Source organism: Pseudomonas syringae (assembly GCF_001698815.1).
Taxonomy (GTDB): Bacteria; Pseudomonadota; Gammaproteobacteria; order Pseudomonadales; family Pseudomonadaceae; genus Aquipseudomonas; species Aquipseudomonas syringae_A.
Window position 1 is genome coordinate 1 of sequence record NZ_LGSI01000057.1, and the last position, 56,077, is coordinate 56,077.

52 protein-coding genes are annotated in these 56,077 nt (G+C 60.1%); 40 read left to right on the plus strand and 12 right to left on the minus strand.

The window, feature by feature from the left end; all coding sequences use genetic code 11:
• Nucleotides 1-92 precede the first annotated feature (92 nt).
• Complete coding sequence (locus AFK24_RS20280) at nucleotides 93-3,506, minus strand: hypothetical protein (protein ID WP_065834925.1); 3,414 nt, start codon at nucleotides 3,504-3,506, stop codon at nucleotides 93-95.
• A gap of 710 nt (nucleotides 3,507-4,216) precedes the next feature.
• On the opposite strand from AFK24_RS20280, the gene AFK24_RS31235 reads away from it, so the two are divergent.
• The 7 genes from AFK24_RS31235 (at nucleotide 4,217) to AFK24_RS20310 (ending at nucleotide 10,074) form a co-directional block, all read left to right on the plus strand.
• Nucleotides 4,217-4,381, plus strand: coding sequence for a hypothetical protein (locus AFK24_RS31235; protein WP_020290577.1), 165 nt, complete (start codon nucleotides 4,217-4,219; stop codon nucleotides 4,379-4,381).
• Nucleotides 4,382-4,509: 128 nt separating this feature from the next.
• Nucleotides 4,510-5,460: a SctD/MshK family protein gene (locus AFK24_RS20285; RefSeq protein ID WP_065834926.1), complete on the plus strand. Its 951-nt coding sequence runs from the start codon at nucleotides 4,510-4,512 to the stop codon at nucleotides 5,458-5,460.
• Nucleotides 5,457-5,816, plus strand: a complete 360-nt coding sequence (locus AFK24_RS20290; protein WP_065834927.1) for a hypothetical protein — start codon at nucleotides 5,457-5,459, stop codon at nucleotides 5,814-5,816. Before AFK24_RS20285 ends, AFK24_RS20290 begins: the two co-directional genes overlap by 4 nt.
• Nucleotides 5,813-6,163: a tetratricopeptide repeat protein gene (locus AFK24_RS20295; protein WP_065834928.1), complete on the plus strand. Its 351-nt coding sequence runs from the start codon at nucleotides 5,813-5,815 to the stop codon at nucleotides 6,161-6,163. Before AFK24_RS20290 ends, AFK24_RS20295 begins: the two co-directional genes overlap by 4 nt.
• The gene (gene sctV / locus AFK24_RS20300; RefSeq protein WP_065834929.1) at nucleotides 6,160-8,301 is read left to right on the plus strand and encodes a type III secretion system export apparatus subunit SctV; all 2,142 of its coding nucleotides are present in this window, start codon (nucleotides 6,160-6,162) and stop codon (nucleotides 8,299-8,301) included. Before AFK24_RS20295 ends, sctV begins: the two co-directional genes overlap by 4 nt.
• 44 nt (nucleotides 8,302-8,345) lie before the next feature.
• Nucleotides 8,346-9,632 (plus strand): type II and III secretion system protein family protein, encoded by a 1,287-nt coding sequence (locus AFK24_RS20305; protein WP_065834966.1) that lies wholly within the window; start codon nucleotides 8,346-8,348, stop codon nucleotides 9,630-9,632.
• 13 nt (nucleotides 9,633-9,645) lie between these two features.
• On the plus strand, nucleotides 9,646-10,074 hold the full coding sequence (locus AFK24_RS20310; RefSeq protein ID WP_065834930.1) for a hypothetical protein: 429 nt from the start codon (nucleotides 9,646-9,648) through the stop codon (nucleotides 10,072-10,074).
• Nucleotides 10,075-10,085: 11 nt separating this feature from the next.
• Here AFK24_RS20310 and AFK24_RS20315 read toward each other — a convergent pair whose 3' ends face one another.
• On the minus strand, nucleotides 10,086-10,874 hold the full coding sequence (locus tag AFK24_RS20315; RefSeq protein ID WP_065834931.1) for a tetratricopeptide repeat protein: 789 nt from the start codon (nucleotides 10,872-10,874) through the stop codon (nucleotides 10,086-10,088).
• A 142-nt stretch (nucleotides 10,875-11,016) separates the two neighbouring features.
• On the opposite strand from AFK24_RS20315, the gene AFK24_RS20320 reads away from it, so the two are divergent.
• From AFK24_RS20320 to AFK24_RS20380, 13 genes are read left to right on the plus strand one after another with little or no spacing between them, the layout of a single operon-like run.
• Nucleotides 11,017-11,619, plus strand: coding sequence for a type III secretion protein (locus AFK24_RS20320; protein ID WP_080482227.1), 603 nt, complete (start codon nucleotides 11,017-11,019; stop codon nucleotides 11,617-11,619).
• Between the two features lie 42 nt (nucleotides 11,620-11,661).
• Complete coding sequence (locus AFK24_RS20325) at nucleotides 11,662-11,877, plus strand: hypothetical protein (protein ID WP_065834932.1); 216 nt, start codon at nucleotides 11,662-11,664, stop codon at nucleotides 11,875-11,877.
• Between the two features lie 12 nt (nucleotides 11,878-11,889).
• Complete coding sequence (locus tag AFK24_RS20330) at nucleotides 11,890-12,354, plus strand: hypothetical protein (RefSeq protein WP_065834933.1); 465 nt, start codon at nucleotides 11,890-11,892, stop codon at nucleotides 12,352-12,354.
• Nucleotides 12,355-12,358: 4 nt separating this feature from the next.
• Entirely contained in the window at nucleotides 12,359-13,141 is a 783-nt protein-coding gene (gene sctJ / locus AFK24_RS20335; RefSeq protein ID WP_065834934.1) for a type III secretion system inner membrane ring lipoprotein SctJ, read from the plus strand.
• Nucleotides 13,138-13,779, plus strand: a complete 642-nt coding sequence (locus AFK24_RS20340; RefSeq protein WP_065834935.1) for a type III secretion protein — start codon at nucleotides 13,138-13,140, stop codon at nucleotides 13,777-13,779. Before sctJ ends, AFK24_RS20340 begins: the two co-directional genes overlap by 4 nt.
• On the plus strand, nucleotides 13,779-14,372 hold the full coding sequence (locus AFK24_RS20345) for a FliH/SctL family protein (protein WP_065834936.1): 594 nt from the start codon (nucleotides 13,779-13,781) through the stop codon (nucleotides 14,370-14,372). The genes AFK24_RS20340 and AFK24_RS20345 overlap by 1 nt, the downstream gene beginning before the upstream one ends.
• Nucleotides 14,369-15,697 (plus strand): FliI/YscN family ATPase, encoded by a 1,329-nt coding sequence (locus tag AFK24_RS20350; protein ID WP_065834937.1) that lies wholly within the window; start codon nucleotides 14,369-14,371, stop codon nucleotides 15,695-15,697. Before AFK24_RS20345 ends, AFK24_RS20350 begins: the two co-directional genes overlap by 4 nt.
• A 16-nt stretch (nucleotides 15,698-15,713) precedes the next feature.
• Nucleotides 15,714-16,187 carry a hypothetical protein gene (locus AFK24_RS20355; protein ID WP_065834938.1) on the plus strand — a complete coding sequence of 158 codons (474 nt, stop codon included), beginning with the start codon at nucleotides 15,714-15,716 and terminating at the stop codon, nucleotides 16,185-16,187.
• On the plus strand, nucleotides 16,184-17,197 hold the full coding sequence (gene sctQ / locus AFK24_RS20360) for a type III secretion system cytoplasmic ring protein SctQ (protein WP_065834939.1): 1,014 nt from the start codon (nucleotides 16,184-16,186) through the stop codon (nucleotides 17,195-17,197). The genes AFK24_RS20355 and sctQ overlap by 4 nt, the downstream gene beginning before the upstream one ends.
• Entirely contained in the window at nucleotides 17,194-17,847 is a 654-nt protein-coding gene (gene sctR, locus AFK24_RS20365) for a type III secretion system export apparatus subunit SctR (protein WP_020290560.1), read from the plus strand. Before sctQ ends, sctR begins: the two co-directional genes overlap by 4 nt.
• 4 nt (nucleotides 17,848-17,851) lie before the next feature.
• Complete coding sequence (sctS, locus tag AFK24_RS20370; protein WP_020290559.1) at nucleotides 17,852-18,121, plus strand: type III secretion system export apparatus subunit SctS; 270 nt, start codon at nucleotides 17,852-17,854, stop codon at nucleotides 18,119-18,121.
• Between the two features lie 6 nt (nucleotides 18,122-18,127).
• Nucleotides 18,128-18,940 (plus strand): type III secretion system export apparatus subunit SctT, encoded by an 813-nt coding sequence (gene sctT / locus AFK24_RS20375; RefSeq protein WP_065834940.1) that lies wholly within the window; start codon nucleotides 18,128-18,130, stop codon nucleotides 18,938-18,940.
• 9 nt (nucleotides 18,941-18,949) lie between these two features.
• On the plus strand, nucleotides 18,950-19,996 hold the full coding sequence (locus AFK24_RS20380; protein WP_065834941.1) for an EscU/YscU/HrcU family type III secretion system export apparatus switch protein: 1,047 nt from the start codon (nucleotides 18,950-18,952) through the stop codon (nucleotides 19,994-19,996).
• 595 nt (nucleotides 19,997-20,591) lie between these two features.
• Here AFK24_RS20380 and AFK24_RS20385 read toward each other — a convergent pair.
• The 3 genes from AFK24_RS20385 to AFK24_RS20395 form a co-directional block, all read right to left on the minus strand.
• The gene (locus AFK24_RS20385) at nucleotides 20,592-23,396 is read right to left on the minus strand and encodes an ATP-binding protein (RefSeq protein ID WP_065834942.1); all 2,805 of its coding nucleotides are present in this window, start codon (nucleotides 23,394-23,396) and stop codon (nucleotides 20,592-20,594) included.
• A gap of 745 nt (nucleotides 23,397-24,141) precedes the next feature.
• Nucleotides 24,142-24,552 carry a PA2817 family protein gene (locus tag AFK24_RS20390; RefSeq protein WP_020290555.1) on the minus strand — a complete coding sequence of 137 codons (411 nt, stop codon included), beginning with the start codon at nucleotides 24,550-24,552 and terminating at the stop codon, nucleotides 24,142-24,144.
• A gap of 85 nt (nucleotides 24,553-24,637) precedes the next feature.
• Complete coding sequence (locus AFK24_RS20395; protein ID WP_065834943.1) at nucleotides 24,638-27,085, minus strand: acyl-CoA dehydrogenase; 2,448 nt, start codon at nucleotides 27,083-27,085, stop codon at nucleotides 24,638-24,640.
• 272 nt (nucleotides 27,086-27,357) lie between these two features.
• Between AFK24_RS20395 and AFK24_RS20400 the strand changes: the two genes are divergently transcribed.
• The 5 genes from AFK24_RS20400 (at nucleotide 27,358) to arfB (ending at nucleotide 32,096) form a co-directional block, all read left to right on the plus strand.
• Entirely contained in the window at nucleotides 27,358-27,981 is a 624-nt protein-coding gene (locus AFK24_RS20400; RefSeq protein WP_065834944.1) for a glutathione S-transferase family protein, read from the plus strand.
• Nucleotides 27,982-28,114: 133 nt separating this feature from the next.
• A complete protein-coding gene (locus AFK24_RS20405; protein ID WP_065834945.1) occupies nucleotides 28,115-29,047 on the plus strand; it encodes an ABC transporter ATP-binding protein in 933 nt (310 codons plus the stop codon).
• Nucleotides 29,044-29,835 (plus strand): ABC transporter permease, encoded by a 792-nt coding sequence (locus AFK24_RS20410; protein WP_065834946.1) that lies wholly within the window; start codon nucleotides 29,044-29,046, stop codon nucleotides 29,833-29,835. Before AFK24_RS20405 ends, AFK24_RS20410 begins: the two co-directional genes overlap by 4 nt.
• A 327-nt stretch (nucleotides 29,836-30,162) precedes the next feature.
• Entirely contained in the window at nucleotides 30,163-31,572 is a 1,410-nt protein-coding gene (locus AFK24_RS20415; RefSeq protein ID WP_065834947.1) for an amino acid permease, read from the plus strand.
• A 110-nt stretch (nucleotides 31,573-31,682) separates the two neighbouring features.
• Nucleotides 31,683-32,096: an alternative ribosome rescue aminoacyl-tRNA hydrolase ArfB gene (arfB, locus tag AFK24_RS20420; RefSeq protein ID WP_020290549.1), complete on the plus strand. Its 414-nt coding sequence runs from the start codon at nucleotides 31,683-31,685 to the stop codon at nucleotides 32,094-32,096.
• On the opposite strand, the gene AFK24_RS20425 is transcribed toward arfB, so the two are convergent.
• The 6 genes from AFK24_RS20425 to phhA form a co-directional block, all read right to left on the minus strand.
• A complete protein-coding gene (locus AFK24_RS20425) occupies nucleotides 32,097-33,299 on the minus strand; it encodes an MFS transporter (protein WP_065834948.1) in 1,203 nt (400 codons plus the stop codon).
• Between the two features lie 239 nt (nucleotides 33,300-33,538).
• The gene (locus AFK24_RS20430; protein ID WP_065834949.1) at nucleotides 33,539-33,718 is read right to left on the minus strand and encodes a hypothetical protein; all 180 of its coding nucleotides are present in this window, start codon (nucleotides 33,716-33,718) and stop codon (nucleotides 33,539-33,541) included.
• Between the two features lie 85 nt (nucleotides 33,719-33,803).
• On the minus strand, nucleotides 33,804-33,947 hold the full coding sequence (locus AFK24_RS31240) for a hypothetical protein (RefSeq protein ID WP_170826372.1): 144 nt from the start codon (nucleotides 33,945-33,947) through the stop codon (nucleotides 33,804-33,806).
• A 353-nt stretch (nucleotides 33,948-34,300) separates the two neighbouring features.
• The gene (locus AFK24_RS20435) at nucleotides 34,301-35,497 is read right to left on the minus strand and encodes an amino acid aminotransferase (RefSeq protein ID WP_065834950.1); all 1,197 of its coding nucleotides are present in this window, start codon (nucleotides 35,495-35,497) and stop codon (nucleotides 34,301-34,303) included.
• Nucleotides 35,497-35,853 carry a 4a-hydroxytetrahydrobiopterin dehydratase gene (locus AFK24_RS20440; protein ID WP_065834951.1) on the minus strand — a complete coding sequence of 119 codons (357 nt, stop codon included), beginning with the start codon at nucleotides 35,851-35,853 and terminating at the stop codon, nucleotides 35,497-35,499. Before AFK24_RS20440 ends, AFK24_RS20435 begins: the two co-directional genes overlap by 1 nt.
• A 13-nt stretch (nucleotides 35,854-35,866) precedes the next feature.
• On the minus strand, nucleotides 35,867-36,745 hold the full coding sequence (phhA, locus tag AFK24_RS20445) for a phenylalanine 4-monooxygenase (RefSeq protein WP_276204998.1): 879 nt from the start codon (nucleotides 36,743-36,745) through the stop codon (nucleotides 35,867-35,869).
• Nucleotides 36,746-37,073: 328 nt separating this feature from the next.
• Here phhA and AFK24_RS20450 point away from each other — a divergent pair, with 328 nt between their 5' ends.
• Nucleotides 37,074-38,633 (plus strand): sigma-54-dependent transcriptional regulator, encoded by a 1,560-nt coding sequence (locus AFK24_RS20450; protein ID WP_065834953.1) that lies wholly within the window; start codon nucleotides 37,074-37,076, stop codon nucleotides 38,631-38,633.
• Nucleotides 38,634-38,808: 175 nt separating this feature from the next.
• On the opposite strand, the gene AFK24_RS20455 is transcribed toward AFK24_RS20450, so the two are convergent.
• Nucleotides 38,809-39,075 (minus strand): DUF2790 domain-containing protein, encoded by a 267-nt coding sequence (locus tag AFK24_RS20455; RefSeq protein ID WP_065834954.1) that lies wholly within the window; start codon nucleotides 39,073-39,075, stop codon nucleotides 38,809-38,811.
• Nucleotides 39,076-39,484: 409 nt separating this feature from the next.
• Here AFK24_RS20455 and acs point away from each other — a divergent pair, with 409 nt between their 5' ends.
• The 14 genes from acs to astE all read left to right on the plus strand — a co-directional run bounded on the left by acs (nucleotide 39,485) and on the right by astE (nucleotide 55,806).
• On the plus strand, nucleotides 39,485-41,440 hold the full coding sequence (gene acs, locus AFK24_RS20460) for an acetate--CoA ligase (protein ID WP_065834955.1): 1,956 nt from the start codon (nucleotides 39,485-39,487) through the stop codon (nucleotides 41,438-41,440).
• A 1,044-nt stretch (nucleotides 41,441-42,484) separates the two neighbouring features.
• A complete protein-coding gene (locus AFK24_RS20465; RefSeq protein WP_065834956.1) occupies nucleotides 42,485-43,261 on the plus strand; it encodes an ABC transporter substrate-binding protein in 777 nt (258 codons plus the stop codon).
• Between the two features lie 84 nt (nucleotides 43,262-43,345).
• A complete protein-coding gene (locus tag AFK24_RS20470) occupies nucleotides 43,346-44,035 on the plus strand; it encodes an ABC transporter permease (RefSeq protein WP_020290538.1) in 690 nt (229 codons plus the stop codon).
• Nucleotides 44,032-44,730 carry an ABC transporter permease gene (locus AFK24_RS20475; RefSeq protein WP_065834957.1) on the plus strand — a complete coding sequence of 233 codons (699 nt, stop codon included), beginning with the start codon at nucleotides 44,032-44,034 and terminating at the stop codon, nucleotides 44,728-44,730. The genes AFK24_RS20470 and AFK24_RS20475 overlap by 4 nt, the downstream gene beginning before the upstream one ends.
• 1 nt (nucleotide 44,731) lies before the next feature.
• Nucleotides 44,732-45,844, plus strand: a complete 1,113-nt coding sequence (locus tag AFK24_RS20480) for a succinylglutamate desuccinylase/aspartoacylase family protein (RefSeq protein ID WP_065834958.1) — start codon at nucleotides 44,732-44,734, stop codon at nucleotides 45,842-45,844.
• 22 nt (nucleotides 45,845-45,866) lie between these two features.
• Nucleotides 45,867-46,631 carry an ABC transporter ATP-binding protein gene (locus AFK24_RS20485; protein WP_020290535.1) on the plus strand — a complete coding sequence of 255 codons (765 nt, stop codon included), beginning with the start codon at nucleotides 45,867-45,869 and terminating at the stop codon, nucleotides 46,629-46,631.
• 158 nt (nucleotides 46,632-46,789) lie between these two features.
• Nucleotides 46,790-47,770 carry a transcriptional regulator ArgR gene (argR, locus tag AFK24_RS20490; RefSeq protein ID WP_065834959.1) on the plus strand — a complete coding sequence of 327 codons (981 nt, stop codon included), beginning with the start codon at nucleotides 46,790-46,792 and terminating at the stop codon, nucleotides 47,768-47,770.
• Nucleotides 47,771-48,066: 296 nt separating this feature from the next.
• Nucleotides 48,067-49,287 carry an aspartate aminotransferase family protein gene (locus tag AFK24_RS20495; RefSeq protein ID WP_065834960.1) on the plus strand — a complete coding sequence of 407 codons (1,221 nt, stop codon included), beginning with the start codon at nucleotides 48,067-48,069 and terminating at the stop codon, nucleotides 49,285-49,287.
• 149 nt (nucleotides 49,288-49,436) lie between these two features.
• Nucleotides 49,437-50,468 (plus strand): arginine/ornithine succinyltransferase subunit alpha, encoded by a 1,032-nt coding sequence (aruF, locus tag AFK24_RS20500; RefSeq protein ID WP_065834961.1) that lies wholly within the window; start codon nucleotides 49,437-49,439, stop codon nucleotides 50,466-50,468.
• Nucleotides 50,469-50,545: 77 nt separating this feature from the next.
• Nucleotides 50,546-51,571 carry an arginine N-succinyltransferase gene (astA, locus tag AFK24_RS20505; protein WP_065834962.1) on the plus strand — a complete coding sequence of 342 codons (1,026 nt, stop codon included), beginning with the start codon at nucleotides 50,546-50,548 and terminating at the stop codon, nucleotides 51,569-51,571.
• The gene (astD, locus tag AFK24_RS20510; protein ID WP_170826373.1) at nucleotides 51,568-53,037 is read left to right on the plus strand and encodes a succinylglutamate-semialdehyde dehydrogenase; all 1,470 of its coding nucleotides are present in this window, start codon (nucleotides 51,568-51,570) and stop codon (nucleotides 53,035-53,037) included. Before astA ends, astD begins: the two co-directional genes overlap by 4 nt.
• A 46-nt stretch (nucleotides 53,038-53,083) precedes the next feature.
• Nucleotides 53,084-54,430, plus strand: a complete 1,347-nt coding sequence (astB, locus tag AFK24_RS20515) for an N-succinylarginine dihydrolase (protein WP_065834964.1) — start codon at nucleotides 53,084-53,086, stop codon at nucleotides 54,428-54,430.
• A gap of 65 nt (nucleotides 54,431-54,495) precedes the next feature.
• Nucleotides 54,496-54,786 (plus strand): hypothetical protein, encoded by a 291-nt coding sequence (locus AFK24_RS20520; protein ID WP_020290528.1) that lies wholly within the window; start codon nucleotides 54,496-54,498, stop codon nucleotides 54,784-54,786.
• 12 nt (nucleotides 54,787-54,798) lie between these two features.
• A complete protein-coding gene (gene astE / locus AFK24_RS20525; protein WP_065834965.1) occupies nucleotides 54,799-55,806 on the plus strand; it encodes a succinylglutamate desuccinylase in 1,008 nt (335 codons plus the stop codon).
• The last annotated feature ends 271 nt before the right edge of the window (nucleotides 55,807-56,077 follow it).

Sequence of the window (56,077 nt, forward strand, 5' to 3'; positions counted from 1 at the left end):
CCCGTAGGAGCGGCTTCAGCCGCGAGGGCTTGCTCCCGGCTAAAGCCGGTCCTACAGGAGCCATCGCGGGCAGCCTCACTCCTACAGCCGAGTCAGCGTTTGTCTTCGCCAAACTCCACGTGCAGATCTTCATCAAGGCGGTTGCTCGATGAGCCATTTTTCTGTGGCGTTTCGTCGAAGTGCTGCCATTCCGCGCTCTGGAAACGGAACAGGCTGTCATCGGCTGGCGCTTCGCGTTCGCCGTATTCGTGAATCGAATAGTGGGCGTATTCGACCTTGTCGGCCCAGTCCGATTGCAGTAGCCCGTCAGCGGCCAGATCGCGGTACCAGTCGTTTTCCTTCTCGCTGGCCTTCTGCTTTTTGTTGTGGTCGACGAAATAACCGATGATCCCGCCGATCACTGCCAGCACCACGCCGACCAGGAAGAACGGTCCGGTCAGTGCTGCCGCCGAACCCGCGCCGACCAGCGCCGCCGCACCCAGCACGCCCGCCGATGCGCCGAACGCCCCGGCAGCGATTTGCAGGCCGCCCGCCGCCTTGGCCAACGGATCACCGGTTTCGATACCGCTCTTGATGGTGAATGCGCCCAGCACAATGTCGGCGAAACCGCCCACCACGTCCGTGGCCGGACCGAGCACCTTGATCACTGAGCCGGCAATCTTGGCCGCTTTGCCAGGTGCCAGCTTGGCAGCGCCCGAGCCGGTTACAGCCTCGTCGATATGCTGGCTGATGCCGTCCTGCACCGAGTTGACCGAAGCCGTGTCCGACAAATCCGTGGGGTCGAAGCCCGGCGCATTTTTCAGTGTCTGCTCGATTTTGGTGGTCAGCTCACCGGGCATTTTTGTCAGGCGATATTCCATCTTGCCTTCCTGAACGCCACCCTTGCCCCAGATTTCCGGGACCGTTTTGTCCAGCCCGAGGAAGTCCACCAGGCCGCCTTTACCCATCAGATCAGCGACCGCATCGCCCATTTTGACGAACTGCCCGGAAGCACCGGCGAAACTCATGAAATCCTTGGCAATCGCCAAACGTTGCAGCGGTGTTTCCGCGAGTTTTCCGCCGTCGCCCGCCAGCTGGTAAATGCCGGAGAACAACGAAACACCGGCGCCCATGGAACCCAGCACACCTTTGGTGTTGAGGGCGCTGAACACTTCGCCCATCTTGCCGCGTTCGGCAATCGGCACGTAAGGTTTGGACAGGGCAGTGGTGATGTCGTCTGACGAAATGGTGCCGTTGGTTTTGTAGACATCCCCCAGTTCCTTGAGGGCCTTGGTGACCGCCGAGGATTTTTCCTTGCCTTGCATGCCTTCTTCGAGAAATTTCTCGATGGTTTCCTGAGTGCGGCGCGGCAAGTCTATCAGCTCGCCCTTGAGCACGCTTTTCAGCAGGCCGAACAGGTCTTTGGTGGCCAGCTCGCTGTTTTCTTCGGAGATCTTGCTCGGGTCGGCGATCAGGTCATTGAGGTCGCTGGTCAGGCCGTCGGCCTGGATCGACTGCGCGGCCTTGGTGGCGGCAGCCGGGTCGAACAACGACAGCGACGTCAGCGTATCGCTCAGATCCTGTTGCGCCTCATGGGCCTTGCCTTGTTTCTGCAAATCCTTGAGGTAGGTGATGTATTCCGGGTTGGCGACGAGGTCGAGCAATTTCTGCTTGATCTCGTCCTTGTTCGGCAGGCGGTTGATGGCGCCGTCCATTTTGCCTTTGTAGTCGGCCTGCACGGTGGGGTCGGAGAACAGTGCGCTGATCTGATCCTTCAAGGCGCCGCCGTCGATGATGTCGTGCATGTCGGCTGAAGACAGCTCGGTCTGCTTGTCATCGAACACTCGCCAGGTGCCGCCGAACGCGCCCTGATCTTCTTCATAACCGGTCAGGCCGCGACCGTTCTGATAGGCGGCCTGGGCTTCGAGGGCGCGGACCAGCTTGGCGCGCGGGTCATCTTTCGGGATGTCACCGCTCTTGACGCCTTCGCGGTAGGTGTCGAGCAATTCCTTGGTGGCCAATTCGCTGACGGTCAGTTCCGGCGATTCGTCGTCATCGGGATCGGCTTTGACGCCGGTGCCCAGATTCAGCACATCCAGTTCGTCCTGCGGGGGCAGGTTGGAGCCGCTGCGGGTGCTGTCGACTTCAGCAGCGGTGAAGGCTTCCCATTTGGCGACCACATCATCGTAAAGCTGCGGGTTGAGTTCCTTGGAAACGATGACCTTACCTTCGCTGGTCTCGTAACGAATCAGGCCATCGCCCAGTTCGTCCGGCGAGCCGAAGGTGATGTCGACGTTCTTGAGGAAGTCGCTGCCCCCGGCGAGTTTGTAGCCTTCGGCTTCGCTGGTGTGAATCTTCGACCAGGTTTCGTTGGCGGTGGTCGCGCTCTTGAACAGCTCGGGGGTAAGGTCTTTGGAGACCACGACTTTGGTGCCGTCGTGCAGCTCGTAAGTCAGGGTTTCGCCTTCCTGGCCCACCGTCCAGTTGAAGTTCTTGTAATCGTTGAGTTCCGGCACCGGCGTGCCTTGATCGGCCAGGGTTGCGCCGCCGGAAACCGCCGTATTGATATCGCCGGACTTGGCCGGATCGTTGATCACACCTTGCAGGGCCACCAGATAGTCGAACAGCTTGGGATTGTCATCACGGGCGACGATGACTTTTTCGTCGCCGTTGTTGTAGCGGATCAATCCTGGGCCGACTTCATCGACCGTGCCGACAGCGGTGCCGCTGTAGGGCGGCCAGACTTCGTTATCCGTAGCCCGGCGATAGCCGCCGGTTTCGCTCTCGCGTAACCCGCTCATGGTGGCGTAGGCATCATTGACCTGTTTGAACACGGTCGGATTTTCCCGATCGGAGACCACGTACTTCTTGCCGTCCTGAGTGACGTAACGCACCACGCCTGGTCCGACTTCCTCGGCAGGCCCGATGATCTGGAAGTCGCCGAATTTCTCGGGGCCGTCCTGATCGGGCGCCACGCGCTGATAGCCTTCGGTTTCGCTGGCATGGATACCGGTCAATGCCTTGAAGTCTGCCGAAACCTGCTTGAACAGTTCCGGATTGTCCTGTTCGGCGACGATCACGCTCTTGCCGTCCGCGGTGGTGTAGCGGATCAGGCCCGGGCCTTTTTCGTCAGGCGGGCCGATGAAACCGTACTCCCCCAGCGTGGCGGGTGCTGCGCTGTCCTTGTCGGCCAAGGCGTAACCTTCGGCCTTGCTTTCCTTGATCGATTGCAGGGTAGGGCGGTCTTCCACCACCTGCTTGTACAACTTGGGATTCGACGACTTGCTGACCAACACCTGCTCGCCGCCCTGAGTGACGAAACGCACCGTGTCCGCCGCGACCGTGCCCGGCTCTTCAATGGACTGATAGTCCTTGAGCGCTGGCGCTTTTTCATCGGGCGTCGCCGGACGATAAGAGTCGGCATTCTTGACGCTGCTCTTGAGCACCGAAGTGAACAACGTTTTCGGCGGCGTTCCCCGCGTCAGCGGTTTAGCATCGGGCGTGTTAGTCAGGGGGCGAGTCGACATATGTTTTAACTCCTGTTTTAACCGGTCAGCCTGACAGCACGGCTCGGGCTGATTAAAGGGAAGTATCGATCCAGAGGTTATTCATTGGCAGTTATCAAGTAGTGCTTGCTCACTGCGCGATATCGGCCGACCAAAGACTGAAAGCCAGCGATATAAAGCTATATAAAAAGTGTGATGCAGTGCGCACCAGATCAAGCCGCCTCAGATGAATTACAGGCTGCGGCAGTGGAGAGTCGTGTAGCGTCTGAATACGCTGGGACACTATCAGAGCCCAATGAATATAGGCGGTTCACGGTCTTTGTTTCACAACATTTCACAACCGCGCATGCTGCTTCACGCGGGTTTCGCAGCATTTGCCGTCTGGGCTGATCGACGCGAAACCCTTGCAGTGCAGGCTATTACACCGATGACAGTGAATATAAATAAAGTTCACTTTAGGCCGGTAAAAATTTCCGACACTAATGTTTTCTAGGTTAAAACTCGTGAAGGCTAAATGATATCGCGATATGTTTTTAGTGGGTTTTATTACATCAAACCTTTCACAAGTTTTCACAACGTCCAGTTATTTCATCTGCGTACTATCAATGGGTGCAACGCAGTCCGGGTAATGAAGAAGTTGCCTGGCAATTTCAGGATTGACTGTTGCGCATGCCCTATCAGTTTGCCGCATAGCGGCTGAAGACATCCCCATCCATGCAAGGAGATCCAAAATGAGTGAAGTCCCTCCAGCAAGCTCCGGCGGCGGCGCAGATGCAGCTATCGCAAAGATGGAAGCTACTTTCGATATGGCTATCGAGAAGTCGGCAAAGATTACCGAGCTGACCACAGCCAAGAAAGCTGAGCTCGATGCGACCAAGCAACGGCCTCAGAACTGACGTCGTCATGCGGGCAGCGTCAGCGCTGTCCGCATGTCTGCCTGCTGTAATCGTATCGCTTCGATCGACCGTTTTTGCTCGGCGTTCTTCGCGCCACAGGCTGCGCATCCCACACGGGTAACTCGATCATGACAGCCCTTGTTTCCTTGAGCTCCATGCCCGGTTCTGAACCCGGTTCAGCGGCCCAGGGTAAAAGCACTCCGGTGCTCAGTATCACTCACGGTCTGCATCAGGGGGTTTGCCTTGCCCTGGACAAGTCCGTCTATATTATTGGCAGTGCCGCCAGTGCTGACCTGTTGCTCAGCGACAGCGGCATTGCCGACCGACATATGGCCCTGCGCTTTGCCAATGGCCAGGTGGCTGTCGAAGCGCTTGGCGCCGACGTCAGCGTATTCAGTCAGGATGCTCGGGAAATCAGAATTCCCGCAGGCAGGGGGCATCGCGCGCGTCTGCCGCTGGACATCCGCCTGGGCAGCGCGCGTCTGACATTGACCAGCGACAGCGACCCGCTCGCCAGGCCGCCGGTGGATCCGGTTGCGCCCATCTGGCAACGCAAGCCGCAATGGATCGTCGCGCTGGTGCTGATGTTTCTCTGCGTCGGCGCGTTCGCCTTTCGCGGGGAGCCACTGCCCGCCCTGGCGTTACCCGCACCTGCCGCAACCCCCGTCGCCGATGAGCGCACACAGACTGTCAGCCAGGCGCGCCTCTGGCTTGAGCAGCAATTGCGTACAGCGAATCTGGACAGGATCAAGGTCAGCGAGATCGATGGTCAATTGAACGTGGCAGGCAGTTTCGATCCTGCGCAGAAGGCGCAGTGGACCCAGGTGCAGCAAGCTTTCGACGGGCGCTTCGGCCAGCAGGTCATCCTGCATCCCGGCGTGGTAGCGGGCGCTGAAGTTGCCAAGCCGCGTGTGCGCTTTCAGGCAGTGTGGTTCGGTCCCAATCCCTACGTGATCAACGACAGCGGCAAGCGCCTTTATCCCGGTGCCGCGCTGGCAGATAACTGGACATTGCAAAGCATCGCAAACAATCAGGTGATTCTCGCTCGTGGTGAAGAGAGGTTCACCTTCACCCTATGAGAATCGACCCGCGCCCACTGTTGCCCACCACTCCTGACAAAGCCCCGCCGGTTGAAGGCGTTCGGCCGATCAGCCCCCGGCAAGGCGCGCGTTTCGATGCGGTGCTCAGCAAGCGCGAGATCCTCGCACGACGTTCGTTACGCGGCGAAGTGGCGCAATCGGGCGTAACCGGCGCGGTCAACCCTGAGTTGTTTGGCAGCGCCCGCTCCCTGGAAATTCTCGATTACGTCTTGCACACCGTGCTGCCGGCCCTGGATGCCGAGCCAGAAATCAAAGCCCTGGCCCATGAGTTGATCCGCGAAGAAATCTACTTGCGTCGCACCCTCGAACAGCAACGAGCGGAGGTGCAGGAATGAGTGTTCATGATGGCTCTCGTGACGAGCAGGACTGCATCGAACTGCTCAAGGGCATGGGCGAATTGTATCGACGTGGCGGCCAGTCGCAGCGGGCGCTGGTCATGTTGCTGATTGCCGCGCAGCTGGCACCCACCGATCCGGCGCTGTTGCGCAATCTGGTGATGGCCTTCACCGACAGCGGCCAGGCGGATCGCGCTTTGGCGGCGCTGGACCGTCTGGTGGACTGCGAAGGCGAGTCACCGCCGCTGCTGTTGTTGCGCAGTCGCGCCTTGTGGAGCGGCGCGCGCAAGGACGAAGCGCGGCAGTGTTTCAAACGCTACCTCACCGCCCGGAGAACCGCGCAATGATGGTCATGAACAAGCTCAACGCCCTGGCGCGCATTGCCGCGCAACGCAGTGACGTGATCATCGTGGCGTTCATGCTGATGGCCATTGTGATGATGATCATTCCGCTGCCGACCTGGCTGGTGGACATGCTCATCGGCCTGAATATCGCCCTGAGCATCCTGATTCTGATTGTCGCTTTCTATATTTCCCATTCGGTGGAGTTCTCGGCGCTGCCGCCGTTGATCCTGCTCAGCACGCTGTTTCGCCTGTCGCTGTCGATCACCACCACACGTTTGATCCTGCTGGACGGCAACGCCGGGCACATCGTCAAGGCGTTCGGTGATTTTGTGATTGCCGGACAAGTGGTGGTCGGGCTGGTGGTGTTTCTGATCATCACCGTGGCGCAGTTCGTGGTGATCACCAAGGGTGCCGAACGGGTCGCGGAAGTTGCCGCGCGGTTTACCCTGGACGCCATGCCCGGCAAGCAGATGAGCATCGATAACGATTTGCGCAATGGCGACATCGACCAGCCTGAAGCGCGCCGTCGCCGCTCGCGTCTGGAGCGCGAAAGCCAGATGTTCGGCGCGATGGACGGCGCCATGAAGTTCGTCAAGGGTGATGCCATCGCCGGTCTGGTGATCCTCTCGGTCAACCTGCTCGGCGGGATCATGATCGGCATGGTCGAACGCGACATGTCCTTCGGCGATGCGGTGCACACGTATTCGCTGCTGACGGTTGGCGACGGCCTGATTGCGCAGATCCCGGCGCTGCTGATTTCCGTTGCGGCGGGCACCGTGGTTACCCGGGTCAACAGTGATGACGCTCAAAGCGATCTGGGTACGGAAATCCTCCGCCAACTGGGCGCCAGTCATCGGGCCTTGGCCTTGACTGCGCTGATCATGCTCGGCGTTGCGTTGTTGCCGGGTTTTCCCTGGCCGGTGTTCGTGGTGCTGGCCGGCGTGTTCGGTGGGGCGGCGTTCGTGATGTTCCGCCGTGAGCGCCTGGCAAAAATGCCGCCTGCCGAAGAGTTGGTCGAGCTGCCGACGCAGGAGCAGGAACCTGTTGAGCAGGCCGAGACCTTCGCCAAACCGCTGGACAGCCGCATTCTGCTGAGCATTGGCGCGGGTCTGGCACACGCCGCGCCGGAGTTGCCGTTGCGTCAGCGGATCGAGTCGTTATGCCACGAAATCCGTGGTGATCTGGGCATTGAAGTACCGGTGCCGGATATTTACGTCGACCGCGCCATGGCCGCCAATCGCTTCGTGATCGAGCTGGAAGGTGTGCCGGTCAGCGAAGGCGAATTGCCCGCCGACTGTCTGCTGCTCAAGGACGATCCGGTGCACGCGCACCTGCTGGAAATCCCGGCGCTGGAAGCCGATTCGCCGTTGAGTCGGCGTACCGCGCAATGGATCGAGCTGCATCATCAGGACAGCCTGCAAGAGGCGGGCGTCGGTTTCCTGTTTGCCGATGAAGTGCTGCGCGCCGTGGTCGACCGCACCTTGCGCCGCTACGCCGCCGACTTTCTCGGCATCCAGGAAACCCGGGCGATTCTTGAGCGCATGGAGGCCACGTACGGCGAGCTGGTCAAGGAAGTGCTGCGCATCGTGCCGTTGCAGCGGGTCGCCGAAGCCCTGCGTTATCTGATTGCTGAAGGCGTATCGATCCGCAATCAGCGGGCGCTGCTGGAGTCCATGGTCGAGTGGGGCAGCCGCGAGCCGGATGCCGCACGTCTGGCTGAGCATTTGCGCGCCTGCCTGGCGCGACAGATCAGCCATCAGTTCGCTGACCGCAACCGGGTTATCAGCGCCTTCGTGCTGGCGCCCGCGCTGGAAGAACAGCTGCGCTCCGGCTTGCGTCGCCAGGAAAACAATCGCGACGCCATCCCCGAACAGATCAGCCGCACGCTGGTGACTCAATTGCGCCAGGTCTGCGAACGCTTGCCCGACGATGATCGCACCGTATTGCTGGTACATCCGGAATTGCGCCGTGGCATGCGCCGTCTGGTGGTGCGCGGCGAGCTGGAACTGGCGGTGCTGTCGTTCCGTGAACTGGCGGGTGAATACAACTTGCAGGCCGTGGGCACCATCAGCCTGACGGACATCACCCATCGCCGCACTCCCAGTGGCGCTCCGATTACCTCCATGGCGAATGCCTCATGACGTGTTTCCCCCTGTTTCGCACGCCTGCCTTTGCAGGTTTCTGGATGGCTGCCGTCTGCGCTTTGCTGCTGCCTTTGCTGGCCGAGGCGCAGAACATCGCCAAAGGCAGCACCGGCACTATCGACCTGGCACCCGGCGAAGGGCGCATCCTGCACTTCAAGGCGCCGGTGGATTCGGTGCTGGTCGCCGAGCCGGGCATTGCCGATCTGCAAGTGGTGTCGCCGGGCGTGATCTACGTGTTTGGCAAGTCCGCCGGGCAGACCAGCCTGATTGCCTTGAGCCCTGAAGGCGAAGAACTCGCCACGTTGAATCTGTCGGTCAACAGCAGCGCTCAAGCCGTTACCCGGCCGCTGAAGGATTTGCATCCCGACAGCTCGGCACAGATAACCGGCGCGGGTAATCGGGTAGTGGCCAAAGGCGCGGTCAAGAGCGTCGGCGAAGCCACTGACTTGAACGCCTTGCTCAGCAGTGAAGGCCAGGAATTCAAGACCTCGCTCAACAGCGCGTCGTATGGCGGCTCGGCGCAGGTCAATATCCGGGTGCGCTTTGCCGAAGTGTCGCGCTCGGAGTTGCTGCGTTACGGGGTGAACTGGAATGCGCTGTTCAACAACGGCACGTTCTCGTTCGGGCTGTTGACCGGTGGCGCTCTGGCCGCCGACGCTGCGACCGGTGCGTCCAACGTGGTCAGCGCCGGCCTCGCCTCGGGCAACGTCAATATCGACGCGATGCTCGAAGCCCTGCAAAGCAACGGCATTCTGGAAATTCTCGCCGAACCCAACATCACGGCCATGACCGGCCAGACTGCAAGCTTCCTGGCCGGTGGCGAAGTCGCCGTGCCAGTTCCGGTCAATCGCGATCTGGTGGGCATCGAATACAAGCAGTACGGCGTGTCGCTGCTGTTCAGCCCGACCGTGCTGCCCAACGACCGCATCGCCCTGCAAGTGCGCCCGGAAGTCAGCAGCCTGATGGGATCCAGCACGGTCAACGTCAACGGTTATCAAGTGCCGTCGTTCCGGGTGCGCCGCGCCGATACACGGGTTGAAGTCGGCAGCGGCCAGACCTTCGCCATCGCCGGACTGTTCCAGCGTGAAAGCAGTCAGGACGTCGAGAAAGTGCCGATGCTGGGCGACATGCCGATCCTCGGCAATCTGTTCCGTTCAAAACGCTTCCAGCGCAACGAAACCGAACTGGTGATCCTGATCACGCCGTATCTGGTCCAGCCGGTGCGCGCCCGCACGCTGGCGACGCCGCTGGATGCCCGACCCGCGGGCGCGACGACGGCTTCGGCCGGTCCGCGCAGCGGTGGCGTCTTCGGCTTCTACATGAATTGAACGAGGAGCGACCATGAACAGTGAATCGTCATCGCTGCCCCTGAATCCGCTGCTGCTGGCCGGGCTGCTGCTCGCGCTGCTGGCTGGCTGCAAGACCCATCTGGAGCCCGCGAGTTACTCGCCGGATTATCAGGCGATTACCCGCGCCGATGGTCGTGTCGAATTGATTCCCGTGGAATGCCTCAAGCCGTCAGCCGAAGACCAGTTGGGTACAGATGAGGATTTCGTGCCGCTGCTGGCGCCGGGCTGCGCGAACAATCTCACGCTGTTGCAGATGGTCGAACAGCGTTCGGACCTGATGCAGGGGCGCCAGACCGGCCCGACCATGGCCGCGCCGGTGGGCCGTGCGGCGCAGGTTTACATCGATGGTTACGACCGGGAAGAACTGCGTCGGCGTCAGTCCGAGCAACAAGCCAAGACTGACAGCCAGGAGGTGCGATGAACCGCAGGTTCTCAGTGGGAATCCACCAGACCCAGTTCGCGCGCCTGAACCACCGGGTCCTTGATGGCCTTGATGCGGCGCGCCTCGGTGAGCAGCTTCTTGCGTTCAGCCGCAGAGATGTCTTCCAGGCTCAGGGCCTTGATGTCTTTTTCGCGACCGGCGAGCACCGTGATCAACAGCTCGTTGCGTTGATGGCGGGGCAGGGCGCGGGGCGATTCGCTCACGGCATGAATGCTGTCCAGCGCCAGGTCCGGCTTGTCGCCCAAGGCGTAGGCCAGCGCCAGATTGCAGCGCGTGTCGAGGTCGTTGGGCGCCAGCGCGAGGCTTTTGCTGAACGCGGCCTGTGCAGCGTCGGCGTCGCCGCGCAGGATCTGCGCGATACCCAGACGATTGAAGGCTTCGGGCTGACTGGCACCGGCGACGGCGCTGGCCTGAATCAGCGCGGTCACCGCACGGTCGAGCTTGCCCAGGCGCACTTGCGTGGTGCCCAGGCCCAGCAATGCGTCGGCGCTGTCGGGCTTGAGTTCCAGCGCCTGCTGATAGGCGCGTTCGGCACCACGAGCATCGCCGCTGGCCAGACGTGTTTCCCCCAGTTTCAGCCAGGCCGCGAGTTGCGCGTCGGGTTGTTGAGTGGCTATTTCGTAGAGCGCTGCGGCAGTGGTCGTGTCGCCGCGTTTTTCCAGGTCGCCGGCCAGCCGCATGAAGCGGTCGTAGCTGCCATCGGTTTTAGGCTGAGTAGCGCAGGACGCCAGCGTGACGCTGGCAAGCAACAACAACGTGGAGGCAAAACGCTTGGGCATAAACAAGGCTCTCTGGGCGAGGACGGCAGGGCTGCCCGACGGGAACGTCATTTTATCGACTTAACCGTCAATAGCGACCGTTATGTGCGTAAAGCTGCCCGGCCGGTCATCGTCCCGATGCAGTCCCGGGGGGCTCGCAACGATGCGTAAGCCAACCCTGATGGTGAGCTGGCTGCTGGTGCTGATCGCGGCGTTGCTGCCCACCGGCCTGCAAGCGCAGACCGAAGATGACGGCGAGAACCCGAGCTGGTTCGCCGCGCCCTACTCCTACGTGCTGGTCGAGCAGGACGTGCGTTCTGCGCTGGAAGAATTCGGCCATAACCTGGGCCTGATCGTGGTGCTCTCGGACAAAGTGCGCGGCCAGTCACGGAGCAATGTGCGTGGCGATTCCGCAGGGGATTTCCTCACCTTGCTGTGCGATTCCAACGGCCTGAGCTGGTACTTCGACGGCAACATTCTGTACCTCACCACCGATGCGGAAACCGGCACCCGGCTGTTCAAGGCCAAGGGCCAGAACCTCGAACAATTGCAGGATTACCTGGCCAGCCTCGACGTCTACGGCAAGCAGATGTTGGTGCGTCCCGGCCCGGATGGCGAGGAGCTGTTTGTCTCCGGCCCGCCGGCCTACCTGGCCATGGTCGCGCAACATGTGGATCACCAACAGCCACCGGTCGCCGCGCAAGTAGTACGTGAGCGCGGCGTACGGGTGTTTCGTGGCGGTGTCGTCACCGAAGTCAGTCAATAACGAACCTTACTCAACACTTACTCAAACCCTGGAGATGTACCCATGTCAGTCAGCCCAATTGATAGCACCACCAGCACCAGCGCCAATCCGGAAGCGCAGTTCAATGCCGCTGTGGATAACTCCAAGAGCGAGCTCAGCGATGAGGAACTCACCGAAGCGCTGGTGACCCAGGCCGTCACCATCGGCGGACAGTTCATCATCATGCCCCGAGCCCAGGAAATGCTGAACGAAGCCCAGTCGTCCGAGGACGACGAATAAAAGGTTCACGCCATGACCGCAAGTCTCGCAGCGACAGCCACGGCGGCATTGCCGGCGTCAGGAGGACCGGGAGGCGTACAGGCTTCCCAGAACCTCTTCGAACATATGGCCGGCAACGCCAAGGGCATGCCCGAAGGCGCCAGCCCCCATCAGATCGGCGACGGCCTGATGGAACGGCTCAACGGTTTCATCGACCGCTCGCGCAGTTTTTCCGAGCGCGCCGATGTGCTGACCAACGGACCGACACCGGGCGCTGCGCCGCCTGCGGCCAGCGCGCAACCTTCCGCCGCCCCGCAGGCAGCATCAGCGAACGGGGCCAGCTCCGGCCAGCCACCGAAGAAAGTCGGCGAACAACAGGTCGACCAGATCGTCCACTCGCTGGGCAAGATGTTCGATTACTCCATCGAAACCCAGATGGTGGTACGCGGCGCGACGCAGATATCCGGCTCCGCCAACACGTTATTGAAAGGTCAATAAACCTATGTCCAGCCGCTGTCGTGCCGTGCGCCTGATGATCGTCGTTGCCTTGGCCGGCCTGTTGCAGGCCTGTGATATCGATCTGTACACCAACCTCGGCGAGCGCGAGGCCAACGCCATGGTCGCGGTCCTGCTGCGCGACGGGATTCCGGCATCGCGCAAGGTGCAGGACAACGGCCAGCTCACCGTGGTGGTGGATGAAAAGCGTTTTGCCGAAGCCATGGCGCGTCTCGACGATGCCGGATTGCCGGGGCAGTCGTTCTCCAACATGGGCGCAGTCTTCAAGGGTAATGGCCTGGTGTCGTCACCGGTGCAGGAGCGGGCGCAAATGGTCTATGCCTTGAGCGAAGAACTGTCCAACAGCGTGTCGCAGATCGACGGCATCATTGCCGCGCGCGTGCATGTCGTGCTGCCGGACAACGACTTGCTCAAGCGGGTTATTTCCCCCTCTTCGGCATCGGTACTGGTGCGCTATGACCCCGGCACCGACATCAATCAACTGATCCCGCAAATCAAGACCCTGGTGGCCAACGGGATTTCCGGCCTGAGTTACGAAGGCGTTTCCGTCACCGCGATAAAGGCCGCCGTCGCCCGCAACGGCGCCAATGCCCAGCCGCGCCTGGCCAGCTTCATGGGCCTGTGGATGCTCGAAGACAACGTGCCACGCGCGCGCTTGATGTTCGGCGGTTTGCTGCTGATCGGCCTGGCGCTGGCCGGCGTTCTCGGCTGGCAGCACTGGCAGCGTCGCCGCTCGCAAGCCTTGTATGTGGTGGAGGACGTTGCATGAATGACGTCACCGCCCGGCAACAGGAACAATGGCGTGAGTTGCTGGAGCAACCGCTGGATTTTGTGCGCGCGGAGCATCTGGCCGCCTGTTTTCCCGAGGCCTTGAGCGTCGAGCAACTGGGGGCTTTTCGTGATGCGCCGCGTTTCCAGAAGCGCTCGTTGCGGCTATTGATGAGCCACTTCGATTTGCAGCCCTTGGCTGCCGCATCCGATCCGGACGTGCTGGATTTGCCCGTGTTGCTGCTGGCGCCCGACACCTTCAAACGCCTGCCACGCTTGTGCGGCGCAATCTGGCATGGCGCGACCCTCAGCCGCGAGATTCGCAGCGATGTGGTCAGTCAGTTGCGCCAGTTGTTGGGCAACGATGTGTTCAGCCTGGCTCTCGCCAATCGCCCGTTGGCCGGTGCTGCGGATTTGCTGCGCCAACCCGCTGAATTGCTGCAAGCCATCGACCGCGACGGCGCGGCCTGTGTTTCGGCCTGGCTGCAAGCCCTATCGCCAGCGCTGCGTGGCTGGTTGCGCTTGCGCTTCGACGATCCGACTGTGCAGGACGGCCAGGATGGCAATGGCCCGCTGGATGTGAAGATCATCCGCAGAGCGGCCGCGACCCTTGCTGAACCTGTCGAGGAGCTTGCCTGATGAGCGAACTGCCAAGCCGTCCCGCCGCGCGGATTCTGCGCGCCGAACACGCCGAACAGTGGATCGACGGTTATGCCTTTCTTCAGGCGGCCCGGGATCAGGCTGAAGCGATCAAAACCGAAAGTGCTCAGTGGCTTGAACAGGCCCGCGCCGAAGGGTTTGCAAGCGCTCGTCAGCAAGGCTCCGAAGAGGTCAGCCTGTTGCTCAGCGAAACATCACAGCGGGTCGATGCCTGGCTGGCGGGGTTGGAAACTTCCCTGGCCGACCTGGCGCTGGGCATCGTGCGCGAAGTGCTTGATGACATGGACGACGCCGAGCGTGTGGTGCGTTGCACCCGCAAGGCGCTGGCGGCGTTTCGTCAGGATCAGGCGCTGACCTTGTTTGTGCCGCGTCTTGAAGTCGACGCGGTGCGGCGGCGTTTGAAAGTCGAGGCCGATAACCTGCCGATCATCGCGGTGGAAACCGATGATCAGTTGCTGGCCGGGCAAGCGCGCTTGAGCAGTCCTGTGGGTTCGGTGGAGCTGGGCCTCGACGCACAGCTGCAAACCTTGCGCCGCAGCCTGCTGCCGTTTGCCGATGAGACGCAGCCATGAACATCGTCCTTGAAGACGTCATGCCGCGTTTGGCCGAACGGCTCAGTCAGGCGCGCGTGCGGCCCATGAAGGGCACCATTCGCAGTATTCGTGGCGTGCTGCTGCGCGCCAGCGTCGCCGGGGTGCGCATTGGCGAACTGTGCCAGCTGCGCGACCCGAGCAGCGGGCGCAGCCTGGCCGCTGAAGTCATCGGCTTCGATGAGGACGAAGCGATTCTCTCGCCTATCGGTTCCATGGAAGGGCTGTCGACCCGCACGGAAATCACCGCCACCGGCGAAACCCTAGGCGTCAGCGTCGGCGATGCGCAATTGGGGCGAGTCATCAGTCCCATGGGCGATTTTCTCGATGGCGACGGCGTACCGCCCATTGGCGTGTTACAACGTTATCCACTGCACGCCGAGCCGCCAGCCCCATTCAGCCGCCAGTTGATCGTCAATCCCATGGCCCTCGGCGTGCGCTCCATCGACGGGTTGCTGACCCTCGCCCAAGGCCAGCGCATGGGCATTTTCGGCGAGCCTGGCGTGGGCAAATCGTCCTTGTTGGCGAGCATCGTGCGCAATACCGATGCCGACGTGATCGTGATTGGCCTGATCGGCGAGCGCGGTCGGGAAGTGCGCGAATTGCTCGACGTGCAGCTTGATGCCAAGGCGCGAGCGCGGACTGTCGCAGTGGTTGCCACCTCGGACCGGCCCGCCGCCGAACGGGTGCGCGCAGCTTTTGTCGCCACGGCGCTGGCTGAATACCACCGCGATCAGGGCCGCAACGTGTTGCTGCTGATGGACAGCCTGACCCGCTTTGCCCGTGCCCAGCGGGAAATCGGCCTGGCCGTGGGCGAGCCGCCCACCCGTCGCGGCTATCCGCCTTCGTTTTTCTCCGCCTTGCCGCGCCTGCTGGAACGCGCCGGTCCTGGCCCGACCGGCAGCATCACCGCGCTGTACACCGTGCTGACCGAAGGCGACGCGTCCATGGACCCGGTGGCCGAAGAGGCGCGTTCGATTCTCGACGGCCACATCGTGCTCAGCGCCGAACTGGCCCAGCGCAACTATTTCCCGGCCGTCGATGTGCTGCGCAGTCGTAGCCGGTTGATGGACCAGGTGTCCAGCGAAGAACAACGCCGCCTGGCCATGCGTATTCGCGAATTGATGGCCCGGCGCAATGAAATCGAAATGCTCATCCGCGTCGGTGAATATTCCCCCGGCAGCGATCCGTTGGCGGACGAAGCCATCGCCCGGCATGACGCCATCGAGGCGTTCATGCGCCAAGGGGCCAATGAGCCGAGCAGTCCCGCTGAAACCCTGAAACACATGCGCAAGGTGCTGGCATGAAGACTCTGGAGGCGCAATGAAAACCAACGACTTACGCAGCCTGCAAGCCCTGCGGCAATTGCGCGAGCAACGCGCTTCCAGCCAGTTGGCCGCTCAGCAGCAACGTTGCCGCGCCACCCACGATGCGCTGGACGATGCCAAGGAAAAGATGCGTCTGCACCGTGAAACCGTCGCCCGTGAAGCGCAAAAGGTCTACGGCTTGTTCAGCGAAGGCCTGTCAATCAACGCCTGGCACGCCGCCCAGGCGCAGCTCGATGAATTGGCCGACGGTCAACAGCAGCTCGAAGGCAGCGTCGATCAGGTGGCTGAAACGCTGGACGTGCAGGAGCGCGAGCGGGAAGTGTTCCGTCTGGCGCGCATGGCCCGGCAACGTCAGTCCGAGGCGTGCCAGTCGTTGCTTGAAGTGCGCGTGCAAGATGAGCGCCGCGCGGGTGAGCGTCGCGAAGAGGCCGATGAAATCCCTCGAACATCCCCCGCAGGTGCGCCATGACCTGTCGCGAGAACGAACCTGAATTGGCCTGGCTGGAGTGGCACGATCCGCAATCAGTAGCGCTGCATAATCGGCTGCATCGCCCGCGCGAAAACTCGCTGCTGGAGTGCGCCGGGCAGGCGTTCAGCGTGCAGTGGGCGAGTGCTCAGTCTTCGCCGCAAAGCGCTATCGAAGTTGCGCTGCAAGTGGGCGAAACCGCGCTGACCCTCAATGTGCCGACGCAGGTTTGGCAAGCGCTGGGTTTGCCGGATTGCGCGGCGTTCGACCCGCAAAGCCTGGCCTGCTCGATGCTGCTGGAGTGGGCATTATTGCCTCTGATCGAGGGCGTCGAGCAGCTGGCAGAGTTGCCCGTCAGGGTGATCGAACCTGCTGAGTTCATCGCTCAGCCGCTGACGCTGAATACGACCCTGACCGTACAGATCGGCCAGACGCAGCCTGTGGCGGTGTCACTGCATATGAGTCAGGCAAGCGCGGAATTGATTGCCGACTTGCTCGACCGACATGTGCCACCCGCTAACGCTGAACCGCCGCTGTTGCACCTGCCGCTCACGGTTGAGTGCGGCGAGGCCTGGCTGAATATCAGCGAGCTGCGCAGCCTGAATCCGGGCGATGTGGTGATGCTGGAACAATGGCCGGACGCCCAGGTGCGGCTGGTCCTTGAGTCGCATCTGCACGCTCGGGCTGAACGGGATGGCAACACCCTGAAGCTGCTGGAACCCCCGATTGCCATGAACTTAATGAAGGAACATCCCATGACTGCAACCGCTGACGGACAAGGCCTGGATTCCACCCTGAACGAGCTGCCGCTGAAACTGGTGTGTCAGGTCGGCAGTGTCGAGATGTCGCTGGCGCAGTTGCGTGAGCTGGGCGCGGGCAGCCTGGTGCCGTTGACGCCGCAGTTGCATGACGGCGTGGACCTGATGGTCAACGGGCGGCGCATTGGCCAGGGCCAACTGGTGAAAATCGGCGACGGGCTGGGCGTGCGTCTGTTGAGCTTCGCCGCTGTATGAATGGCTATCAGCCAAACCTGATTGAAATCATTCTGGTTGTCGCCACCATCGGCCTGATCCCGCTGGCCGTGGTAACCATGACCGGTTTCATGAAGATTTCCGTGGTGCTGTTCCTGATTCGCAACGCCTTGGGCGTGCAGCAGACGCCGCCGAATCTGGTGCTGTACGGCATCGCGCTGATCCTCTCGGTCTACGTGACCACACCGCTGATGGGCGACATGTACCGGCAGGTGGAAGGGCGCAATCTGAACATGGAGAACGTCGAGCAGCTCAAGGAGTTCGGCGAAGCGTTGAGGCCGCCATTACAGGCGCACCTGTCGCGTTTCGCCAATGAAAGTGAACGCGGTTTCTTTGTGCAGGCCACGGAAACCATCTGGTCCCCGGAAGCCCGCGCTGACTTGCGCGACGACGATCTGGTGGTGCTGATTCCGGCGTTCGTCAGCTCGGAACTGACCCGCGCGTTCGAGATCGGCTTTCTGTTGTATATCCCGTTTCTGGTGGTGGATCTGTTGGTCGCCAACGTGTTGATGGCCATGGGCATGTCCATGGTCTCGCCGACGTTGATCTCGATACCGCTGAAGATCTTTCTTTTCGTCGCGCTGAGCGGCTGGTCGCGCTTGATGCACGGCCTGATTCTGAGTTACGGGTGAAGCCATGGGCCAGGACGTTTTTCTTTCGTTGATGAATCAGGCGCTGATGACCGTGTTGCTGCTGTCGGCGCCAGCGCTGGGCGTAGCAATCGTGGTCGGCCTGAGTGTCGGGCTGTTGCAGGCCCTGACCCAGATTCAGGACCAAACCTTGCCGCAGGTGGTCAAACTGGTGGCAGTGCTGCTGGTGATCGTGTTCGTCGGGCCGTTGCTGGCCAGCCAGGTGCTGGAACTGGGCAATCAGGTGCTCGACAACTTCCCCTTGTGGACGCGCTGACCCGGTATGGATCCGGGCCTTGCCAACCAGTTTCTCGAAGTCGCCTACCCGGTGATCAGTTCGGCCGCCTTGTCGGCGAGTCGCGCCATGGGCGTGGTGGTCATCACGCCGGCGTTCAATCGCTTGGGCCTGACCGGGATGATTCGTGGCTGCGTCGCGGTGGCCATCGCCATTCCGATGTTCCTGCCGGTCTACGGTTCCTTCACGGCGCTGCCCGAACATGGCAGTTTTTTACTTGCCGGGCTGATGATCAAGGAGATGCTCATTGGACTGATCATTGGCCTGCTGTTCGGTATCCCGTTCTGGGCCGCTGAAGTGGCGGGGGAATTGATCGACCTGCAGCGCGGCTCGACCATGGCTCAGTTGGTGGACCCGCTGTCATCCGGGGAATCCAGCGTCATGGCGACCTTGCTCACGGTGATGCTCATCACCCTGTTTTTCATGTCCGGCGGCTTCATCCTGATGGTCGACGGCTATTACCACAGCTACCAACTCTGGCCGGTGACGGCCTTCACGCCGTTGTTCGCCAGCTCGGCGCTGATGGCGGTGCTGGCGATTCTGGATCAGGTGATGCGCATCGGCGTGCTGATGGTTTCGCCGTTGATCATTTGCCTGCTGGTCACTGATTTGATGCTGGCTTACCTGTCGCGCATGGCGCCGAGCCTGCACATCTTCGACCTGTCGCTGCCGGTGAAAAACCTGTTCTTCACCATCCTCATGGTGATCTACATCGGCTTCCTGATCCCGGTAATGCTGGACCAGTTGGCGGAGTTTCGCGGCACCGTCGAGTTTCTCAAGACGCTGGTAACCAACCAGTGAGGCGCAGCGATGGGTGAAACCAGCGAAGAGAAATCCCAGCCGGCCACGGACAAGAAGCTTCGCGACGCCCGGGAAAAGGGCCAGGTCGCCAAAAGCCAGGATCTGGTCTCGGGCATGGTCATCCTGTTCTGCACCTTGTGCATCTCGATCATGGTGCCAAGGGCCGAAGCGCAGGTGACGGCGTTGATCGACCTGGTGGCGCTGATCTACATCGAGCCGTTCGATTCGGTGTGGCCGCGGGTGCTGGATACCGCTGAACAGTTAGTGCTGGGCATCACTTTGCCGGTGGTTGGCGTGACCGTCGGGGTGGTGATCCTGACCAATATCATCACCATGCGCGGCGTGCTGCTGGCGGTCGAACCGATCAAGCCCGACTTCAAGCGGATCAATCCGGCGGAAGGCTTCAAGCGTATCTTTTCGATGCGCAGCTTTATCGAATTCCTCAAGGGCTTGGTCAAGGTGCACCTGCTGGCCCTGGCGTTTTACGTGGTGGGGCGCAATGCGCTGCAGGCGTTGATGGAGTCGTCTCGTTGCGGGGCAGGTTGTATCGAATCGACGTTTTACCTGGTGCTCAAACCGTTGATGTTTACCGTGCTGGCGGCGTTTCTGCTGGTGGGCGCCGTGGATGTATTGATGCAGCGCTGGTTGTTCGGTCGCGACATGAAAATGACCCGCAGCGAGCAGAAGCGCGAGCGCAAGGACGTCGATGGCGACCCGATGATCAAGAACGAACGCCAGCGTCAGCGCCGGGAAATGCAGGCCCTGGCAACCAAGCTGGGGCTGGGCCGGGCATCGTTGATGATCGGCACCGCCAACGGCTGGGTGGTGGGCGTGCGGTATGTGCGCGGCGAGACGCCGGTGCCGATCGTCGTGTGCCGCGCCGATCCACAGGAAGCACCGCGCATGCTCGCCGAAGCCGCCGCATTGGGCATCGCTCACGGCATGGACGCAAAACTCGCCGCCACCATCGCCCGCCGCGCAGTCCCCGGCGACCCGGTACCGGATACCACCTTCCAGGCCGTGGCCGACTTGTTGGTGGCGGCACGGTTGATTTGAAGCGGAACATACCCCGTTGGAACCCAAAACCATTGCGCTGGAGCGAGGCTTGCCCGCGAAGGCCGATAACGCGATGAATCTGGAAAACCGAGGTGCCTGAATTCGCGGGCAAGCCGCGCTCCAACGGAACGTGTCCAATCTGGAATATCGCTTCGGCTTTAGATTTGCGCCTTTGGTGCCTCGATTCGGCAGACACCGCCAAACGCGCGTCGGGAGGCTGAGCGTAGGTGTCGTGGTGTGGGGCGACCGGCATGGATGCCGGTCGAGCGCCGTTGCGCCAGGGATGGCGCGTCGGCGCGTACCCACACCACGGCGCCGGAGTCGAAGGAACCCCTGCGAAGCAGGGGCCGGACGTCAGCGCAAAATGGTTTCCCCCTTTGCCGAAACAAAGGGGTCGACCGTCAGGGCGAAACCGGATTAAGCCGCACCGCAAATGCTGTTGGTGCTACCCGATTCGACGCGCCGCGCCAGAATAAATACTGCCCGCGAAGGCCGATAACGCGATGGATCTGGAAAACCGAGGTGCCTGAATGTGCGGGCAAGTCGGAACGCCCCCCGCTCGCTCCAACGGATTACCTATTTGATCGCCCACATCTCAACCCCTTCCCAGACACACCAGCTCCGGCTCCTGCAGTCTGGCCAGGTCGGCGGCGATGCGGGAGGTCCAGAAACTGGCGCCTTGTTTCTGTGCTTCGCCGAGAGCCTCGGACAGGGTGCTACGCACCAGCGGCAGCAGTGACGGCAAACCTTGGCTGAGCAGCAACTGCGCCTTGATCCGCAGCAGTTCCGGCAGGAACCAGCGTTCGTTGCGGCTCTGGGCGGTGTGCAGCGTGTCGCTGATCACCTCAAGGCCCAATTGCTCCAGGCCCAGCATCGCCAGACCTTGCGCGTATTCGCTGCGAATCAGGCAGTGCAGCGGGCTGTCGCCCTGATCCTGCAGGCGCTGCAAGACTTCGCCCAGGCGCGGCACGGCGTCTTCCGGCGCGCCCTGGCGGATCAACAGAATGCTCTCGAAGCAGATGACGAATTGTTGCCAAAGATGCAGGTCGTGCCCGGCCATGCTGTCTTGCAGCAAGTTCAGGTAATAGCTGAATTTCTGCAGATGGCCAACCAGCAAGGTGGTCGGCAGCGCGCTCATGCACAGTGAGTACCACAGGGTAGCGGGGTGGTTGAGGCTGATCGCCTGGCCGACATTTTCGTCGATGGTCAGCAGCGCCGGGCCGACATTGCCTTGCAGCAGCTGGATCTGCGCCTTGAGCGAGCGCGCGGCGACCGGCTGGTCGAAATGCATGTCGATGATGTGCGCGTTGGCCGAGCGCGGCGAGCACAGCGCTTCCATGATCGACTGGCGTGCGCCTTCCAGATCGGCCATGTAGAACTGACTCGTGGCGCGCATCCGTTTGCCGAGCAATTGCCGGTCGCTGCTGCCCGCAACGTTGTTGAGGTGGATATGGCGGTTGGCGAGTTCCAGCGCTTCGCTGTGTTGATTGCGGCAACAACAGTCATTCCACAACCCCCACAGGGCGCGAAGCTGGTGTTCGGTATCGTCCAGCAAGTCTGCATCCGCGCTGATCTGCAGCCAAGCCTGACGCACATGCGCGCCGCCGCCGTAGGCCAACACCATGACGCTGGCGGAAAGGGTCAGCAGCTGCATGCGTTGTCTCGGCAGGATCGGCATGCCGTCCGCTCCGGCCTGCAGACCCCGGTTGACCCAGTCGTGACCTTCGCCGATCAGCGACAGGCGCAGCCAGAGCGGGATGCTCACCAATGTAAGTTCGACGCCTAACGCCGGATCGCCATCGGCGGAGTAAGCCCAATCCAGCGCCGCACGAACGCTGTCGATTTCCGGGCCATAAAGCGCCAGCCAGTCTTGCGGCTCGGTGGTGAGCAAATCCTGTACCGCGCCACGCAGCTGATCCAGTGCGAAATTGGCATGACGGCGGGAGGTCGCATTGCTTTCGTCGTTCTGGGCCAGTTTTTCACTGGCGTACAAACGCGTGGTTTCCAGCAGTCGATAGCGTTTGCCCGGACCGTCCTCACTGGCAATCAGCAGCGACTTGTCCATCAGGTTTTCCAACAGCTGCGCCGAGTCCTGCGCCTGTTCGGGACCGATCTCGACCACCGCCTTGACGGCATTCAGGCTGAACGAGCCGCTGAACACCGAAAGCTGGCGCAACATCGCCTGTTCGTCGGCACCCAGAATCGAGTAGGTCCAGTCCAGGGCCGCACTCAAGGTTCGATGGCGCGGTAAGGCCGTACGGCGTCCGGTCATCTGTAGGCGGAAGCTGCCATCAAGCAATTCCACCAGCGGGACAATGCCAAAAGCGCGGACCCTGGCGGCGGCGATTTCAATCGCCAGCGCATTTCCGTCGAGCTTGCGGCAAATGGCGATGGCGGCCGCAACGTCAGGATCACTCAACTGGTAATTCAGATCGTGGGCGGCGACACGCTCGACGAACAGTCGGATAGCCGAATAATCCATGGCCTGTATAGCGCTGAGGTTGGTGTTGGCGCCGGGCACTTCGAGCGCCGCCAGATCATGGACGAACTCGCCCTCGGCGTGCAGCGGTTCGCGACTGGTGATCAGCACGCAACAATGTGCGGCGTTGCGCAGAATGTTTTCCACCGCGCGTGCGGTTTCCTCAAGCACCTGCTCGCAATTGTCCAGCACCAGCAGGGTTTTACCCTCGGCCAGGCGCTGAGCGATCGCCAGTAATGCGCCTTCCTGCGCGCAATTGAGGCCCAGCGCCGAGGCGATGACCACATGCACCAGTTGCCCGGCCGTCACCGAGGCCAGGTCGATCAGCCGGACGCCTTGCGGAAAGCGCGGCACCATGCGGTTGGCCAAGGCCAGTGCCACTGTGGTTTTGCCGATTCCTCCGGGGCCGGTAATCGTCACGAAGCGGCGCAACTCCAGTTGTTCGTCAAGCGCGTCGAGCAATGCGTCCCGGCCTATGACTTCGCTCATCATTGTCGGCAAATCCGAGGAAGTTTCCGGTTCTGCAGCGATTTGTCGGGAAACCGGCTGCAGCGTAACGGGGGCGATGAAGCGATAACCGCGGCCAGGGACGGTGACGATGTAGCCAAACTCCCCATCGCCGCCCAAGGCGCGCCGCAGGGTAACGACTTGCGCGCGCAGGTTGCATTCTTCGACGACGACTCTGGGCCAGACCAGCGCCATCAGTTCGGCTTTTTCCAGCAGCTCTCCGGCACGGCTGACCATGGCGATCAGCAACAGCAGGGCCCGGCTACCCATTGGCACCGGTTCGCCGCTCTTGAGCAGCAAATGCTGTTGGGCGTAGAGCACGAATGGGCCGAAGCAAATCGCGTCTTCCGCGCCAGGCCCATCCGTGTTCCTGTCGGAGGCTGCGTCGGCGCTTCTGGCTGTGTGGGAATTCATGAGTAAACCTTTATGAATGAGGTTCTTATCGGCGATCAGGTCATGCGCCTTTTTGGTTATTCATGTTCATTGCGCAGCATTGTCGCGCCCAATAGTTACTGTTTCGGGTTGTCGACGATTAATGTCGCCAATAAGCCGAAGCAGACCGTGCGTCGCAATAGGGCATATCGCCCCAAATTCCACGGAGCCATCACCCGGAGGACGAATGATGCACCATAAATGGGCGACTATCGGGCGATTGATACTTATCGTGCCTGAAGTTGTCAGGCTTTAAACAGTAAGCAGATTATGTGCCAGCTAAGTTGTGCGTAAAGCTGAAGTTAAGTGCATGAATAAAGTCAGGAACTTAACTGCAGGTTTTCAGTCTTGCCGTCGACTGTTCGGGAATCCGAATAACCAGGCTGAATATCGTCGGGATTCCGACGATGGATATGTTTTTGCATATTGAACCACGCACCACTGAACAGCCTGCGCGCCTTGTATGAATGTGCTGTGGGGTACGGGTTGTTGCGGTTCGCGACTGCTCGGCATAGGCCAGTACATTGCGAATGGCCACACTCCAGTGATGGGGTGCAAGATAATCGAACTTTACTTTTAGTTCTTTACGCCGGAGTAGGGTGTTTTTTTATTCGCAAGATGGGCGGGTATTGCGGGACAGTTCAGCTGCAACACCGCTTCAAGGGAACTCTGCCAAGTCCATCACAGTTCAAACTTGAAGCGGCGCGATAATGCGGCGAAGGTCAGCTTAATGTTTACTGCCCTGAGTCGGCATCGACAGAAGTTGTTTCTCACGATTCCAGTCAAACGGTTCTTCGTTCTGTTCGGCTTCGTAGCGGCGCTCTTCCAGCGATTGATACAGAGCGATTTCTTCGTCCGGCATGAAGTGCAGGCAATCACCGGCGAAAAACCACAGCAGGTCGCGCGGCACCAGATGGGCGATCTGCGGATAGCGCTGGATGACCTGGCAGAGAATGTCCTGGCCCAGGTATTGGCTTTCAATCGGGTCTTGCGGCAGCAGCGTCATGAGTTCGTCGAAGCGCTCCATGAACAGCGCATGGCTTTCTTCGGGAACCTGCTCGGCCTCGCCCAGCGCGACCAGGATGCTGCGCAGGTGTGCCAGCAGGTTCAGTTGGTGGTCGAGAGTGGCGTCGGCCATGGTTCAATCCTCAATAGCAAAAACGGGCGCGAGAGTATAAAGCTCTGCGCGCCCGCTGTGTGGTTGACCTGACAAGATCTATCGATTAACGGATCTTGCCCTCGGTCAGGGTCAGCTCTTCCTTGGCAAAATCATCCACGTCGATCACCTTGCGGCGTGCGGCTTCGGCTGCGCGCAGGTCTTCGGCCTCCAGCGGCTGCAACACGCCGGCATGCAGCGCCGCATCGATGATGTGCTCGCCAGCGGCCGGTTGCAGCTGACCGCCTTTTACCGCGACGTGCAGCTTTTTATGCAGCGGCGCAGTGGCGTTCAGCAGGTCGCTGGCGTGTTGCAACGCGCCGACTGCATCGTCGGGACCTTGCGGGCGATAGCAGCCAGCCAGCAGTTCTTCCAGGGTTGGATCGCCTTTGGCGCGGCCCAGAACAGCGGCGACTTCGGCGTCCAGCAGATCCGACGGCCCTTTGTGGCGACGGCCGAACGGGAAGGTCACCACGCGCAATACCGTGCCCAATACGCGACTCGGGAAGTTCGTGAGCAACTCGTCCAGCGCACGCTCTGACTCGCCGAGCGCCTCTTCCATGGCCCAACGGAAAAGCGGCTGCACGTGTTGCGGGTAATCCAGATCGTGATAACGCTTGAGTGCCGCTGAAGCCAGATACAAATGGCTCAACACATCGCCAAGGCGCGCCGACAGGCGCTCCCGACGTTTCAGCTCGCCGCCCAGCAGCATCATGCTCAGGTCCGCCAGCATGGCGAATGCCGCTGCTTGACGATTCAGCGCCCGGAAGTAACCCTGGCTCAAACTATCGCCCGGCGCGGCGTCGAATCGACCGAAGCCCAGGTTGAGAATGAAGGTGCTCGCTGCATTGCTCACCGCGAAACCGATGTGCTTGAGCAGCAGCGTGTCGAACTCGGCCAATGCCTGGTCATGATCTTCACGGCCAGCCAGGGCCATTTCCTTCAGTACGAACGGATGGCAGCGAATCGCGCCCTGGCCGAAGATCATCAGGTTGCGCGACAGGATATTCGCGCCTTCAACCGTGATGAAGATCGGCGCACCCTGCCAGTTGCGGCCCAGATAGTTGTTCGGGCCCATGATGATGCCCTTGCCGCCATGCACGTCCATGGCGTGTGTGATGCATTCGCGGCCGCGTTCGGTGAGGTGATACTTGAGGATCGCCGACAATACCGAAGGTTTCTCGCCCAGATCCACCGCATTGGCGGTGAGCATGCGGGCGCTGTCCATCAGCCACGCGTTGCCGCCGATCCGCGCCAGGGATTCCTGAATCCCTTCGAATGCCGACAGCGGCACGTTGAATTGCTCGCGAACCTGCGCGTATTGCCCGGTCACCAGGCTGGTGAACTTGGCCGCGCCGGTACCTACGGCGGGCAGCGAGATGGAACGGCCTACGGACAGGCAGTTCATCAGCATCATCCAGCCCTTGCCGAGCATTTCCTGGCCGCCGATCAGGTAATCCAGCGGGATGAATACATCCTTGCCGGAGTTGGGGCCATTCATGAAGGCTGCGCCCAATGGCAGGTGACGGCGGCCGATTTCCACGCCCGGAGTGTCCGTCGGGATCAACGCCAGGGTGATGCCGATGTCTTCCTCGTCGCCCAGCAAATGCTCCGGGTCGAAGGCCTTGAATGCCAGGCCGAGCAGAGTAGCCACCGGGCCGAGGGTGATGTAGCGCTTTTCCCAGTTCAGGCGCAGACCAATGACTTCTTCGCCTTGCCACTGACCTTTGCAGATGATCCCGGTGTCGGGCATGGCACCGGCATCGGAGCCGGCAAGCGGGCCTGTGAGGGCGAAACACGGAATGTCATCGCCCCGCGCCAGACGCGGCAGGTAATGGTTGCGTTGCTCGTCGGTGCCGTAATGCAGCAGCAGTTCGGCCGGCCCCAGAGAGTTGGGGACCATGACAGTCGAAGCCAGGTCGCCGCTGCGGGTCGCCAGTTTCATCGCCACTTGTGAGTGCGCGTAAGCCGAGAAGCCTTTGCCGCCGAATTCCTTGGGGATGATCAGGGCAAAGAAGCCGTGTTCCTTGATATGCGCCCAGGCACGCGGCGGCAGATCCATGGCCTGACCGATTTCCCAGTCAGTGACCATGCCGCACAGCTCTTCGGTCGGACCGTCGATGAACGCCTGTTCTTCCTCGGTCAGCTGGACCTTTGGATAGGCCAGCAGCTGATCCCAGTCCGGGCGACCGCTGAACAGCTCGCCGTCCCACCAGACGGTGCCCGCATCGATGGCATCGCGTTCGGTCTGGGACATCGGCGGCAGGGTTTTCTTGAACCAGGAGAACATCGGCGCGGTGAAGTGCTTGCGACGCAGGTCCGGTAGCGCCAGCGGCAAGGCCACGGCCAGCAACAGGATCCAGAAAATCGCCAGCAACCAGCCCGGCGCATGGCTGAAAATCCCCATCGCCAGCAGGAACACGGCAACCGCGCCCAGGGCGGGCATCGGTGCTACACGCCGGTGAGCCAGCCAGGCCACTCCGACAACCAGCGCAACAATCCACAACAACAGCATAAGTAATCCTCCGTGATGACAGCAGCAAGGAACCACTATCAATAGCCGGGTCGTGTTCCGTCAAGCGAACAACCCGGCGAGCATCGATAGTGACCCTTGGCGGGCGGGGGAGTTCGGTGGGTGATCAAGCGGGGTGGGAGCGAGCTTGCTCGCGAAAGCGATGTTAGAGGCGCAATAAATCTTCGGATGAACCTGCGTCTTCGCGAGCAAGCTCGCTCCCACCGGGTAAACTGCTGCCACTTGTTGGAGTCTCGGTTTACAGAGGATTACCTATGTTGAAAATCTGGGGTAGAAAAAACTCGTCCAACGTGCGCAAGGCGCTGTGGATCGCCGAAGAACTCGGCCTGCAATACGAAACAGTCGATGCCGGCGGCGCATTCGGCCTGGTAGACGGTGAAGAATACCGGGCGAAAAACCCCAATGGTCGCGTGCCGATGATCGAAGATGGTGACTTCGTGCTCTGGGAGTCCAATGCCATCGTGCGCTACCTGGCGGCGCAATACGCCCCGGACTCGGCGCTGTATCCAGCCGATCCTCAGGCGCGGGCAGCGGCCGACAAATGGATGGACTGGACCACCTCGACCTTGGCCGACCCGTTTCGGCATGTGTTCTGGGGCGTATTGCGCACTCCGGCGGAACAGCAGGACTGGGTGCAGATCAACGGCGCGATCAAGACCGTGCAAGGTTTGCTGGTCGTGGTGGACGAAGCGCTGGCGAGCCAGCCTTATCTGTCCGGTGATGAATTCGGCATGGGCGACATTCCCCTCGGCTGCTTTATCTATGCCTGGTTCGAAATGCCGATTGAACGTCCGGCGATGCATCATCTCCAAGCCTGGTACGAGCGTCTGAAAGCCCGGCCGGCTTATCAATCGGCAGTGATGACCGCGTTGACCTGATAAGTATTATCAATATATGTCGCTGTACTTGAATGGCATAGCCAAGCACCATTGCCGGGCTGTGCCGCGGTTGTAATCAGCGGCATCCGCCCTCATCTATTCTTTCCTTTCCTTCATTGGTGCGTTTTCCGATATGAGTTCCGCTCTGTCCATCCGGCAGCTAACCAAAACCTACGGCAACGGTTTCCAGGCCCTGAGTGGTATCGATCTGGACGTCGCTGAAGGTGACTTCTTCGCCTTGCTCGGCCCCAACGGTGCCGGCAAATCCACCACCATCGGCATCATCTCGACCCTGGTCAACAAGACCAGCGGAACGGTAAATATCTTTGGTCATGACCTGGACCGCGAGCCTGCGGCGCTCAAGCGCTGCATTGGCGTGGTGCCCCAGGAGTTCAACTTCAACCAGTTCGAAAAAGCCTTCGACATCGTCGTGACCCAGGCCGGCTACTACGGCATCCCGCTGAAGATCGCCAAGGAGCGCGCCGAGCGTTACCTGACGCAGCTGGGCTTGTGGGACAAGCGCGATGTGCCTTCGCGTTCGCTGTCCGGCGGCATGAAGCGGCGGCTGATGATTGCTCGTGCGCTGATTCACGAACCACGTTTGCTGATCCTCGACGAGCCGACGGCGGGGGTGGATATCGAGCTGCGTCGTTCGATGTGGGGTTTCCTCACCGAGCTGAACGAGCAGGGCACGACGATCATCCTCACCACGCACTATCTGGAAGAGGCCGAGCAGCTGTGCCGCAACATCGGCATCATCGACCACGGCGTGATTGTCGAGAACACCGGCATGAAGCAGCTGCTCAACAAGATGACTGTTGAAACTTTCCTGCTGGATCTGAAGGATTCGCATCAAAGCGCGCCGCAGCTGATTGGCTATCCAAACAAGCTGCTCGACAGCCATACCCTGGAAGTCCAGGTCGATAAGAATATCGGCATCACTGCGCTGTTCGGCCAACTCGCCGCGCAGCACATTGAAGTGCTGAGCCTGCGCAATAAAACCAATCGCCTCGAGGAGCTGTTCGTGTCCCTGGTGGAAAAAAATCTGGCGAAGGTGGCGGTATGAGCAACGAAACCACCTCCGAGCTGCGCCCCAACCTGATTGCCCTGAACACCATCGTCTATCGCGAAGTACGTCGTTTCATGCGTATCTGGCCGCAAACCCTGCTGCCGCCAGCGATCACCATGGTTCTGTACTTCGTGATCTTCGGCAACCTGATCGGTCGGCAGATCGGCGACATGGGCGGCTTCACGTACATGCAGTACATCGTGCCGGGCCTGATCATGATGTCGGTGATCACCAACTCCTACGGCAACGTGGTGTCGAGCTTCTTCGGCGCCAAGTTCCAGCGTTCGGTCGAAGAGCTGATGGTGTCGCCGGTTTCGCCGCACACCATCCTTGTCGGTTATGTACTGGGCGGCGTGCTGCGTGGCCTGATGGTCGGCGTCATCGTGACCATGCTCTCGATGTTTTTCACCGACCTGCAAGTGCACCACTTGGGTATCACGGTGATCGTCGTGGTGCTGACGGCGACGATCTTCTCGCTGCTGGGCTTCATCAATGCGGTGTTCGCGCGCAACTTTGATGACATCTCGATCATTCCGACCTTCGTGCTGACGCCGCTGACCTATCTGGGTGGAGTGTTCTACTCGATCAATCTGCTGCCGCCGTTCTGGCAGACCGTGTCCATGGCCAACCCGGTCCTGCACATGGTCAACGCCTTCCGCTTCGGCATCCTCGGCGTGTCCGACATCCGCATCAGCATCGCCTTGGCGTTCATGGTCATCGCGACCATCGTCCTGTATGTGGGCTGCGCGCGGCTGCTGGTCAGTGGGCGCGGGATGCGGCAGTAGTTTCAGCAACGCATAGAACCCGTTGGAGCGACCGGGGTGGCGCTCCACCTTGCCCGCGATGAGGCCAATACATTCACTAGTTTCCTGAAACCGGTAAATGGCCTTCGCGGGCAAGCCTCGCTCCAACGATCCAAAATGAGACCGTCTTGCGCTGCCCCCCAACCCCCTCCAACGGTGTACAATTCCCCGCGTTTTTTCTGTGGCTTGCTGACGTCTTCGCGCATCCAACTCGTTCAGGGCTATCCGCCTTGTGCACTTCATTCCTCGGCGCCATAAGCGCTGCGGGTTCGATTCCGTCACAGACAAAAACAACCAGGTGACTATCCAATGAGTGAACACCTCTCGTCCTCCGGCGAGCTGAAACGCGGGCTGAAAAACCGCCACATCCAACTGATCGCCCTGGGCGGCGCCATCGGCACGGGCTTGTTCCTGGGCTCGGCAGGCGTGCTCAAGTCGGCGGGTCCGTCGATGATTCTCGGTTATGCCATCTGCGGTTTCATTGCCTTCATGATCATGCGCCAGCTCGGCGAGATGATCGTCGAAGAGCCGGTCGCAGGCTCCTTCAGCCACTTCGCGCACAAATACTGGGGCGGCTTTGCCGGGTTCCTGTCCGGCTGGAACTGCTGGATCCTGTACATCCTGGTGGGCATGTCCGAGCTGACAGCCGTGGGCAAGTACATCCACTACTGGTGGCCGGAAATTCCGAGCTGGGCGTCAGCGGCGGTGTTCTTCCTGATGATCAACGCGGTCAATCTGGCCAACGTCAAAGTCTTCGGTGAAGCCGAATTCTGGTTCGCCATCATTAAGGTCGTGGCGATCCTGGGCATGATCGCCCTGGGCAGCTATCTGCTGGTCAGCGGGAATGGCGGGCCACAGGCATCGGTCAGCAACCTCTGGGAACACGGCGGGTTCTTCCCCAATGGTGTCATGGGCCTGGTGATGGCTCTGGCGATCATCATGTTCTCCTTCGGTGGCCTGGAAATGCTTGGCTTCACCGCAGCCGAAGCCGATCAGCCGCGCACCGTGATCCCCAAGGCGATCAATCAGGTGATCTACCGGATCCTGATTTTCTACATTGGCGCGTTGGTGGTGCTGCTTTCGCTGACACCTTGGGACAGCCTGCTGGCCAGCCTCAATGCTTCGGGTGACGAATACAGCGGCAGCCCGTTCGTGCAGGTGTTCTCGATGCTGGGCAGCGACACCGCGGCGCACATCCTCAACTTTGTGGTGCTGACGGCGGCATTGTCGGTCTACAACAGTGGCACGTACTGCAATAGCCGCATGTTGTTAGGCATGGCCGAGCAGGGCGATGCGCCGCGTTCACTGGCGCAGGTCGACAAGCGTGGCGTGCCGGTGCGGGCGATTTTCGTCTCGGCGCTGGTGACGTTTGTCGCGGTGCTGCTCAACTACCTGATTCCGCACAGTGCCCTTGAGCTGCTGATGTCGCTGGTGGTGGCCACATTGGTCATCAACTGGGCGATGATCAGCTATTCGCACCTCAAGTTTCGCCAGCACATGATCCGCACCCAGCAAGTGCCGCTGTTCAAGGCCTTGTGGTATCCGTACGGCAACTACGTGTGCCTGGCGTTCGTGGTGTTCATTCTCGGCATCATGTTGATGATTCCGGGTATTCAGATCTCGGTGTATGCGATTCCGGTCTGGCTGCTGCTGATGTGGGTTTGCTACCGCATCAAGAGCAAGCGCAGCGCGGCGGCTGCGTTGCATCAGGCTGGCTGAGTTCGTCGGCTGTCAATAAACCCGGTCTGCAGTGCTCAAAGGCTGCGACCGGGTTTTTTATGGGTGCAACGGTTATCCTGACAGCCCAAGATCGACTGTAGCCTTGACCCATGCTGGTGATTTCCAACAACGTGCATCTGCCGGATGCCGAAATCGAGTTGACTGCGATTCGCGCCCAAGGCGCGGGCGGGCAGAACGTCAACAAGGTTTCCAGCGCGATGCACTTGCGCTTCGACATCAACGCTTCGTCCTTGCCTCCGTTCTATAAGGAACGGCTGCTGGCCCTGCGTGATAGCCGTATCACCAGCGATGGCGTGCTGATCATCAAGGCCCAGCAATATCGCACTCAGGAACAGAATCGTGCGGATGCCCTGGAGCGTCTGGTCGAGCTGATCGTAAGCGCCACCAAAGTGGAAAAGAAACGCCGTCCGACCAAACCGACGCTGGGCTCGAAGAAGCGTCGGCTGGAGGGCAAGACCAAGCGCGGCTCGATCAAGGCGGGGCGCGGCAAGGTCGACTTCTAATCAGGCCCGCTGTTCGCGCATCGCTTTGGCTTGCTTGTACAGATAAATGCTCAGACCCAGGCCGCTGAGCGAGGCGATGGCAGCGAAGAGGAAAATCGACGAGAAGCCGAAGCCTCCCGCGATTGCGCCCGCTACCGGGCCGGTAATCCCCAGCGACAGATCGATGAACAGCGAATAGGCACCCACCGCTGCGCCACGGCTGGACGCCGGGACAAGGTTTACCGCTTCGACGCCCAGTGCCGGGAACACCAGAGAAAAGCCGAAGCCGGTCAACGCCGCACCGGCCAGGGCCAGTTCAGGCGACGGCGCCAACCACAGCAACAGCAAGCCGAGGCTTTCGACTGAAAGGCAGGCAATCGCCACCCGAAAACCGCCCAGGCGATTGATCAAGTTGCCAAACAGCAGCCGCGCCGCGATAAAGCAGGCGCCGAACAGGCTCAGGCACAGTACGGCGTTCGGCCAGCTGTGGCTGGCGTAATACAGGGTGATAAAGGTGGCGATGGTGCCGAAACCGATTGAACCCAGCGCCAGGCCCATGCCGTGGGGAAAGACTCGACCCAGCACATGGAGGAACGGCAGGCGCTCGCCATGCACGATGGGTGCTGGCTCTTTCTTCCAGGCCAGCGTCAGGCCCAATCCAGCCAGCAACATGATGCTCACGCCCATGCTCCACAGGCCCAATTCACCGACCATCAGCACACCCAGCGGCGCACCAATGGCCAGTGCGCCGTAGCTGGCGATGCCGTTCCAGGAAATCACCTTGGCGGTGTTCTTCGCACCGACGCGGCCGATGCCCCAGCCAATCGAACCTGAGCCCACCAGACTTTCCGCGCTGCCCAGCACCACTCGACCGATAAACAAACAGACCAGACTCGCCACCGGCCAGCCTTGCAGCCAGCTCGACAGCAGCATCAGTACGCCACTCAGTCCGCAACCGGCCAAGCCGAACAGCACCGCTTTCTTACTGCCCAGGTTATCGATGATGCGGCTGGAATATGGGCGACTCAGCAGGGTTGCCAGATACTGCACGCTGATGACCAACCCGGCTACGACAGCGCCGAAACCCAGATCGGTGTGGACATAACCGGGCAGCACCGCCAGCGGTATGCCGATGTTCAGGTAACCAATGAATGTGAATAGAACGATGGAGACGACCTGCAGCGTGACGGCCATAGGGCGTTGTGGGTATTGGGTCTCTGGCATGGATAAGCGGTCCGGGTTACGACGGAGAGGGCAGAAGCTTAGCAGGCTAATCAAGTGCGCCATGATAGCGGCGTATGAGGGGTTACCGGGAGAGGTGAAGCTAAATACTGGATGAAAATGTCGGAGCAGAGCCGTGTAGGAGCCAGCTTGCTTGCGAAGGCTATGGGTCAACGCTGGAAACAAGGTTGGATGAACTGGCTTTTTCGCGAGCAAGCTCGCTCTCACTCATCCGCTTGCAGTTATTCTTTGGCGGGCGCTACCAATTGCGTGGTCACCAACGCGGCCAGGGCTTTTTCCTGGCTGCCGAAGCGTTCGAGCAAGGCCTGTTTCTTTTCAGGGCTCAAGCGCGACCAGACGTTGATCATCTTCTCGGCGGTGCCGATCAAGGTGTTGGCTTGGGTTTCGGTAAATTCGGTCATGGGAGGCGTCTACTTGTTCTAGGCATTTTCAGGCGTATGGAAACTCAGAAAGACTGGTTTTCGATACGCCTGAAAAAAATCGCCTTCAGTCTTCGCTGGAGGCTGGCTGGCAGTCTTCAACCTGCGTGCTGCTGGCTTTCATCTCGACCACTTGACCGAGTTCCAGCTGCGCCAATGTTGACTGCTCGGGTTCACTCTGGCTCGGGGGGAAGTTTGGGATTTCATGCATCGTCGTCGCTCCTTCGCAAGATTTTTTCTAGTTGCTGGATAGAACCGTGCTTCTAAAAAAGCTTGGGCAGGATACAGCACGCCAAATGACAAACAGACTTTTATCGATACCGTTGGTCATGTACGGAAACAAAAAGCGGGTTTCACTGTCCGGGAGCAGCACGCTGTTTTTGGAAGATACATCGCGATGTCGCCGACACCGTGCTGGCTCGCAGCAAGAGAGAACCCGGTAGGAGGGGACTCGTCCCCGAAAGCGTCAGCTCAGGCGAAGCCGAATGTTCGGATTATCTCGTCGTCCGGGCAGCAGCAATTGGGGACAAGTCCCCTCCTACCGGTTTTGTATTATTTGCCCGATCAATCCTTGCAAACCGCCGCAATCGCCAGCGCCAACTGATCCAACCGCGCCGCATCGATGCCGGCGACGTTGGCGCGGCCGGCGTTGACCATGTACACGCTGTGCTCGTGACGCAGGCGAGCCACCTGATCGTTGTTCAGTCCTGTGTAGGAAAACATCCCGCGTTGAGTCGCGATGTGCGCGAAGCGTTCGCCCAGGCCCAGTGGCGTCAACGCCTCCACCAACCCGCTACGCAGTTGCGCGATGCGCTGGCGCATTTCCTCGACTTCATCGGCCCACAGACTTTTCAGCTCGGGATTGCCGAGGATTTCCGCGACCACGGCAGCGCCATGATCCGGTGGGCTGGACCACAGATTGCGGGCGATCGACGACAACTGGCTGCGCACGTCCTGGGATTTTTCCGGGTCACCGGCCACCACGAGCAAGGCGCCGGTGCGGTCACGATACAGGCCGAAGTTTTTCGAGCAGGAACTGGTGATCAACAGCTCTGGCAGTTCGGCCGCCAGCAGCCGCACGCCCCAGGCGTCCTCTTCCAGGCCATCGCCGAAGCCCTGATAGGCGAAGTCGATCAGCGGCAGCAGGTTACGGCTGCGAACGATGTCCAGCACTCGACGCCAGTCGTCATGGGACAGGTCGAAACCGGTCGGGTTATGGCAGCACGCATGCAACAGCACCACATCACCAGTCGGCACGCTGTTCAGCGTTTCCAGCATGGCCTCGACGTTCAGGCGATTGTCGCTGCCCACGTAAGGGTAATGACTGACCTTCAGTCCGGCCTTGGCGAAGATGGTTTCGTGGATTGGCCAGGTCGGTGCACTGAGCCAGATGCCGCGCCCTGGTAGGCATTCCGCGATGAAATCACCGGCCAGGCGCAACGCCCCGGTGCCGCCCGGCGTCTGGGTGGCACTCACGCGTTTTTCAGTCAGCAGCGGCGAGCCTGCCCCCAGCACCAGTTCGCTGATCAAGCGGCCGAAGCGAGGTTCGCCATGGCCGCCGATATAGGTCTTGGTCATTTGCACATCAACCAGACGCTGCTCGGCCAGCTTCACCGCGCGAGGAATAGTGGTCAAACCCATGGCGTCCTTATAGACGCCAACGCCCAGGTCGAACTTTTCGGGATTGGTGTCGGCGGCGTACGCGTCAATCAGGCCCAGAATCGGATCGCCCGGTACTCGCTGGATATCGGTGAAATGCATTACTTGCGGCCCTCGGCGCCTTTGGCCACCTCGTCGGTGCGGGCAGCCATGATGAAATCGTTACGGTGCAGCCCTTTGATCGAATGGCTCCACCAGGTGACGGTCACCTTGCCCCATTCAGTCAACAGACCGGGGTGGTGACCTTCAGCTTCGGCAATTTCGCCGACCGCGTTGGTAAATGCCAGCGCAAATTTGAAATTCTTGAACAAGAAGACCTTTTCCAGCTGCATTACGCTGTCGCGAACCTCGATGTTCCAGTCCGGGATCTGTTTGATCAGCTCGGGCAATTCGGTATCGCTGACTTGTGGCGCGTCGGCGCGGCAGGCTTCGCAGTGGGCTTGGTTGAGGGTAGTCATGGTGAATTCCTGTTCAGGCCGCGTAGGGCTTGGATGAAGAGTTTGATGAATGATTGGCCGGGTTTTTCGGCGCGAAGGTCGGCGCGTGCAGGCCCAGCTGCATGCCTTGATTGACCATGCCCATGATGTCTTCGTGGGCCAGATCGAACAGCCGCTTGAGGTCGGGCAGGACAAAATACAGCGGCTGCAAAATATCGATACGGTAGGGCGTGCGCATCGCGTCCAGCGGATCGAACACTTTATGCACAGGCTCGGAGGACAAGCTATACACCGCTTCTTTGGGCGATGAAAGGATGCCGCCGCCGTAGATCCGCCGACCTTCGGGTGTATCCACCAAGCCGAACTCGATGGTCATCCAGTACAAGCGCGCCAGATAGACGCGCTGTTCCTTGGTCGCGCTCAACCCGAGCTTGCCGTAGGTGTGGGTGAATTCCGCAAACCAGGGGTTGGTCAGCAGCGGGCAATGGCCGAATATTTCGTGAAAGATATCCGGCTCTTGCAAGTAGTCCAGTTCCTCTTCGCTGCGTATAAACGTAGCGACAGGAAAGCGCTTGCTGGCCAATAACTCAAAAAAAGTCTGGAAGGGGATCAGCGCCGGAACGCGGGCGACTTGCCAGCCAGTCGTGGCGGCTAACACGGTATTGATTTCGCCTAGCTGCGGAATTCGATCATGCGGCAGCGCCAGTTGCTCGATGCCATCCAGGTACTCCTGGCAGGCGCGGCCTTCGATCACTTTCATCTGGCGGGTGATCAAGGTATTCCACACCGCATGCTCGGCGGCCGGATATTCAATGAATCCGATCTCATCGGGCTCGCGTGCCACGTAACGCGTCTGGCTCATGCTGCTCTCCTGGGTTCTGTTTTTCGATTTGTGTCGAACGCCTGAGGCTATGAATACCTTTTTCTGGGGTTTTGGTAAGCGGATCGCCAGGCACTATCGCTAGGTTTTCGCTTCGAATCGTAACGAATGCTTTACGATAATGAATGGCTCTCGGGATTGTCGTGGCGCAGCTAGGTAAAAATCGCCTGCACTGTCACGTATTCTTGACGATAATATTCTCGATACGATAAAAATTTTTAGCGGCGCGTTCCAACTGTGGGAGCGAACTTGTTCGCGAAGAGGCCGGTACAGGTGATAGATATTTAGCAGCCTTCGCGAGCAAGCTCGCTCCCACCAGATTCGCTCCAGCAGCCTTCTTGCACCACAGGATCAATCCGCCATGCGCATCAAAGTCCACTGTCTTAATCGCATCGGCATGACCCGCGATATCCTCGATCTTCTGGTCAACTACGGCGTCAACGTGGCCCGAGGCGAAGTGGGCGGCGAGCAGGGTGATGCGATCTATCTGTTTTGCCCCAACCTGATCAACATGCAGTTCCAGGCCTTGCGCCCGAAATTCGAAGCAATCCCCGGCGTTTTTGGCGTAAAGCGCGTTGGACTTATGCCCAGTGAACGTCGGCATATGGAGTTGAACGCGCTGTTGGGTGCCCTGGAGTTTCCGGTGATGTCCATCGACATGGGTGGCTCCATCGTTGCCGCCAATCGGGCTGCCGCGCAGTTGCTCGGGGTCAGGGTCGATGAAGTGCCCGGCATTCCGCTGTCGCGTTACGCCGAAGACTTCGACCTGCCGGAACTGGTGCGGGCCAACAAGTCGCGAATCAATGGCCTGCGGGTCAAGGTGCGCGGCGATGTGTTCCTCGCCGATATCGCGCCGTTGCAATCCCAGCATGACGACAGCGAAGCCATGGCTGGAGCGGTGTTGACCTTGCATCGCGCCGATCTGGTGGGCGAGCGCATCTATCAAGTGCGCAAGCAGGAATTGCGCGGCTTCGACAGCATCTTTCAGAGTTCCAAAGTCATGGCGGCCGTGGTGCGTGAAGCCCGACGCATGGCGCCGCTGGACGCGCCGTTATTGATCGAGGGCGAAACCGGCACCGGCAAGGAGCTGCTGGCTCGCGCGTGTCACCTGGCCAGCCCGCGCGGACAGTCGCCGTTGATGGCAATGAATTGTGCGGGCTTGTCGGAGTCCATGGCCGAGACGGAATTATTCGGCTACGGGCCGGGCGCGTTCGACGGCGCGCGAGTCGAAGGCAAGCTGGGGCTGCTGGAGTTGACGGCGGGCGGCACGTTGTTTCTCGATGGCGTGGGCGAACTGAGTGCGCGGATGCAGGCCAAACTGTTGCGATTCCTCCAGGACGGCTGCTTTCGTCGGGTGGGCAGCGATGAAGAGGTTTATCTGGACGTGCGGGTCATCTGCTCGACCCAGAGCGATCTGTCCGAACTGTGCGCCAGGGGAGAGTTTCGCCAGGATCTTTACCACCGCCTCAACGTGCTGACACTGCATATCCCGCCGTTGCGCGAATGCCTGGATGGATTGGGGCCGCTGGTTGAACACTTCCTTGATCAAGCCAGCCGGCAGATCGGCTGCGCACTGCCGCGAATCGCCCCGGCCGCTATGGAGCGCCTGACCCACTACCACTGGCCGGGCAATATCCGTCAGTTGGAGAACGTGCTGTTTCAGGCGGTTTCGTTGTGCGAAGGCGGCACGGTCAAGGCTGAACACGTCCGATTGCCAGAATATGGCGTGCGCGAACCGTTGCGGGAGTTTTCCCTGGACGGCGGGCTGGAAGAAATAGTCGGACGCTTTGAGAAAGCTGTATTGCAACGCCTTTATCCGGAATATTCCAGCAGTCGACAATTAGGCAAACGGTTGGGCGTTTCGCATACGACGATCGCCAATAAGTTGCGCGATTATGGATTGAGTGCGGAGAAGAAATAAGTTTGAAGTAAGACTTAAGGTGTTGCGAAGGATTAAGCGTCCAAGAACTTTATATTTATAAATAAAGTTCAATGTTCGAGGTCAGGCAAGCGCGGATTGCAATAGCTGCGCAAACGAGGCCACGTCTCCAGGGATTGCTCCGGGAGACGTTGGCATCAAGCGTGTGCGCGATGGATCAACCGTTGCTGCAGCCGTTGCCCATTACCTGATAAGCCATGACATGCTGCTTGCCTTGGGAATCCAGGTAGGTCATGCGCATCGGCACTACGGCGCAGACGTTTGGAATGTCGCTGACGGAAACCACTTTGGCGATGTCCAGGTGGCTGCCATAAGTGTATTGCTCGGCGCGGGCTTGTTGTACAGCAACTTTTGCACCTGACTCTTCAGCCATGGCAACTGCGCTGAAACCACAAAGGGCCAGAACCAGCAGTGAAGCTTTCATTACGTATTACCTTCTTTAGTTCGAAAGGGGTCACATAACCCTTGTGAGGTTATGTGTGAATCGAGTGTCGGTAGCGTTGATTAACAAGCCGTGTGGGGGCTGTCAGTTGTTAATCGGTTTGCCGTGTTGGCGAGATTGATTCTATGCCTCTGTTAGTGGTTTATATAGGAAGGGTTTTGATAAACACTATTGAGCAAATCCGTAACAATCCGTTTCACTGCTGCTCAAACCCCGGCGTCACTCGTTCTTTAGTCTTGCTTCGTTCGGCGTACTGCGCCGTGATACGGCACGTGCAGGCCGATTGTGGTGTAGGGTTGCAAAGCGGTAAGACCATCGTCGAATGGTCCCGGGACCGACAGCCGGTTACAACGGACACATAAAACAACAACTATCCACCGAGGTAACCAAGATGAGTGCAGCTTCCCTGTACCCCGTCCGCCCAGAAGTTGCAGCGACAACGCTGACCGATGAGGCGACCTACAAGGCCATGTATCAGCAGTCAGTGGTCAATCCCGATGGCTTCTGGCGTGAGCAGGCCAAGCGCCTCGACTGGATCAAGCCTTTCACCTCGGTCAAGCAGACCTCCTTCGACGATCACCGGGTCGATATCAAATGGTTCGCTGATGGCACGCTGAACGTTGCCTACAACTGCCTGGACCGTCACCTGGAAGAACGCGGCGACTCCATCGCCATCATCTGGGAAGGCGATGATCCTTCCGAGAGCCGCAACATCACTTATCGCGAACTGCATACGGAAGTCTGCAAATTCGCCAACGCCTTGCGCGGCCAGGATGTGCATCGCGGCGACGTGGTGACTATCTATATGCCGATGATCCCCGAGGCTGTGGTCGCCATGCTGGCGTGCGCCCGGATCGGAGCCATTCACTCCGTGGTATTCGGCGGCTTTTCGCCTGAAGCGCTGGCCGGACGCATCATCGATTGCCAGTCCAAAGTGGTGATTACCGCCGACGAAGGCCTGCGTGGCGGCAAGAAAACCGCCATGAAAGCCAACGTCGACCGTGCGTTGACCAACCCTGAAACCGCCAGCGTGCAGAAAGTCATTGTCTGCAAACGCACCGGCGGCGAGATCGAATGGAACCGCCATCGCGACATCTGGTACCACTCGCTGCTGGAAGTGGCATCGGCCACCTGCGCACCGAAAGAAATGGGCGCCGAAGAGTCGTTGTTCATCCTTTATACCTCCGGCTCCACGGGCAAACCCAAGGGCGTGCTGCACACCACTGCGGGTTATCTGGTCTACGCCGCGCTGACTCACGAGCGGGTGTTCGACTACCGTCCGGGCGAAGTTTACTGGTGCACCGCTGACGTGGGCTGGGTGACCGGTCACAGCTACATCGTCTACGGCCCGCTGGCCAACGGCGCAACCACGCTGCTGTTCGAAGGTGTACCGAACTACCCGGACATCACCCGGGTGTCGAAAATCGTCGACAAGCACAAGGTCAACATCCTCTACACCGCCCCGACCGCCATTCGCGCCATGATGGCCGAAGGCACCAAGGCCGTGGATGGCGCTGACGGTTCGAGCCTGCGCCTGTTGGGTTCGGTGGGTGAGCCAATCAACCCCGAGGCGTGGAACTGGTACTACAACACCGTCGGCAAGAAGAACTGCCCGATTGTCGATACCTGGTGGCAGACCGAAACCGGCGGCATCCTGATCAGCCCGCTGCCAGGCGCTACCGCCTTGAAGCCCGGCTCGGCGACGCGCCCTTTCTTTGGCGTGATTCCAGCCTTGGTGGATAACCTGGGTAACCTGATCGAAGGCGCGGCCGAAGGCAATCTGGTCATCCTCGATTCCTGGCCAGGCCAGTCGCGCACGCTGTATGGCGATCACGACCGTTTCGTCGACACTTATTTCAAGACCTTCCGTGGCATGTACTTCACCGGTGACGGTGCACGTCGTGACGAAGATGGCTACTACTGGATCACCGGTCGCGTGGACGACGTGCTCAACGTGTCCGGCCACCGTATGGGCACTGCCGAAATCGAAAGCGCCATGGTTGCCCACCCGAAAGTCGCCGAAGCTGCCGTGGTCGGTGTGCCTCACGATTTGAAAGGGCAGGGCATCTACGTGTACGTCACGCTCAATGGCGGCGAAGTGCCGGATGAGGCGCTGCGTCTTGAGTTGCGTAATTGGGTGCGCAAGGAAATCGGTCCGATTGCTTCGCCGGATGTCATCCAGTGGGCGCCGGGTCTGCCGAAAACCCGCTCCGGGAAAATCATGCGCCGTATCCTGCGCAAGATTGCCACCGGCGAATACGATACCTTGGGTGATATCTCGACCTTGGCCGATCCGAGTGTCGTGCAGCATTTGATCGAAACGCACAAGACCATGACCGCCGCCTGATAAAGGCAGCCCAAAAACCCCGCCCGGTGCAAGCCTGGCGGGGTTTTTTATGTGATCCGTTATTGCGTGTGAAGCGCGATCCCTGTGGGAGCGAACTTGTATGTTGCCAGCGCGCTTCGAATCGGGTTGCGCCAACAGCATTTGCGGTGCGGCTGAATCTGGTTTCGCCCTGACGGTCGACCCCTTTGTTTCGGCAAAGGGGGAAACCATTCTGTGCTGACGTCCGGCCCCCGCTTCGCGGCGCTTCCTTCGCTCCGGCGTCGGGGTGAGGCGACGCGCCGACGGGCCATCCCTGGCCCAACGGCGCTCGCTCGGCATCCATGCCGAGCGCACCTCACCCCGACACCTGCGCTCAGCCTCCCGATGCACGTTTGGCGGTGTCTGCCAGATCGCGGCGCGGAAAAGCGAACATCAAAAGCCGGGCTGGCCACAGTCTGTTGGAGCGAGGCTTGCCCGCGAATCAAGCACCTCGGTGGGTCAGGCCTGCCACGGTATCGTCCTTCGCGGGCAAGCCTCGCTCCAACAAATAGCGCTGCAGAAGTGAACGTGTTCGCGAGGCGGTCTCGGTGTCCACGCAGGCGCAATGCCATGCACCAACAGATATATATCCACATGTTACCGACGAACCGCTGGATGTAACCCGACGCGCATTTATGGGGCGATGCACCTCAGTTTTTGTAGGAAATGGGTGCGTTATCGTCCAGAAAATAAACCCAATCAACGCTGCGCTTGCCGTATTACAAGGCTTTGCCAATAATGGGCGCGTATTTTGCTGTATAGATCGGTTAGTCTTCTTTTCGCATTGCATAATCTGCAATAGCTGTCAATAAGTCCGGTCTGTTTTTTCGGTGCTTCTGTAACTAGTTGTCGCATTGAAGAAATATCGACTTCGAGCGTGTCGTTAAAATGCCGATCACTCGCCCAAGGTTTGCGGGCCCGGATTCCGGCCTCGCCTGTCAGGCGTCATAGTCTTCAATCATCTCTCCGCATTTTGGGCTCTAGCTCACTCTGCCATTTGTCGTGTTTACCGACGGAGTCCTAAGAATGAAAAAGCTCATGCTTCTTGGTGCACTGGCGCTGTCTGTGCTGGCGCAGCCAACGTTTGCTGACGAAAAACCGCTGAAAATCGGCATTGAAGCCGCTTACCCTCCGTTTGCCTCCAAGGCTCCGGATGGCAGCATCGTTGGTTTCGACTACGACATCGGCAACGCCCTGTGTGCCGAGATGAAGGTCAAGTGCACTTGGGTCGAGCAGGAATTCGACGGCCTGATCCCGGCGCTCAAAGTGCGCAAGATCGACGCGATCCTGTCCTCGATGTCCATCACCGAAGACCGCAAGAAATCCGTGGATTTCACCGGTCGCTACTACAGCACCCAGGCGCGCCTGGTGATGAAGGACGGCACCACGGTCAGCGACAGCCTTGCCGAACTCAAGGGCAAGAAGATCGGCGTGCAGCGCGGTTCGATCCATGATCGTTTCGCCAAGGAAAAACTCGAGCCGCTGGGCGCCGAGATCAAATCCTACGCTTCGCAGAACGAAATCTACCTGGACATCCAGGCCGGTCGCCTCGATGGCACGGTGGCTGACGCAACCCTGCTGCAGGACGGTTTCCTGAAAACCGACGCAGGCAAGGGCTACGCTTTCGTGGGCCCGGCGTTCACTGACGCGGCGTACTTTGGCGACGGCATCGGTATTGCCGTGCGTAAAGGCGACAAGGCCAATCTGGACAAGATCAACGCTGCCATCACTGCAATTCGCGCCAATGGCGAGTACAAGAAAATCCAGGACAAGTACTTCGATTTCGACGTTTACGGCAAGTAAATCGTCCGAAGCTACCCCTTGAAATGGCGCAAGCAACGGTCGTTCTTGCGCCATTTTCATACCCATCCGTGAGGACCGCACATCATGTTGAAAGGCTACGGGGCTGTCATCCTCGAAGGTGCATGGCTGACGCTGCAACTGGCCTTGTCGTCGATGGCGCTGGCCATTGTTCTCGGCCTGATTGGCGTGGCGCTGCGTCTGTCGCCGGTGCGACAACTTGCAGTGTTGGGTGATCTGTACTCCACGGTAATCCGCGGGATTCCCGATCTGGTACTGATTCTGCTGATTTTCTACGGCGGTCAAAGTGTGCTCAACGCCGTTGCGCCGATGGTCGGCTATGACGACTACATCGAGCTCAGTCCATTGGCTGCGGGGATCGGCACGCTGGGTTTCATCTTCGGCGCCTACCTCTCGGAAACCTTTCGCGGTGCCTTCATGGCGATTCCCAAAGGTCAGTCCGAAGCCGGCATGGCGTACGGGATGAGTCGCTTTAACGTATTTTTTCGGATATTGGTGCCGCAGATGATTCGCCTGGCGATTCCGGGCTTCACCAATAACTGGCTGGTGCTGACCAAGGCCACCGCGCTGATTTCCGTGGTCGGTCTGCAGGACATGATGTTCAAGGCCAAACAGGCCGCCGACGCGACCCGCGAGCCGTTTACCTTTTTCCTGGCCGTGGCCGCGATGTATCTGGTGATCACCAGTGTCTCGCTGCTGATTCTGCGTTTCATCGAAAAACGCTACTCGGTAGGCGTAAGGGCGGCTGACCTATGATCTTCGACTACACCGTCGTCTGGGATAGCCTGCCGATGTATTTCAGCGGCATGCTGATTACCCTCAAGTTGCTGGCGATTTCCCTGTTTTTCGGCTTGCTGGCCGCCTTGCCGCTGGGTTTGATGCGCGTCTCGAAAAACCGCTGGATAAACGCACCTGCCTGGTTGTTCACCTACGTGATTCGCGGCACGCCGATGCTGGTGCAGCTGTTTCTCATCTATTACGGTCTGGCGCAATTTTCGGCGGTGCGAGAGAGCTTTCTCTGGCCGATGTTGTCCAGCGCGACTTTCTGCGCCTGTCTGGCCTTCGCCGTGAATACCAGCGCCTATACCGCAGAAATCATCGCCGGCAGCCTGAAAGCCACGCCCGCCGGTGAAATCGAAGCTGCCCGCGCCATGGGCATGTCCAAGGCCAAGCTGTATCGGCGGATTCTGCTGCCCTCGGCGCTGCGTCGGGCGCTGCCGCAATACAGCAATGAAGTGATCATGATGCTGCAGACCACCAGTCTGGCGTCCATTGTCACGCTGCTCGACATTACCGGCGCGGCCCGCTCGGTCAATGCCCAGTATTATTTGCCTTTTGAGGCGTTCATTACCGCAGGCGTGTTCTACCTGTGCCTGACATTCATTCTGGTGCGACTGTTCAAGCTGGCTGAACGCCGCTGGCTGGGCTACCTCGCGCCCCGGAAGGCCTGACATGCAAAGAACCGATCATGTATTGCCGTGGAGCACCCTCGGCACCGAACGCCAGCTGAGCGTGTTTCGTTTTGGCAGTGGCGAGCGCAAAGCCTACATCCAGGCCAGTCTGCACGCCGACGAACTGCCGGGAATGCGCACCGCCTGGGAGCTGAAAAAGCGTCTGCTGGAACTGGAAGAACAGGGCGCCCTGAAGGGTGTCATCGAGCTTGTCCCGGTGGCCAATCCAATCGGCCTCGGGCAATTGCTGCAAGGCGCCCATCAAGGCCGTTTCGAGTTCGGCAGCGGCAAGAACTTCAACCGTGACTTCGCCGAATTGAGCGAGCCGGTGGCCGAGTTGCTTGAAGGCCAGTTGGGCGACGATCCGCACAGTAATGTGCAGCTGATCCGCCAGGCCATGACCACCGCGCTGGAAAACCTGCCTCCGGCGCAGAGCGAATTGCACGGTTTGCAGCGCTTGTTGCTCAGTCATGCCTGCACGGCCGATGTGGTGCTCGATCTGCATTGCGACGCTGACGCTGCGCTTCACCTCTATGCCTTGCCGCAGCACTGGCCGCAATGGCGTTCGCTGACGGAGCATCTGGACGTTCGGGTGGCGTTGCTGGCCGAAGATTCGGGCGGCAGTTCGTTTGATGAGGCCTGCTCGTTGCCATGGTTGCGTCTGTCGCGGATTTTTCCGGACGCGCAGATTCCCCTGGCGTGCCTGGCGACCACCATCGAGTTGGGCGGGCAGGCTGATACTGGCAAGCCGCAAGCCGAGGCGCATGCCGCAGGCATCCTCGCGTTTCTGGCTGAGCAGGGCTTTATCAATGGCGACTGGCCACAACCGGCCCATGAAGCCTGCGAAGGCATGCCGTTCGAAGGCACCGAATTGTTGTTTGCGCCGCATCCCGGCGTGGTGACGTTCCTGCGTTCGGCCGGCGACTGGGTTGAGGTCGGTGATCCGCTGTTCGAAGTCATCGATCCGCTGTCCGATCAGGTCAGCACGGTCTGCACCAATACTGCCGGCGTGTTGTTCGCCATCGAACGGCTGCGTTACGCACAACCGGGTTTCTGGCTGGCCAAAGTGGCGGGGCGCACGGCGCGTCGCCATGGCCGTCTGCTCAACGACTGACTGTTTTGTGAGAACCGAAAGCATGAACAAACTGGAAGTCCAGGATCTGCACAAGCGCTATGGCAGCCACGAGGTGCTCAAGGGTGTATCCCTGACCGCCAAGGCCGGAGATGTGATCAGCATCATCGGTTCCAGTGGTTCCGGTAAAAGCACCTTCTTGCGCTGCATCAACCTGCTGGAGCAACCCCACGCCGGGAAAATCCTGCTCAATAATGAAGAGTTGAAACTGGTCGCCAATAAAGACGGCAGCCTCAAGGCCGCGGACCCAAAACAGTTGCAGCGCATGCGCTCACGGTTATCCATGGTGTTTCAGCATTTCAATCTGTGGTCGCACATGACCGCGATGGAAAACATCATTGAAGCGCCGATCCATGTGCTGGGCCTCTCGAAGAAAGAAGCGCTGGAAAAGGCCGAGCATTATCTGGCCAAGGTTGGCGTCGCGCATCGCAAGGACGCTTATCCGGGGCATATGTCCGGCGGCGAACAGCAGCGGGTGGCGATTGCCCGTGCCTTGGCGATGGAGCCGGAAGTCATGCTGTTTGACGAACCCACTTCAGCCCTCGATCCTGAGCTGGTCGGCGATGTGCTCAAGGTCATGCAGGCCCTGGCGCTGGAGGGGCGGACGATGGTGGTGGTGACTCACGAAATGGGCTTCGCCCGGGAAGTTTCCAATCAACTGATCTTCCTGCACAAAGGCATGGTCGAGGAGTGCGGCGATCCACGGGAAGTGCTGGTCAATCCGCAATCCGAGCGCCTGCAGCAATTTCTGTCCGGTAGCCTCAAGTAACGAATGGCGTCGTTTTCTCGATGCCTTTAACAACAGAACCGGTCATGCTGCGCGCCAGACTGACCGTTCAAGATTCAAAGTGAGCCGTTTTCCGTGCTCTAACCTTGCAGGCTGTTCACTCAGTTTGTTCAACAGCGATACGTTCCGGACTGCACGCCATGACTGCCCATCGAATCGGTTTTCTCATCTGGCCCAGCACCAAAGCCTTGACTCTGGCGCTGGCCGAGGAAGCCTTGCGTGTGGCGCAGCGCGTCCATCCCGAAGTGCTTTATGAATTGACCTTCCTGCAAGCGGAGGCGCCGACCGAAGGCGCCTGGCAATTGCCCGGCGAACCCTGGGCCGGTCGCCTCGACGGCCTGCAAAAGCTGTTTCTGCTGGCAGACGAGCCGCCGGCGCCGATGCCCCAGGCGCTGAGTAGTGCGGTCAAGCAGCTGGTGCGTTCCGGTTGTGTCATCGGCGGCTTGTCGGCGGGGGTTTATCCGCTGGCGCAATTGGGTTTGCTGGATGGTTATCGCGCTGCCGTGCACTGGCGCTGGCAGGATGATTTCAGTGAGCGGTTTCCCAAGGTCATAGCCACCAGCCACTTGTTTGACTGGGATCGCGATCGCCTGACGGCTTGCGGCGGCATGTCAGTGCTTGATCTGCTGCTGGCGGTATTGGCCCGTGATCATGGCGCGGAGCTGGCCGGTGCGGTTTCCGAAGAGCTGGTGGTCGAGCGGATTCGCGAAGGTGGCGAGCGCCAGCGTATCCCGTTGCAGAACCGTCTGGGTTCCAGCCACCCCAAGCTGACCCAGGCTGTGCTGTTGATGGAAGCCAATATCGAAGAGCCGCTGACCACCGATGAAATCGCTCAGCACGTATGCGTTTCGCGCCGCCAGCTGGAACGCATTTTCAAGCAATATCTGAATCGGGTTCCGAGCCAGTATTATCTGGAGCTGCGCCTCAACAAGGCCCGGCAGATGCTGATGCAGACCAGCAAGTCGATCATCCAGATCGGCCTGTCCTGCGGCTTCTCCTCCGGTCCGCATTTTTCCAGCGCCTACCGCAACTTCTTCGGCGCCACGCCCAGGGAAGACCGCAACCAGCGCCGCAGCAGCAGCCCGTTCGAATTGTCCTCGGTGCCTGCCGAGCGCGGGTGAAGCGTGCCCGCACCGATTCGTAGGAGCGGCTTCAGCCGCGAAAGCCTCCTGCCGGCTAAAGCCTGTCCTACAGACCTGCTTCGGAAATCAAAACATCTGTATCTGCAATTACAGTGGGTCAACGTTTAAACTGCGCCTTTGCGAACCTATATGTCGCATTGCCGAAAGCCACCGAAATTCTCGGTTTTGTGCTGTAACAAGTTGTCGCCTGGCGACAAGGCCGAATGGAAATCAGTCCTTACAATCCCCCCATCGCTCGCCAGTTTCAGGCAGGCGTTCCTCTTCAGGAGACTCCGATGTCCGTTGAGCAAGCTGCGGTGAACCGCGCCGACTTTGACCAGGTAATGGTCCCCAATTACGCTCCAGCCGGATTTATTCCCGTGCGTGGCGCGGGTTCCCGCGTCTGGGACCAATCGGGCCGTGAGCTGGTCGATTTCTCCGGCGGAATCGCCGTCAACGTATTGGGCCACTGCCATCCGGCGCTGGTCGGTGCCTTGACCGAGCAGGGCAATCAGCTGTGGCACGTTTCCAACGTGTTCACCAACGAGCCGGCGCTGCGCCTGGCGAAGAAGCTGGTGGACGCCACCTTCGCCGAGCGCGTGTTCTTCTGTAACTCCGGTGCCGAAGCCAACGAAGCCGCCTTCAAGCTGGCGCGTCGTGTTTCCCACGATTTGTATGGCCCGGAAAAGTACGAAATCGTCGCTGCGCTGAACAGCTTCCACGGTCGCACGCTGTTCACGGTCAGTGTCGGCGGTCAGCCCAAGTATTCCGACGGTTTTGGTCCGAAGATCACCGGCATCAGCCATATCCCGTACAACGACCTGGATGCATTGAAAGCCGCTGTTACCGACAAAACCTGCGCAGTGGTTCTGGAGCCGATCCAGGGTGAAGGCGGCGTGATGCCGGCTGATCTGGAATTCCTGCAAGGCGCCCGTCAGCTATGCGACGAGCACAATGCGCTGTTGGTTTTCGACGAAGTGCAGAGCGGCATGGGCCGTAGCGGCCACCTGTTTGCCTACATGCATTACGGCGTGACCCCGGACATTCTTTCCAGCGCCAAGAGCCTCGGCGGCGGTTTCCCGATGGCGGCCATGCTGACCACGGAAAAACTCGCCAAGCACCTCTCGGTCGGCGTCCACGGCACTACCTATGGTGGCAACCCGCTAGCCTGCGCGGTCGGCAATGCAGTGATGGACGTTGTCCATACTCAGGAAGTGCGCGACGGCGTCAAAGCCAGGCACGAGAAATTCAAGGCGCGCCTTGAGCAGATCGGCGAGAAATACGGCGTGTTCAGCCAAGTGCGCGGCCTGGGTCTGCTGATCGGTTGCGTGTTGACCGACGCGTGGAAGGGCAAGGCCAAGGACTTCTTCAATGCCGCCGAGCATGAAGGCGTCATGGTGCTGCAGGCCGGTCCCGATGTGATGCGTTTCGCGCCAAGCCTGGTGATTGAAGATGCCGACATCGACGAAGGGTTGGACCGCTTCGAGCGTGCTGTCGCCAAACTGACGCAAGCCTGATAACGGCTGCTGCAGCGCAACACTCCCCGACGCTCGCCCCTTGAGCGGGCGTCGGGCATTTTTCTGGTGCCGTGTGGACTGCGATTCACAGGGCGCTTTTTTTCTGTGCCGGAAGTGTCCGGCCGTTTTTTCTGGTAAGGAGTGGCACCATGCTCGTGATGCGCCCCGCGCAAATGGCTGATCTGGCCGAGGTTCAACGCCTCGCCGCCGACAGCCCGATCGGTGTCACGTCCCTGCCCGACGATGCTGGCCGTCTCAGCGACAAGATCAGCGCTTCCGAAGCGTCGTTCTCCGCAGAAGTCAGCTTCAATGGTGAGGAAAGCTACTTCTTCGTCCTTGAAGACAGCGAAACCGGACGGCTGGTCGGCTGCTCGGGTATTGTCGCCTCGGCGGGCTATTCCGAACCTTTCTACAGCTTTCGCAACGAGACCTTCGTTCACGCTTCCCGCGAACTGAAGATCCACAACAAGATTCACGTGCTTTCCCAATGCCATGACCTGACTGGCAACAGTTTGCTGACCAGCTTCTATGTGGTTCCGGAACTGGTGGGCAGCGCATGGTCGGAGCTTAATTCCCGTGGCCGCCTGTTGTTCGTTGCCAACCATCCGGAGCGCTTCGCCGATTCGGTGGTGACCGAGATCGTCGGCTACAGCGATGAAAACGGTGACTCGCCTTTCTGGGACGCCATCGGCCGTAACTTTTTCGACCTGAACTACGCCGCCGCCGAGCGCCTGTGTGGCCTGAAAAGCCGGACCTTCCTCGCCGAGCTGATGCCGCATTATCCGATCTACGTGCCGCTGCTGCCGGACGCCGCCCAGGAAGCCATGGGCCAGGTGCATCCACGGGCGCAAATCACCTTCGACATCCTGATGCGTGAGGGCTTCGAAACCGATCATTACATCGACATCTTCGACGGCGGGCCAACCCTGCATGCGCGAGTGTCGGGGATTCGCTCCATCGCCCAGAGCCGACTGGTTCCAGTCAAAGTCGACCAGAACAAGTCCACTGACGCGGGCACCGGCGGCCGGCTGTATCTGGTGGCAAACGGCCTGTTGCAGGATTACCGCGCTGTCTTGCTGGAACTGGACTGGGCGCCCGGCAAACCGGTGTTGTTGAGTCTGGAATCCGCCGAAGCCCTGGGCGTCGGTGAAGGCGCCAGCGTGCGCATCGTGGCAGTCTGAGACAGCCGATTGATTCTGGATTGCAGGTTTAGCGAGTTTCGCGGGCTCCTTCGGGGAGTCCGCGCTGAGGAGATAGCATGATCGTTCGTCCCGTAAGCAGCAGTGACCTGCCGGCGCTGATCGAGTTGGCGCGCAGCACAGGCGCAGGCCTGACGACCTTGCCCGCCAATGAAGAACGCCTGGCGCACCGGGTCGGCTGGGCGGAAAAAACCTTCCGTGGCGAAGCCGAGCGTGGCGATGCCGATTACCTGTTCGTGCTCGAAGACGACGACGGGCGAGTCGTCGGCATTTCGGCGATTGCCGGTGCGGTCGGCCTGCGCGAGCCCTGGTACAACTATCGGGTCGGTCTGACGGTCAGCGCTTCCCAGGAACTGAACATCTATCGGGAAATTCCGACCTTGTTCCTGGCCAATGACCTCACCGGCAACTCCGAGCTGTGCTCGCTGTTTCTGCGCAGCGATTCGCGCACCGGCCTCAATGGCCGTTTGCTGGCCAAGGCCCGCATGCTGTTTATCGCGGAGTTCCCGCAGTTGTTCGGCAAGAAGATCATTGCCGAGATGCGCGGCATGTCCGACGAAGAAGGTCACTCGCCGTTCTGGGAGAGCCTGGGTCGGCACTTCTTCAAGATGGAATTCAGCCAGGCCGATTACCTGACCGGCGTGGGCAACAAGGCTTTCATCGCTGAATTGATGCCCAAGTTCCCGCTGTACACCTGCTTCCTCTCTGAAGACGCGCGCAACATTATTGGCCGCGTGCATGCAGATACCGAACCGGCGCTGGCCATGCTCAAGAGCGAAGGCTTCAGCTATCAGGGTTACGTCGATATTTTCGATGCGGGTCCGGCCATCGAGTGCGAGACCGCGAAAATCCGCGCCGTGCGCGACAGCCAGGCGCTGGTGCTGGCCATCGGCACTCCGGGTGACGATGCGACGCCATTTCTTATCCACAACCGCAAACGTGAAGGCTGTCGCATCACCGCGGCCGCAGCGCGTCTGGCTGCTGGCACATTGGTGGTCGACCCGATGACGGCAAAGCGCCTGCGCCTCAGCGCCGGGGATCAAGTCCGCGCCGTGCCGTTGTCCGCAGCCCGGGAGGCAATCTGATGAGCACACTGTATATCGCTGGCGCCTGGCAGGCCGGGCAGGGCGAAGCATTCGAATCTCTCAATCCGGTGACCCAGCACGTGCTGTGGTCCGGGCAAGGCGCGTCGGCCGCGCAGGTGGACGTCGCGGTGCGCGCGGCGCGTCAGGCGTTTCCGGCCTGGGCCAGTCGTTCGCTGGATGAGCGCATCAGCGTGCTGGAAGCGTTCGCCGCCAGCCTGAAAAGCAACGCCGACGCTTTGGCCCAGTGCATTGGCGAAGAAACCGGCAAGCCGCTGTGGGAATCGGCGACCGAAGTGACCAGCATGGTCAACAAGATCGCGATTTCGGTGCAGAGCTACCGTGAGCGGACCGGCGAGAAGAGCGGCCCGCTGGGCGACGCCACTGCCGTGCTGCGCCACAAACCCCACGGCGTGGTCGCGGTGTTCGGGCCTTACAACTTTCCTGGCCATTTGCCCAACGGCCATATCGTTCCGGCCTTGCTGGCGGGCAACAGCGTATTGTTCAAACCCAGCGAGCTGACGCCGAAAGTCGCCGAGTTGACCGTCAAATGCTGGATCGAAGCCGGCTTGCCTGCGGGCGTGCTGAATCTGCTGCAGGGCGGCCGTGAAACCGGTATCGCGCTAGCGGCCAATTCCGGCATCGACGGTTTGTTCTTCACCGGCTCCAGCCGCACCGGCAACGCGCTGCATCAACAATTCGCCGGGCGCCCGGACAAGATTCTGGCCCTGGAAATGGGCGGCAATAACCCGCTGGTGGTGGATCAGGTCGCCGATGTTGAAGCGGCGGTGTACACCGTTATCCAGTCGGCATTCATTTCGGCGGGTCAACGCTGCACCTGCGCCCGTCGTTTGCTGGTGCCTCAAGGCAAGTGGGGCGACGCGTTTATCGAGCGTTTGGTTGAAGTGACGCGCACGATTGAAGTCGGTGCCTTCGACCAACAGCCCGCGCCGTTCATGGGTTCGGTAATTTCCCTGCATGCCGCCCAGGCATTGCTGGCTGCGCAGGAACAACTGCTGGCCAATGGCGCTGTTGCCTTGCTGGAAATGACCCAGCCGCAGAGTTCGGCAGCCTTGCTGACACCGGGGATTCTTGAAGTCACCGAAGTCAGCGATCGTCTTGACGAGGAGTTGTTCGGGCCACTGCTGCAAGTCAGCCGCTACGCGGATTTCGACGCGGCCATCGCCGAAGCCAACGACACCCAATATGGATTGGCCGCAGGTTTATTGTCCGATTCAGAAATCCGTTACAAACAGTTCTGGCTGCAAAGCCGGGCGGGGATCGTCAACTGGAACAAACAATTGACCGGCGCAGCGAGCAGCGCACCGTTTGGCGGCGTCGGCGCCTCGGGTAATCATCGTGCCAGCGCCTATTACGCGGCCGATTATTGCGCCTATCCGGTGGCTTCGCTGGAAAGCAGCAGCCTGACCTTGCCTGCAACCCTGACGCCGGGCGTGCGGCTTTCCTGATGTGCCGACCTGACGCCTATAAAAAAAGATCCACGGAGCCGTGCCGATGAAATCCTGTGAAGTCAATTTTGACGGCCTTGTAGGGCCGACCCACAACTACGGTGGACTGTCCTACGGCAACGTCGCGTCCCAGAGCAACAGCCAGCAGTCCTCGAACCCGCGCGAAGCGGCGTTGCAGGGCCTGGCGAAAATGAAAGCGCTGATGGAGATGGGCTTTACCCAAGGCGTACTGGCTCCGCAGGAGCGCCCGGATGTTGCCGGCCTGCGCAGGCTGGGTTTCAGCGGCACCGATGCGCAGGTGATCGAGCAAGCCGCGAAGCAGGCCATGCCCTTGCTGGTCGCCAGCTGCTCCGCATCGAGCATGTGGGTCGCCAACGCCGCAACGGTCAGCCCGAGCGCGGACACGGCCGATGGCCGTGTGCATTTCACCGCCGCCAACCTCAATTGCAAATATCACCGCAGCATCGAACACCCCACGACGAGCCGCGTGCTCGGGGCGATGTTCGCCAATCAGCAACACTTTGCCCATCACGCAGCCCTGCCTGCGGTTGCGCAATTTGGCGACGAAGGTGCGGCCAACCACACCCGCCTGTGCCGCGATTATGGCGAAGCCGGGGTCGAGTTCTTTGTGTTCGGCCGCAGCGCGTTCGATACCCGTTATCCCGCACCGCAGAAATACCCGGCCCGTCAGACGCTGGAAGCTTCGCAAGCCGTGGCGCGCCTGCATGGCTTGAGCGACAGCGGAGTCGTCTATGGCCAGCAGAATCCGTCGGTCATCGATCAGGGCGTGTTCCATAACGATGTGATCGCAGTCGGCAATGGCGAGGTGTTGTTCTATCACGAGGATGCGTTCATCCACACCGAAAGCATGCTCGCCGAGTTACAGGAAAAGCTGGCCGCTTGCGGTGGCCAGCTGCGTGCGATTTGCGTGCCCCGCGCCGAAGTGACGGTCGAGGACGCAGTTCGCTCCTATCTATTTAACAGTCAGCTTCTCTCTCGCGCCGATGGCTCGATGCTGTTAATCGTGCCGGAAGAGTGTCGCGGCAACGAGCGTGTCTGGCGTTATTTACAAGGCCTGATTGCCGGTGCGAACCCGGTGGCGGAAGTGAAAGTCTTCGATCTCAAGCAAAGCATGCAGAACGGCGGCGGCCCGGCTTGCCTGCGTTTGCGCGTCGCGCTCAACGAAACCGAGCTGGCGGCGGTCAACCCAGGGGTTATCATGACGGCGCCGTTGTACGCCACGCTGACGGAGTGGGTCGATAAGCATTATCGCGATCGCATGCGCGAAACCGATCTGGCCGACCCGCAACTGTTGCTTGAATGTCGCGCGGCACTGGATGAATTGACCCAAATCCTTAAACTGGGCTCGGTCTATCCTTTTCAACGTGTTTGATCCCGAGGCGCGTCTGATGCAAGGCATCGGGCGCCGGATTTTTCCTCTCTATAGAGATTTCGATTATGAGCGACACCTTGCAGTTGATCCTTGAAGACACCGATGGCACCCAGCTGGAAACGTCCTGCACCCGCGTCGCGGTCATGTGGCAGGGCAAGGAGTTGTGGATTCAGCACGACGGCCGTGGCCAGTTGCTGATCGGCGTTGATGTCGAAGAAGGCGATGCCGAATACGCCAACCTGTTGCTGCGTCCATTGGCCACCAACCTGGTCAGCCTGCAACTGGAAATGGAACCGGCCGAGGTTGGCGACGACGAAGAACACGTCCACGGTCCGGACTGCAATCACGATCACTAAGGAACACCGCCAATGCTCGCCCTCGGCAAACTGCTTGAACTGACCCTGGCTGGACGTGAACCAGCGGAAAAGACTCAAACGACTGTCGGCGGCGTGCGCTTGCGCTGGCTGAGCGAAGGGGCGCTGGAAGTTCGGCCGCCGCGGGATCTGGATAACGGCACTGACCTGTTGTTATCCGCCGGTATCCACGGCAATGAAACCGCGCCCATCGAGCTGCTGGATGAACTGATCCACAGCATTGCGCGCAATGAACTCAAGCCGCGCGCAAGAATTCTTTTCCTGTTTGGCAATCCCGAAGCGATTCGTCGTGGCGATCGCTACGTCGAACAGGACGTCAACCGGCTGTTCAACGGCCGTCACGAACTCAGCGGCGGCCCGGAAGCGCTGCGTGCTTGCGAGCTGGAGCGTCTGGCCGATAGCTTTTTCAGCCTGCCGGACCGCTATCGCCTGCATTACGACCTGCACACCGCGATTCGTGGCTCGAAGATCGAGCAATTCGCGTTGTACCCGTGGAAGGAAGGTCGCCAGCATTCCCGTCGTGAGCTGGCGCGGCTGCGCGCAGCGGGCATGGAAGCGGTACTGTTGCAGAACAAGCCGTCCATCGTGTTCAGCTCTTATACGTATGACAAACTCGGTGCCGAGTCTTTCACGCTGGAGTTGGGCAAAGCCCGGCCATTCGGACAGAACCAACAGGTCAACATCAGGCCGTTGCATACGCGGCTGGTGCAGATCATCGATGGCAGCGAAACCGAGGACGAAGAAAGTCTGGAGGGTTTGCAGCTGTTCAGCGTGGCGCGGGAAATCATCAAGCACAGCGATGCGTTCCGGCTGCATTTGCCGGTCGACGTGGAAAACTTTTCCGAACTGGATAAAGGCTACGTGCTGGCCGAAGATCTGGCCGACTCGCGCTGGATCGTCGAGGAAGAGGGTGCGCGCATCATCTTCCCCAATCCCAAGGTCAAGAACGGCTTGCGTGCGGGGATATTGATCGTTCCGACTACGGCTGATGTGTTGGTTTGAACGTAGCGATCTCTGCGTCGCGTGACTAACGCCACTCCCGTTGGAGCGAGCGGGCGGTGTTCCGACTTGCCCGCGAATCGGCCGTAGGAGCGACTTTAGTCGCGAAGGCGCCAATTGCCTTCCCGGCTAAAGCCGGTCCTACAGCAAGCCTCGCTCAACGAACTGCATTCGATGGACACGTCGGACCCGTAGGAGCGAGGCTTGCCCGCGAATCGGCCGTAGGAGCGACTTGAGTCGCGAATGCGTCAATTGCCCTCCCGGCTAAAGCCGG

Bases quoted from the DNA above. Each gene is read 5' to 3' on its own strand.
- AFK24_RS20470 (WP_020290538.1), top strand. From the start codon at position 43,346: ATGTTGAAAGGCTACGGGGCTGTCATCCTCGAAGGTGCATGGCTGACG.
- AFK24_RS20405 (WP_065834945.1), top strand. From the start codon at position 28,115: ATGAGTTCCGCTCTGTCCATCCGGCAGCTAACCAAAACCTACGGCAAC.
- AFK24_RS20425 (WP_065834948.1), bottom strand. From the start codon at position 33,299: ATGCCAGAGACCCAATACCCACAACGCCCTATGGCCGTCACGCTGCAG.
- arfB (WP_020290549.1), top strand. From the start codon at position 31,683: ATGCTGGTGATTTCCAACAACGTGCATCTGCCGGATGCCGAAATCGAG.
- AFK24_RS20385 (WP_065834942.1), bottom strand. From the start codon at position 23,396: ATGAATTCCCACACAGCCAGAAGCGCCGACGCAGCCTCCGACAGGAAC.
- AFK24_RS20350 (WP_065834937.1), top strand. From the start codon at position 14,369: ATGAACATCGTCCTTGAAGACGTCATGCCGCGTTTGGCCGAACGGCTC.
- AFK24_RS31235 (WP_020290577.1), top strand. From the start codon at position 4,217: ATGAGTGAAGTCCCTCCAGCAAGCTCCGGCGGCGGCGCAGATGCAGCT.
- sctS (WP_020290559.1), top strand. From the start codon at position 17,852: ATGGGCCAGGACGTTTTTCTTTCGTTGATGAATCAGGCGCTGATGACC.
- AFK24_RS20330 (WP_065834933.1), top strand. From the start codon at position 11,890: ATGACCGCAAGTCTCGCAGCGACAGCCACGGCGGCATTGCCGGCGTCA.
- AFK24_RS20295 (WP_065834928.1), top strand. From the start codon at position 5,813: ATGAGTGTTCATGATGGCTCTCGTGACGAGCAGGACTGCATCGAACTG.
- astA (WP_065834962.1), top strand. From the start codon at position 50,546: ATGATCGTTCGTCCCGTAAGCAGCAGTGACCTGCCGGCGCTGATCGAG.
- AFK24_RS20305 (WP_065834966.1), top strand. From the start codon at position 8,346: ATGGCTGCCGTCTGCGCTTTGCTGCTGCCTTTGCTGGCCGAGGCGCAG.
- AFK24_RS20325 (WP_065834932.1), top strand. From the start codon at position 11,662: ATGTCAGTCAGCCCAATTGATAGCACCACCAGCACCAGCGCCAATCCG.
- AFK24_RS20520 (WP_020290528.1), top strand. From the start codon at position 54,496: ATGAGCGACACCTTGCAGTTGATCCTTGAAGACACCGATGGCACCCAG.
- AFK24_RS20345 (WP_065834936.1), top strand. From the start codon at position 13,779: ATGAGCGAACTGCCAAGCCGTCCCGCCGCGCGGATTCTGCGCGCCGAA.
- AFK24_RS20495 (WP_065834960.1), top strand. From the start codon at position 48,067: ATGTCCGTTGAGCAAGCTGCGGTGAACCGCGCCGACTTTGACCAGGTA.
- AFK24_RS20480 (WP_065834958.1), top strand. From the start codon at position 44,732: ATGCAAAGAACCGATCATGTATTGCCGTGGAGCACCCTCGGCACCGAA.
- sctT (WP_065834940.1), top strand. From the start codon at position 18,128: ATGGATCCGGGCCTTGCCAACCAGTTTCTCGAAGTCGCCTACCCGGTG.
- sctR (WP_020290560.1), top strand. From the start codon at position 17,194: ATGAATGGCTATCAGCCAAACCTGATTGAAATCATTCTGGTTGTCGCC.
- AFK24_RS20415 (WP_065834947.1), top strand. From the start codon at position 30,163: ATGAGTGAACACCTCTCGTCCTCCGGCGAGCTGAAACGCGGGCTGAAA.
- AFK24_RS20475 (WP_065834957.1), top strand. From the start codon at position 44,032: ATGATCTTCGACTACACCGTCGTCTGGGATAGCCTGCCGATGTATTTC.
- AFK24_RS20315 (WP_065834931.1), bottom strand. From the start codon at position 10,874: ATGCCCAAGCGTTTTGCCTCCACGTTGTTGTTGCTTGCCAGCGTCACG.
- AFK24_RS20355 (WP_065834938.1), top strand. From the start codon at position 15,714: ATGAAAACCAACGACTTACGCAGCCTGCAAGCCCTGCGGCAATTGCGC.
- AFK24_RS20285 (WP_065834926.1), top strand. From the start codon at position 4,510: ATGACAGCCCTTGTTTCCTTGAGCTCCATGCCCGGTTCTGAACCCGGT.
- AFK24_RS20400 (WP_065834944.1), top strand. From the start codon at position 27,358: ATGTTGAAAATCTGGGGTAGAAAAAACTCGTCCAACGTGCGCAAGGCG.
- AFK24_RS31240 (WP_170826372.1), bottom strand. From the start codon at position 33,947: ATGCATGAAATCCCAAACTTCCCCCCGAGCCAGAGTGAACCCGAGCAG.
- sctJ (WP_065834934.1), top strand. From the start codon at position 12,359: ATGTCCAGCCGCTGTCGTGCCGTGCGCCTGATGATCGTCGTTGCCTTG.
- aruF (WP_065834961.1), top strand. From the start codon at position 49,437: ATGCTCGTGATGCGCCCCGCGCAAATGGCTGATCTGGCCGAGGTTCAA.
- AFK24_RS20455 (WP_065834954.1), bottom strand. From the start codon at position 39,075: ATGAAAGCTTCACTGCTGGTTCTGGCCCTTTGTGGTTTCAGCGCAGTT.
- argR (WP_065834959.1), top strand. From the start codon at position 46,790: ATGACTGCCCATCGAATCGGTTTTCTCATCTGGCCCAGCACCAAAGCC.
- AFK24_RS20395 (WP_065834943.1), bottom strand. From the start codon at position 27,085: ATGCTGTTGTTGTGGATTGTTGCGCTGGTTGTCGGAGTGGCCTGGCTG.
- astE (WP_065834965.1), top strand. From the start codon at position 54,799: ATGCTCGCCCTCGGCAAACTGCTTGAACTGACCCTGGCTGGACGTGAA.
- AFK24_RS20340 (WP_065834935.1), top strand. From the start codon at position 13,138: ATGAATGACGTCACCGCCCGGCAACAGGAACAATGGCGTGAGTTGCTG.
- AFK24_RS20380 (WP_065834941.1), top strand. From the start codon at position 18,950: ATGGGTGAAACCAGCGAAGAGAAATCCCAGCCGGCCACGGACAAGAAG.
- AFK24_RS20465 (WP_065834956.1), top strand. From the start codon at position 42,485: ATGAAAAAGCTCATGCTTCTTGGTGCACTGGCGCTGTCTGTGCTGGCG.
- AFK24_RS20280 (WP_065834925.1), bottom strand. From the start codon at position 3,506: ATGTCGACTCGCCCCCTGACTAACACGCCCGATGCTAAACCGCTGACG.
- AFK24_RS20440 (WP_065834951.1), bottom strand. From the start codon at position 35,853: ATGACTACCCTCAACCAAGCCCACTGCGAAGCCTGCCGCGCCGACGCG.
- AFK24_RS20435 (WP_065834950.1), bottom strand. From the start codon at position 35,497: ATGCATTTCACCGATATCCAGCGAGTACCGGGCGATCCGATTCTGGGC.
- AFK24_RS20430 (WP_065834949.1), bottom strand. From the start codon at position 33,718: ATGACCGAATTTACCGAAACCCAAGCCAACACCTTGATCGGCACCGCC.
- AFK24_RS20320 (WP_080482227.1), top strand. From the start codon at position 11,017: ATGCGTAAGCCAACCCTGATGGTGAGCTGGCTGCTGGTGCTGATCGCG.
- AFK24_RS20410 (WP_065834946.1), top strand. From the start codon at position 29,044: ATGAGCAACGAAACCACCTCCGAGCTGCGCCCCAACCTGATTGCCCTG.
- astB (WP_065834964.1), top strand. From the start codon at position 53,084: ATGAAATCCTGTGAAGTCAATTTTGACGGCCTTGTAGGGCCGACCCAC.
- sctQ (WP_065834939.1), top strand. From the start codon at position 16,184: ATGACCTGTCGCGAGAACGAACCTGAATTGGCCTGGCTGGAGTGGCAC.
- AFK24_RS20450 (WP_065834953.1), top strand. From the start codon at position 37,074: ATGCGCATCAAAGTCCACTGTCTTAATCGCATCGGCATGACCCGCGAT.
- acs (WP_065834955.1), top strand. From the start codon at position 39,485: ATGAGTGCAGCTTCCCTGTACCCCGTCCGCCCAGAAGTTGCAGCGACA.
- AFK24_RS20310 (WP_065834930.1), top strand. From the start codon at position 9,646: ATGAACAGTGAATCGTCATCGCTGCCCCTGAATCCGCTGCTGCTGGCC.
- AFK24_RS20390 (WP_020290555.1), bottom strand. From the start codon at position 24,552: ATGGCCGACGCCACTCTCGACCACCAACTGAACCTGCTGGCACACCTG.
- AFK24_RS20290 (WP_065834927.1), top strand. From the start codon at position 5,457: ATGAGAATCGACCCGCGCCCACTGTTGCCCACCACTCCTGACAAAGCC.
- sctV (WP_065834929.1), top strand. From the start codon at position 6,160: ATGATGGTCATGAACAAGCTCAACGCCCTGGCGCGCATTGCCGCGCAA.
- AFK24_RS20485 (WP_020290535.1), top strand. From the start codon at position 45,867: ATGAACAAACTGGAAGTCCAGGATCTGCACAAGCGCTATGGCAGCCAC.